The organism is Corynebacterium sputi DSM 45148 (genome assembly GCF_000427865.1).
GTDB lineage: Bacteria > Actinomycetota > Actinomycetes > Mycobacteriales > Mycobacteriaceae > Corynebacterium > Corynebacterium sputi.
Genome location: NZ_ATYV01000001.1, coordinates 113,209 through 169,432 on the forward strand (window position 1 = coordinate 113,209; position 56,224 = coordinate 169,432).

A 56,224-nucleotide genomic window follows, 5' to 3' on the forward strand; every position below is an offset into this window, starting at 1 on the left:
AGACCCGCTACGAGTGGACCCTGCTCAACTACGCAATCTGGGCCGCCGGTGCCACGGTGGTGCCGATCTACGGATCCTCCTCCTCCGACCAGATCCGCTGGATTGTCGAGAACTCGGGCGCCGTTTTCGCAATCACTGAGTCCAAGAATCACACCGAGCGCATGCGCCCGCTGATTCTCGACCAGCAGAGCGATGACGGGCACTCGGAGCTGCGTCGTGTGCTGGAGATCAACTCCTCCGCGGTCGACACCCTGAAGTACGAGGGACGCGATATCCCGCGTGATCAGGTCGAGGCCCGCATCTCCTTGACTCGTTCCAGCGACCTTGCATCGGTCATCTACACCTCGGGTACCACTGGCCGCCCCAAGGGCTGCATGCTGACCCACTCCAACTGGCTCTCTGAGGTCCGCAGCATCCTGGTCAACCCGATTGGCCAGATCGCGCAGAAGGACAACCGTCTTCTGACGTTCCTGCCGTTGGCTCACGTTCTGGCCTCTGCCGTGTCGTTGGCAGCTACCGTCTCCGGCGCTACCCAGTCCCACTGGGCAGACACCTCCACGGTGACTCTGGAGTTCCAGCGCTCGCAGCCGCACATGATCCTCGGCGTCCCGCGTGTGTTTGAGAAGGTCCGCGACTCGGCGTATAACACTGCTAAGGAAAAGGGGAAGGTTGGACTGACCATCTTCACCCGCGCAGAGGCTACCGCCATGGAGTACTCGAAGGCGCTCGACACTGACAAGGGTCCGTCGCCGCTGCTGAAGGCTCGTCGCAAGCTGTACGACCGTCTGCTGTTCTCGAAGATCCGTGCCGCCATGGGCGGAGACGTTTCGTACGTCATCTCCGGTGGCGCTGCCATGGACGCTGACCTTGGTCACTTCTTCCGCGGTCTCGGCGTGCCGGTGTACGAGGGCTACGGCCTGACCGAGTCCACCGCAGCAATCACGGTGAACAACCCGGATGCGCAGAAGATTGGAACCGTCGGAAAGCCGCTTGGTGGATGTGCATCTGCCGTGGCCGAGGACGGAGAAGTCCTCCTCAAGGGGCCGATGATCTTCAATGGCTACTGGAAGAACGAAGAAGCCACCGAGAAGACTTTCGTCGACGGATGGTTCCGTACCGGCGACCTCGGCTCGCTCGATGACGAGGGTTACCTCACCATCACCGGTCGCAAGAAGGACCTGCTGGTTACCGCCGGTGGTAAGAACGTCTCTCCGGGACCGATGGAAGATCGGATGCGTGCGCACCCGCTCATCTCCCAGGCTGTTGTCATCGGCGACGGCCAGCGGTTCATCTCCGTTCTAGTCACCCTCGACGAGGATGCACTGGGTCGCTGGAAGACCGAACACAGCCTGCCGGCCAACGCCACGATCTCCGAACTGGGCTCCAACGCGGTTCTTCGCGCGGAGATCCAGGACGCCGTGAACGCAGCCAACGAAATGGTGTCCCACACCGAGGCCATCAAGCGTTTCCACATCCTCCCGCGTGATCTCACCGAGGAGGGCGGCGAGCTGACCCCGACCATGAAGGTCAAGCGCAACGTGGTGCTCGAGCGCTACTCGCGCATCGTCGACGAGATCTACCACCGCTAAAAACCCCGCTTTACGACGCAAAAAACTGCCCGACCATTTCTGGTCGGGCAGTTGTTCGTTTTAGCCGGATGAACTGGGCGATACTGAGGCAATGGGTCGGCTAGTTTCGACGACCTGTTCTGCCTCTTCGATGTCTTCGCCGGTGGGGCCATCTTCGCGAAGTTCGACGTGCTTGGCGGAACGCTCCTTCGGCAAGATGAGGTTCAGGATCATCGACGCGAACATTGCGGGGACGATGCCTGAGGTGAGCAGCAGCGCGAGGTCCTGCGGCATCTGCTGGAACACCTCCGGCGGGCTCATGGAGAAGCCGATCCCGAGTCCGAGGGAGACCGCCAGGATCAGCATGTTGCGGCGGTTCATCTCCTCAGTCGAGAGGATGCGCAGGCCGGTCGCGGCCACCATGGAGAACATCACCAGGGTCGCACCGCCGAGCACTGCGTACGGGATCGTGTTGAACGCCGCGGCGAACTTGGGGATCAGGCCCGCGACGAGAAGCATGGCACCGGCAATACCGACGACGAATCGGCTCACGACACCGGTTAGGGCAACAATGCCGGTGTTCTGGCTGAACGTGGTGTTCGGCATGGCCGAGAACATGGCGCCGAGGCTGGTGCCCACACCGTCGGCGACGATTCCGCGGCTCAGTTCTTTCGGCGTCGGAGAGCGACCGAGGCCAGTGCGAGCGACGGCCGTCAGGTCGCCGATGGACTCCACAGAGCTAGCCAGGGCCAGGGCTACGATGACCAGGACAGCACCGGTGTAGAACTCCATTCCGAATGCCAGCGGCTGGGGGACCTGGAACCAGGCAGCCTCGCGGAGCGCGTCCAAGGTGACCATTCCGGAGACGGCAGCGACGATATAACCGACGATCAGACCGATCAGGACTGCAGCCACCGACACGAAGCCCTTGGCGAAAACGGTGCAGCCAACGATGACGGCCACAACCAAGGCGGCGATCGCGTAGTGGTGCAGGGAGCCGTAGTCACCGATAGCTTCAGCGGGCGCGCCACCGGCGGAGTAGCCAATAGCGGTCGGCATCAGGCTGACGCCAATGACCAGGATGATGATGCCGCAGACCAGCGGCGGGAACAGGGGAGCGATCCACCGGAGGGAGAAGCCGAAGAGCACCTGGAAAGCACCTGCGATGACCGCGCCTCCGAAGACAGCGGCAATGCCGAATTCCTGGGCGATCAGCAGCGCGACGGCCAGGAAGGCGAAACTGGTGCCCTGCATGACGGGGAGACGGGCTCCGATCGGCAGCGGACCAAGCCCGAAGGTCTGCATCATGGTTGTGACACCGGAGATGACCATTGCCAGCTGGACCATGAGAGTCACCTCGCCGGTGGCCATACCGATGGCGGTCGCGAGGATTAGAGGAGGCGCCGCGTTTCCGACGAACATCGCTAGCAAGTGCTGCAGTGCTAGGGGAATCGCCTTCTGCGGAGGCGGCATGTCATTGAGCCCGTACGCGGATGCCGCGGTTCCTTCCATTGCGGGCGCCGCTGGTTCGGAAGGTATCTCTTCACGATCTGTCGTGCTGGACACGGGAACTCCTCGGGTAGGGGAAGAAGTGCTTTCGTTTACGGTATGGAGCGGTTGTTAAGGGCTGTTTTCCTCGCCATTGCTCTGTGAAGACGTTTCGCGGAAACTTATTTCCCCTAGGTCACAACGTTTTTGACGGCGGCGCGTGTCATCCCAGTGAAAGTGCGGCGCAGGTCATAGGGTTAGGGGGAATCAGACGGCCCCTGGTGTGCGTTGACGAACATGTATACGACAGCGGTGAAGAAGTGGAGGATTGCGTGAAGCATTACGATGCACGGCTTCGTATGCGCGAAGCCACGCAGTCCATGTATGACATCGGTGATGAAGTCGCCGAGTACATAGAGAACCTCTCGCAGGCCATTGCTGATGTGGATGTCGAACTAGTCGATGAGTGTGTGCTGGAGCTGTCCGAAGTCGTTGATGAAGCAGTCGATGATGCGATTCCGCTGATCGGTGAGCTCGGGGGACTGCGGCAGGCCTTTATCTCTGGAATCCGTGGGGGACAGCTGTCTGCGCCTTTGAAGCGCGATGCTGTGCCGGAGCCGCCGCCGATCGACGTGGCGGCGTTGTCAGTTATTCCGGCGCCGCTGACCCATCCGACGGAGGTGCCCACCGTTGTGCAGGCGCTCATCGCCCGTTCAGATGCGGTGGCGGCAAATCTGGTGGCGCTGGCGGATTGGGTGTCGACGGAGAATATTCGGGGCGTTGAGGTGCTCGGCTCAGTGAAATTGCCGTCTTTGTATTCACGGGCCGGCCGACGGGCGATGGAGGCTGCAGCCGCGTGGCGGGTTACTGTGCCAGAGACCCATCCGGCGGTCGCTCGCGCCTTGCGGGGTAGGCGGCCACCGGAGTTTCTCGGCGAGCGCGCCCGCGTGAATGCGGTGGTGTCGCGAGTCGTCTCGACCCGCAGGGGGATCTGACAGGTGACCGACCAAGCAGCGCCATTCGGCGTCTATCTGCACGTGCCGTTTTGTGCGACACGCTGCGGATACTGCGACTTCAACACGTACACCGCAGGTGAGCTGGGATCCAGCGCCTCGACCGGTTCATACCTGGATGCCATTGTTCGCGAGTTGGAGATGGGCGCCGCGAAAATGCAGGCGGAAGGAACGCTCCGCCCTGCGGAGACGGTGTTCGTCGGCGGCGGCACCCCGTCTCTGCTCGGTGCAGAAGGACTCACGACGCTCCTCGACGGGGTCCGCAATTCATTCGGCCTGACCACTGACGCAGAAGTGACGACCGAGTCCAACCCTGAGTCCACCTCGCCGGAGTTTTTCGACGGGATCCGCGAGGCTGGCTTCAATCGGGTGAGCCTGGGCATGCAGTCAGTGGCACCGCATGTCTTGAAGACTCTGGATCGGACGCACACTCCGGGACGTCCAGTGGCCGCGGCGAAGGAAGCCACGGCTGCCGGCTTTGAGCACGTGAACCTGGACTTGATTTACGGCACCCCTGGTGAATCGATGGGCGATCTGGAGGATTCTCTGGAAGCGGTCCTGTCTGCCGGTGTTGACCATGTCTCGGCGTATTCACTCATCGTCGAGGACGGCACCGCAATGGCCCGCAAGGTCCGCCGCGGTGAACTTCCCATGCCTGATGACGATGACCTGGCTGACCGTTATGAACTCATCGACTCATTCCTGCGCAGCGATGGCATGGCCTGGTACGAGGTCTCCAACTGGTCCCGACCTGGCGGCGAGTGCCTGCACAACCTCATCTACTGGCGTGACGGTGACTGGTGGGGAGCTGGCCCAGGAGCGCACTCTCACCTAGCCGGGGAGCGCTTTTATAACGTTAAGCACCCAGCCCGATTCGCCGCCACGGTCTCCGCCGGTGACTTGCCCATTGCCGGTTCAGAGACCCTCGATGACACCGACCGGCACGTGGAGCGCATCATGCTGCGACTGCGGCTCGCCGAGGGTGTTCCGGTGGAGATGTTCACCGAAGAAGAGCTAAGTAAGGCACGTCGGCAGGAGCGGGTGGGGACTGTGACCGTCGGGAGGCGAGTTCGTCTTACCGATGCTGGACGCCTCCTGGCGGACGCCATCGTGCTGGATCTGCTCGGGTAAGGGCGTAGACTCGTTGCGGAAGTTGACGGGGAGGTCCGATGTCGGGAAGCACTGAACGCAGGAGACAGGAAGTACTCCGCGCGATCGTCGCTGACTATGTGGCGTCGCAGGAGCCGGTGGGGTCGAAGGCGCTGGTCGAGCGGCATACGCTCTGCGTGTCCAGCGCGACGATCCGCAATGACATGGCCGTGCTGGAGGCCGAGGGCTACATCACGCAGCAGCACGCCTCCTCTGGGCGGATTCCGACGGAGAAGGGTTATCGACAGTTCGTCGATACTCTCGACGACGTTAAGCCGCTTTCACGCGCTGAACGTCATGCGATCTTGTCGTTCCTTGAGGGCGGAGTTGATCTTGAGGATGTATTGCGGCGCTCGGTGCAGCTGCTCAGCCAGCTCACCCGCCAGGTTGCCGTGGTGCAGTTGCCAACGCTGGAGGTCTCCCGCGTTCGGCACCTGGAGGTCGTCAAGGTCGCCGATGCGCGCCTGCTGTTGGTGCTCATCACCGACACCGGTCGTGTGGAGCAGCGCGCCGTGGAGCTGAATGCGCCACTGTCTGAGGATGGGGCCCGGGAGGTGCGCGACCTGCTCGGTCGCGCCATGGTTGGCAAAACGCTTACCGACGCCTCCGTGGCCGTCTCTGACCTTGCCGCCAATGCTCCGGCCGAGGTCCGCACAGTGGTGATCCGGTGTGCCACAGTGCTCGTTGAGACACTCATCGAGCGCCCGAGTGACCGCCTGATACTTGCTGGCGCAGCCAACCTGACCCGCTCGCCGCTGGATTCACCAGACGGACTGCCGAAGGTGCTTGACGCACTGGAAGAACAGGTCGTGGTCATCAAGCTGCTGAGCGAAGCGCGAGACTTACATCGCATCAACGTTTCCATCGGTGCCGAAAACGAAGAGGAGAACCTTCGCAGCACGTCTGTGGTCTCCACTGGGTACGGCACCGCGAGCGCAATTTTCGGCGGCATGGGTGTGGTTGGTCCCACATATATGGACTACCAGGGAACAATGGCATCGGTCGCGGCCGTTGCACGGTATGTCGGTCGGGTACTCGGCGAAGGCTGAGCACCGGTAGGGTTAACCGGCGATCAATGAACGACTACAGAGGGAAGTAACTTACCTTGGCTCGTGATTACTACGGCATCCTCAGCGTTGAGCGGGACGCCTCAGACGCAGAGATCAAGAAGGCCTACCGGAAACTGGCGCTGAAGTTCCACCCGGACCGCAATCCGGATGACGAGACTGCCGCGGCAAGTTTCCGTGACGTCTCGGACGCCTACGAGGTCCTCTCTGATCCGGAGAAGCGACGCGTCGTCGACATGGGCGGCGACCCGCTGGATTCCAGCGCAGGCGGAATGGGCGGCGGCTTCGGCGGTGGATTCGGAGGCGGCTTCAGTGGAGGCGGCCTCGGCGACATCTTCGATGCTTTCTTCGGTGGCGGCGGTGGCGGACCCCGTCAGCGCCGTTCCCGTGTCCAGCCCGGCGCCGATGCGCTGCTGGCCATGGATCTGGACCTCGAAGAGTGCTTCACCGGTGTACGTAAGAGCGTCACTGTGGACACTGCAGTCCTCTGTGAAGAATGTGAGGGCACCGGCTCGGAGTCGAAGGCTACGCCGACGACCTGCCCGGATTGCCAAGGTGCAGGTGAGGTCCAGCAGGTCCAGCGTTCGCCGCTGGGCAACGTGCTGACTTCGCGCCCGTGTGGCCGGTGCCGCGGTACCGGTGAGCTCATCGAGGATCCGTGCCATAACTGTTCCGGTGACGGCCGAGTCCGTGCCCGCCGTGACCTGACGGTCAACCTTCCCGCCGGCATCGCCGAGGGGATGCGCGTGCGCATGGCTGGTCAGGGCGAGGTTGGACCCGGTGGCGGACCGGCTGGTGACCTTTACGTGGAGGTTCACACCAACCCGCACCCGGTGTTTACCCGTGATGGCGATGACCTCCATGTGGCGGTCAAGGTCCCCATGGTCGACGCGGCTTTGGGCACTTCGGTTGACCTGGAGAACCTGGTGGGGGAGACCCTCACCATCGAGGTGGAGCCGGGCACTCAGCCGGCGGACGAGATCCGACTGCAGGGCCGCGGCATGCCGCACCTGCGCGGTCAGCGCGATGGCGACATCATCGCCCATATCGAGGTCACCGTCCCGACCAAGCTCGACGGCAAGTCCCGTGATCTGCTGGAGGGGCTCCGCGAGCACCGCAGCGATAGTGCGCACATCGATGATGGGGAGAAGGTCGGCAGCGGACGCGGGTTCTTCTCGCGTTTCCGGGCTCACCGCTAATGGGTCTTCCTGTTTTTCTGGCTGATTTCGCCGGAGCGCTTCCGGCGCCCGGCGATTCGGTCGTGGTGGACGGCCCAGAGGGCCGCCATGCAGTCGCTTCCCGACGCACCCAACCCGGCGACACCGTCTACCTCACTGATGGAGAAGACCGCCGTGTTCTTGCGACTGTCTCTGCCGTCGAGGGGAAGTCCTCGTTGGTGGCGCAGGTGCGGTCGGCGGAGCTCGTCGAGAGGCCTTTTCCTCATGTGACTGTGGTTCAGGCGCTGCCGAAATCGGAGCGCTCTGAATTGGCAGTGGACCTGGCGGTTGAGGCCGGCGCAGATGCCATTGTGCCGTGGTCAGCCAGGAACTGTATCGCGAGGTGGACCGGACCGAAGGCTGGCAAAGGCCGCGAGAAGTGGGCTGCCACCTCCCGCGAGACAGCGAAGCAGGCCCGCCGCAGTTGGATTCCTCCGGTAGCGGAGCTGCACTCCACCTCTCAGGTCGCTGACCTCATTGCATCAGCAGATGGCGCCATGGTGCTCCATGAGGCAGCAACTGACTCCTTCGAGACGGTCCTGCGCGGATTCGGGGAGCCTAAGAACCTGATCTTCATCGTTGGCCCCGAAGGGGGAGTCTCCGATGAAGAGATTGAAATCTTCACCGCGGCAGGGGCCCGACCGGTCGTCCTAGGGCCGACGGTGTTGCGGACCTCGGCGGCAGCGGCCGTGGCGCTGGGCGCCCTGGGACCGTTGACCGGCCGATGGGCATAGAATGAATAGTCAAAGTATCCGATGTGAGGAAGAGGTCCACTCCGAGTGACCGATGAACAGACCCAGGCGGTCATCGAACTGGATCAGCAGGTCGTGCACACCGTGCTCGGCCCGGCCGATCGGAACCTGAGGCTGCTGGAGAACATGCTCACGGCTGACGTCCACGTCCGTGACTCCGTGGTCACCATCGAGGGCGCACCGGCGGATGTATCGACAGCAGTGTCTGCATTCCGTGAACTGGAGTCGATGGCCCAGCGTGGTCATGAACTCTCCCGGGAGTCCGTTGCCCGTGCCGTGCAGCTGATCGGCCGGGACGCGCCAGGATCGGTCGCGGACATCTTCGCCACGGACATCATCTCTCGTCGCGGTCGGGTCATCCGCCCAAAGACGGTGGGGCAGAAGCGGTACGTCGACGCAATTGACGACAACACCATCATCTTCGGCATCGGACCAGCCGGTACCGGCAAGACGTACCTGGCGATGGCCAAGGCAGTGCAGGCGCTGCAGAAGAAGGAGATCGAACGGATCATCCTTACCCGCCCTGCGGTGGAAGCCGGCGAAAACCTCGGTTTCCTGCCGGGCACTTTGCACGACAAGATCGACCCGTATCTCCGACCATTGCATGACGCGATGCGCGAGATGATGGACCCCGAAGTTATCCCGCAGCTCATGGAAGCCGGAGTCATTGAGGTGGCTCCGCTGGCCTACATGCGTGGACGGACCCTCAACAATGCGTTCATCCTCCTGGACGAGGCTCAGAACACCACCCCGGCGCAGATGAAGATGTTCCTGACGCGCCTGGGCTTCAACGCAAAGATGGTCATCACCGGCGACGATTCGCAGGTCGACCTTCCGCGTGGACAGAAGTCCGGCCTGGATCTGGTGCGTCGGATTTTGCCAGGTATTAGGGACATCGCGTTCCCGGAGTTGGGCGCTGCAGACGTGGTGCGCAATTCATTGGTCTCCCACATCGTGGAGGCATATGACCGGTGGGACGAGGATCAGGACCGAGAGAAGGGCAAGCGATGAGCATCGAGGTATTCAACGAGGCTGGCGTCGGGGTCAATGAAGAGTCGCTGGTCGATGTCGCCCGGTACGCACTCGGCCGCATGGACGTCCACCCGGCTGCGGAGTTGTCGATCCACCTGGTCGACGAGCCGACCATCGAGGACCTGCACGTGCGCTGGCTTGATCTTCCCGGCCCGACCGATGTGATGAGTTTCCCGATGGATGAGCTCACTCCAGGCTCGGGTCGCCCGGACGCCGCACCGCAGGGCCCGTCGGTCCTCGGTGACATTGTCCTGTGCCCCGACTTTGCTCGGGCTCAGGCGGTTCGTGCTGGCCATCCGCTGTCCCATGAGATGGTCTTGTTGACCGTCCATGGTGTGCTGCATCTGCTCGGTTACGACCACATCGAGCCGGCCGACGAACGCCGGATGTTCGCCCTCCAGAACGGCCTGTTGGCTGATTGGTACGACGACATCGATGAGCGTGGCGTCGACTTCCCGGATAAGCCCATCACTCCGGGTGCCTTCCCGACGGCGGCTGACCGCGAGAAGCTCGACGAACAGATGAAGGACGGCGACGCCCCGTGATCACCTCACTGGTGTGGTTGATCATCCTCGCCGTGTCACTGCTGCTCGGTGCGGCATTGGTGAACACGACGGAGACCTCTCTCGGCGCGCTCTCCCGAGCCCGTGTGCAGGAGATGGAACGCGAAGAGCAGGCCGGTGCGAGGCTGCTGCTTAAAATCTTCGACAACCGCGCCAGGTACATCAACTCGTTGATCTTGCTGCGCACGGTGATGGAGATTTCAGCGACCGTCACCGTGGTTGCGATTTTCACGCAGACCCTTGACACTGAGGGCGCTGCATTCGCTGCGACCATCATCTTGATGTCGCTGGTGTCCTATTTGGTGCTGGGTGTGTTCTCCCGGACTATCGGACGCCGTGATCCCTACAAGGTCGGCATTGCCACTGCCGGTGGGGTTGTCGCCGTGTCATTCCTGTTGCGTCCAGTGGAGAAACTCCTCATTGGACTCGGCAATCTGATCACCCCAGGCGGTGGTTACCGCGAGGGACCATTCTCCACTGAAGTGGAGCTCCGTGAACTTGTGGACATGGCGCAGGAGCGCGGCATCGTGCAGGCGGAGGAACAGCGGATGATCAAGTCCGTTATTGACCTTGCCTCCACCACGGCCCGTTCGGTGATGGTCCCGCGTCCGGACATCGTCTGGATTGAAGAAGACAAAACCATCGAACACGCCATCATCCTTTGTGAGCGCTCAGGGCACTCGCGTATCCCGGTGATCGGTGAAGACGCCGATGACGTGGTGGGCGTGGTCTATCTGAAGGACCTGGTCCCGCGCTCCCTGTCGGCGAACGCACCGCTGTCGAAGCACATGCGGACCCCGCTGTTCATCCCCGATTCCAAGCCGTTGGATGAGCTGCTGAACGAGATGCAGCGGACCCGCGTTCATATCGCGGTGCTTATCGACGAGTACGGCGGCGTCGCCGGACTGATCTCCATCGAGGACATTCTGGAAGAGATCGTCGGCGAAATCGCTGACGAATATGACCAGGACGAAATCTCCCCGGTAGAGGGGCTTGGAGAAGGTGTGTTCCGGGTCGTCGGGAAGCTCAGTCTTGACGACCTGATGCAGTTGTACGAGGAAGAGACCGGCGAGGAGCTGCGTTTCGACGATGACGTCCTCGAAGAGGTCGACACCGTCCGCGGACTGCTGGCATATGGACTTGGTCGGGTACCGTTGCCTGGTTCGGAGGTCGAGATCTCCGGCCTGACGTTCACGGCTGAAGGCGGCGAAGACCGCCGTGGCCGGGTACGGGTGGACACCGTCATCATCAGCCCCGGCGAACATGACGATTCGACGACAATTGACGATGACAGAGAGGAACGGCGATGACCGATCAGAACAAGGGCGATGGCCCGGAGATCTTCGAGATCCCCGGCAACGCCACCCCCACAAGCCAGTTTGACCACCTCCTGGCCGGGGCAGATGCCTTCGCCGCGCCAGAGGGACACCGGTCGGGATTCGTGTCCGTGGTCGGCAGACCCAACACGGGAAAGTCGACGCTGACCAACGCTCTGGTCGGCGAGAAGATCGCGATCACCGCTGATCAGCCCGAGACCACCCGCCACGTCGTCAACGGAGTGGTGCACCGCGAGGACGCTCAGGTGATCGTCGTGGACACCCCGGGTCTGCACAAGCCCCGCAAGCTCATCGGTGAGCGACTCAACGACATGGTGCAGGAGGCGTACACCGACGTCGACCTCATCGCCCTGGCGATTCCGGCCGACGAAAAGATCGGACCGGGCGATCGCTGGATCCTGGAGCAGGTACGTACTCAGGCACCGAAGACCCGCCTGATGGGCATCGTCACCAAGACGGACAAGGTCAGCCGTGACCAGGTCGCCGGACAGCTCATGGCGCTGCATGACCTTCTCGGACCCGAGGCTGAACTGGTGCCGGTCTCTGCGAAATCTGCGGAGAATATCGACACGCTGATCGACGTGATCGTCGGGCAGCTTCCGGAAGGCCCCAAGTACTACCCGGCCGGCCACATCACCGACGATGACCAGAACACCCGGATGGCCGAACTCATCCGTGAGGCCGCACTTGGTGGCCTTCGCGATGAGCTGCCGCACTCGGTGGCTGTACAGATCGACGAGGTGCTGCCGAACGAGGACCGGGACGATGTCCTGGATATCCACGCGGTCATCTACGTTGAGCGGCCGAGCCAGAAGACGATCCTGATGGGCCGCGACGGACGCCGGATGCGGACCACTGTTCAGAAGGCACGTAAGGAACTGATCGATCTGCTCGGGCAGAACGTCTACCTGGATCTTCGGATCAAGGTCCTCAAGGATTGGCAGTCTGACCCCAAGTCGCTCGGACGCCTCGGCTTCTAGTTAAGATCATCCTGAAAATTAGTGGGTTGACAAAAGGACGGTCATGACAGAGCAGCAGAACAACGACATCGGCCCAGAGAACTGGAACCAGCAGCAGTACGGCTACTACCAACAGCAGTCCTACCCGCAGCCGGGTTTCCAGCAGCAGGCACCTGCAAATGACGCTGGGTTCTTCTCTGCGCTGTTCGACTTTTCCTTCCGGAAGTACGCCACTCCTTCCATCGTCAAGATGGTGTACATCCTCGTCAGCGTTCTGCTGGGCCTGGGTGCGCTTGGCTGGATCCTGGTTCTCATCATGGGCATGGTCGACGCAATGCAGTGGGGCAGTGGCGGCGAAGCCGTTCTCTTCCTCCTCGGAATTCCCGTGGTCTTGCTCGTTGTGCTGCTGCAGCTGGCGCTTTTCCGCGTTCTGCTGGAGGCCGGCCTCGCGTTGGTTCGTGCTGCCCAGTCGCTGAAGGCGCTGGAGAACCGCTAGTAGATGGCCGAAAGCTGGCGGGACCGTGCCCTGGTCGTGCGCAGGCATGACCTGGGGGAGGCGGACAGGATAATCGTCCTGTTCACCAGGGAGCATGGTCTAGTCAGGGCTGTCGCTAAGGGGGTGCGACGGGCCAAGTCTCGGTTTGGCTCGCGTTTGAGCCCGTTCGTCGACGTCGACGTGCAGATACACCCGGGGCGTAACCTTCACGCCGTCACTGGAGCGGACACGATCCACACATGGGCTTCTGCGCTGGTCGGTGACTATTCCCGCTACACCTGCGCGTGCGGCATCCTCGAGACCGCCGAACGCTTGGCCGGTGAGGAACCGCAGCCAGAGCTGTGGGACCTGACCGTGGAATCACTTGGTCGGGTCAGCACTGAGGATCCAGAGTTGGCCCTGATCTCAATGATGCTGCGTGGGCTCGACCTTGCAGGATGGGCGCCGAGTCTTTTCGACTGCGCTCAGTGCGGCAAACCCGGCCCGCACCGTGCTTTCCATCCGGCCGCAGGTGGCGCCGTGTGCGTCGAATGTCGTCCGCCTGGTGCCGCAACGCCTCCAACGGAGGTTCTCCAACTGATGTGGTGGCTCCTGCATGGGAGGTGGGATTTGGTGGACAGGGGACGTCGGGAAGCAGATTTTGGTCCTCAACTTTCCCGAGCCCGCGCATTGACCACGGTGTATCTGCAGTGGCACATCGGCCGGAAGATCTCTGCTTTGGAGTATCTGGACCCGCGGTGGGGGCGGTCCGGCATGATGGGGGAGTGACTGACTCCATTTTCAATCCGTACGACCTCGACGCTCCGCTGAACCCCCCGGTTCCGGAGACATTCGTACCGGACCACGTTGCCCTCGTGATGGACGGCAATGGTCGCTGGGCCGAAGAACGCGGCATGAAGCGCACTGAAGGACACAAGCGCGGGGAAGCCGTGCTGATGGAATGTGTCGATGCCTGCCTGGAGATGGGCGTGGGGCACCTGTCGGCGTATGCCTTCTCGACGGAGAATTGGCGGCGCTCTACTGATGAAGTGCGATTCCTCATGGGATTCAACCGCGATGTTCTGCGTCGGCAGCGCGACGACCTGGACCGCAAGGGCGTTCGCGTTCGGTGGGCTGGACGGCGGCCGAGGTTGTGGCGTTCGGTGATCAGGGAACTGGAAACCGCGGAGCAGCAGACCGCGGACAACGACCGGATGACCTTGTACATGTGCGTCAATTACGGGGGCCGCGGTGAGATTGTCGATGCAGCGAAGAGGATCGCTGACTTGGCTGCGCGAGGGGAGCTGCGGCCGGAAGACGTGACAGAGAAGGTGCTGGCGCAAAACCTCGACGAGCCATCGATGCCGGATGTAGATCTGTTCCTGCGTCCCTCAGGGGAACAGCGGACCTCGAACTTCCTGCCGTGGCAGTCGGTGTACGCGGAGCTGGTGTTCCAGCACAAGCTGTTCCCGGACTTTGGCCGGGATGATCTGCGCGATGCGGTCGTCGAGTACGCCAAGCGGGACCGCAGGTTCGGCGGTAACCGCTAGGCTGCTCGGCAGTTTGCGCACGCCCCGAAGATCTCCGCGGTGTGGCCGGTCAGCGTGAAGCCGTGCTCGTCTGCCAGCTCACGGGCCCACTGCTCGACGGGCCCGCCGGTGATCTCCACGGTGTTGCCGCAGTCAGTGCACACCAAGTGGTGATGGTGGTGGTCGCTGCACAGACGGAACAGGGTTTCGCCTTCGTTGTGAAGGACATCAACGGCCTTAATCTCCACCAGTGCCTGCAACGTGCGGTACACGGTGGTGAGTCCGACGTTGGCCTCCCGGGCATCCAACTCCCGGTGAATGTCTTGCGCCGCCATGAAATTGCCGAGGTCATGCAGCACCTCAATGACGGCGGTGCGCTGCCTGGTGGTCCTCATGCCGATGTTGGGCGTACCCGTCACCTGATCCACATCCCTTCTTTTTTCCGATGTAAACAGCTTAGGGTGCCCTACGGTACGCCTCAATCATCGGTCGATGGGCTGAATGAAAGAACCACCGGCTAGAGTGAAGGCCGTATGCCTACCGCCGATCAAGGAGCATGTCCAAATGGCCAAGTCCGTCGTCGACTCCGTCGCGAACCTGTGCAAGCGCAGGGGTTTCGTCTACCCCTGCGGTGAGATTTACGGCGGTACTCGTTCCGCGTGGGATTACGGTCCGCTTGGCGTGGAGCTCAAGGAGAACATCAAGCGTTCGTGGTGGAAGACCTTCGTCACAGGACGCAAGGACATGGTCGGTCTCGATTCCTCCATTATTCTGCCGCGCCAGGTCTGGGAGGCCTCCGGCCACGTCGAAACCTTCTCCGACCCGCTCGTGGAGTCCCTGCACACCCACAAGCGTTACCGCGCGGACCACCTTGCGGAAGCCTTCGAGAAGAAGCACGGCCGCAAGCCGGAGAACATGAACGAGATCCCGGATCCGGACACCGGACAGCCGGGCAACTGGACCGAGCCGCGTAACTTCTCCGGTCTGCTGAAGACCTTCCTCGGTCCCGTGGACAATGAGCAGGGCCTGCACTACATGCGCCCGGAGACCGCCCAGGGCATCTTCGTGAACTTCAAGAACGTGATGCAGACCTCCCGCGTGAAGCCGCCGTTCGGCATCGGCCAGACCGGTAAGGCCTTCCGCAACGAGATCACCCCGGGTCAGTTCATCTTCCGTACCCGCGAGTTCGAGCAGATGGAGATCGAGTACTTCGTCCACCCGGAGGATGCTCCGGAGAAGTTCGACGACTGGGTTGAGGCCTGCTGGAACTGGTTCACCGACCTGGGTATCGATCCGGAGAACATCCGTAAGTTCGATGTTCCGGACGGCGAGCGCGCTCACTACTCCGCACGCACCATCGACGTGGAGTACCGCTTCCACTTCCAGGGCAATGAGTGGGGCGAGCTCATGGGTATCGCCAACCGCACCGACTATGACCTCGGCTGCCACATCAAGTCCTCCGGTGAGGACCTGCGCTACAACGACCAGGTCACCGGCGAGAAGTACATCCCGTACGTCATTGAGCCGTCCTTCGGTCTGACTCGCGCGATGATGGCATTCCTGTGCGACGCCTACCGCGAGGAAGAGGTGCCGAACGCCAAGGGTGGCACCGACACCCGCACCCTGCTGAAGCTCGACCCGCGTCTGGCCCCGATCAAGGTTGCTGTGCTGCCGCTGTCCAAGAAGGACACGCTCACCCCGACCGCCGAGGCCGTCGCCGACAAGCTGCGCCAGCACTGGAGCATCGATTACGACACCTCCGGAGCCATTGGCCGTCGCTACCGCCGCCAGGATGAGATCGGTACCCCGTTCTGCATCACCGTCGACTTCGATACTCTCGAAGACAACGCCGTGACCGTGCGTGAGCGCGACACCATGGAGCAGACTCGCGTGTCGATCGACGAGCTCGAAGGATACCTCGCGCAGCAGCTGATCGGCTGCTAGTCCCACCCGTTCCACCGAGCAGAGAGCGATAATCCGATGTCAGCACAGCCAGAAAAGCAGCAGAAGCCGAATAGCGTCACGATGCCGGACGGAACTGTGGTGACGTGGGAGAGCTGGAAGCTCGGTCCGGTGCGCAAAGACGGCAATAAGTCGAAGAACTCCATCCTTCGGGACGACACTGAAGTTGCCGAGTACGTTCAGGTTGGGCCGGAGGAAGCTATCGGCACCGCCAAGGGTGTGTGGGACCTCGATGTCCTCGAGAACGGTCGCTTGATGGCAACACTTCCGGACAACCGAGTCTTCACCGCTGCTGGTGTAGACCGTCCGAAGCTGGTCCGAGCCAAAAAGCTCGACGTCGAATTCGGCACCAGTGAAGAGGTTCTGCTGGAGGACGACACTCCCGGTGGCGTCCGAATCGTCTGCGAATCCTCGCAGAACTACGTGATCGAGGACATGGAAGGGCACAAGCTCGGACAGTTCTCAGGTGCGAAGCGGGGCGTAATCACCGCTGAAATCCAGTACGACACTAAGCGCGGCAAGGCCCTTCCGGAGGACCACAAGATCTTCCTTACGTGGGTCTCCCGCAGGGTCCTGGATGCTCGTCAGGTCGGTTCCACCTGGATCATGACTGTGATGTTGCTCCTGTTGATCGCTTACCTCGCCTATGTTTGGGTGGTGTAAGTAGTCTCGGTGTCATGGACACCTCGAATGACGCCTCCTCCGGCATCCGGGGGCAGGCGCCTTTTCCGTTGATTTGGACCGGCGGCACAGTCACGGATTCTTCAGGCGCGCCCGTTTCCGCTAATTGGGTTGTGCGCCAGCGGATCCGTTCCCTCGACGTGAGCTCTCCGGAAGGCCGCACGTGGCGCATCGCCCCGTTGGGGCTCACCACCAACCGCTTGCTTTGCGACGTTGATTCCGACCACCCACTCCACCTCATCCGCATGACCCGGGTGTTTGGTCCGACTGGGACCCGTCGTGAGATCCGGACTGATGACGGAGACCTTCTGGCAACCACTGAGTCCGTCAGGGCATCTCGGGGGAGGGGCCCTTCCCTAAAGATGGAGTTAGGTCAGGAAAGCCGGCAAGAAGTGGAGATTAATGCCACGAGGTTCGCCGATCTCACGGCAGTGCTGCTGGCGCTCGGGCGAATCGATGCGATGCCGCAGGTCCGCAAGTAGAAGCACCGGGTCAACAGCCTCAGCAGGGGACCCCTGAGGTCAAAGAGGGCAAACCATTGCCGCCGGAGGCTCTGGCGCGGAGTCTCATTACGGCTCTGGGATTCATTGAAATTAACCAGCAGAAACTGCTGGAGCAGCAGAGCGAGGACTGAGGGGCGGTGCTCGGCTGGGGCCGAGTACACCAGATCAGAAGGCGCCGGAGCTTCCGCTTCGGCCGCCGCCTCCTCCGCCGCTAAAGCCGCCTCCGCCGAATCCACCACCGAATCCGCCGCCGCGGCCGCCACCGCTGAGCATTGAGCCAATGACAGCACCGGCGACTACGTTGCCAGCTCGGGACTGGCTCTGACGACGGCGGTGGTCATTGATGTCGTTCTGGGCACGGCGCTCGGCGTCGCGGGCAGTCTTTGCTGCTAGGCGAGCCTCGTTGATCGCCTCGCGGGGCAGAAGCAATTCCTGGCCCTCGGGGATCTTGCGTGCGTCGATGATGTTGGCCTTGCTTACCGCTGAACGGAACAGCTCCTGAGCCTTGTGCAGCAGGCTGCGCGCAGATCCTCCGACGACGCGGCCACGAGTTGAAATCAGCGACTGCGCAGAACTGATCCGAGTCTCCGCCTCCTGCAACGCACTGCGCAGGCTGACGAGCATGTGCTCATGGGCATCCGTGGCAGAGCGTGCCGCAGCCAGCTGCTCGTCAAGGTCCGCGTCAGCCTCGGTGAGTTCGGTCCAGGTACTCAGGGGATCACGGGCACCGGCGTCCTTCGCGAACTGGACCGCTTTGCGGCCAGCTTCCATCGCGTTTTCCAGGGCTTGGACATCAAGGCCGATGGCCTGCTGCTTGATGAAGTCGCGGCCTTCGTTGATCTCGCCTTCGATCTCAGCGATCAATGCTTCCTTGCCACGGATGGCTTCCTGGATGCGGGCTTCGGCGTTGTCGATGGCGTCGAGAAGCACGTTTGTCTGGTTTAGCTGCATTTCCGCATCATGGATCCCGTCGATGACACCGACCTGCTGCCCAACTGGTTTGGCCAGTTCCTCACGAGCAGAGGTGACGGACTTGTCGGCTTCGGCCACAAACTCTTCTGCCAGCTCGATGTTGTCTTCGATGGACACAAGCATCTCGGCGGGGTGTTCTTCCTGCAGTTTCTTCAGCGTCGTCTGAACCTGCGGAATGCGTGTCTGGGCGCTGACGACCTCGCGTGTGAGACGCTCCAGTGCGGTATCCGCGTTCATGAGCTTCTCGCGCATTTCGCGGTACTCATCGGTCTTTTCATTGAGCTGTGCGTCAGCCTTGCCACAGGTGGAGATGATCTCCAGTAGCTGCGTGCGCTTGGAGGCCTCATTGGCATTGCGGTCTGCATCCAGGCGCTGGCGGAGCTGGAATGCGCGGTCCAGGGTGCGCTGAGCATTCTCGACAGCCTTGCGCAGCTCGGTGATGCGCTCGTCACCGAACTCCTGACGGGCGACATCAAGCTCGGCCTCGGCCGTCTTGATGGACTGGTCGACGGAGGCAAGTTCCTCGTGGGACAGAGTCTGGAGAATATGCACAGGCTGCCGATCAAGTGCATTGACATCTCCAGGAGCGACCTTGCGGGCCGACTCAAGCTGCTCCTCATTTCGCTTCTTGCTACGGCTGCGGGACCAGTACCAGACACCGCCACCGGCGGCTGCAGTACCGGCCAGGAGGCCACCGACGACGGCAGGGTTAGTGGGCTCTAGATCGTCATTAACGTAGTTGGCGGCTGCTTCGCCGGCACCTGCCCAGTCTGTGTCATCAGCCATCAGAGCGGATGTTGCTGCGTTCTGAAGACTCGCACTATCAATTCCTGTGTCGTCGGCAGTTACTGCACCGACAAGTCTGTCTCCGGTCGCGATAGCCACGATCGCGGAATTGTCCGCCCCGCCTTGTGCCACCCATGCTTGATCTGTCCATGCCTCTGCCTGCATGCCATCGAAACTTTCGACGTACACGACGAACAACCGCACGCCGTGGTCCTGCTGGACCTGCTGAAGCTGAGACTCCAAGCTCGAGAACTCTGAAGAGGAGAGCACTCCGGCATTGTCGGTGAGCACGGTCCCGTACATCTGCGGCTGCTCTGCGGAGGCGACGGGAGAGGCGGGCCCGAGGGTGGAGAACGCGGCAACCGGAAGTGCTACGAGGGCACCGGCGAAGGCGAGTCCGGCGATCCTGGCGACGAGCGGCGGAGACTGAGAATTCATGCCATCCAGGATACGTGTAGATCGCGATTGTTTTCGGGTGACAGGGCATGATGGATTCATGGTCAGTGAGTACGCGTATCAGGAGCGGGATATCGCCCGCCTGTGGCCGGAGCAGCCCAAAGGCTCGGTGCCGGCGCCAGCTGTTGGTGCGGCACAGCAACGCTCGGTATTTGAACGCGACCGCGCACGGGTGATGCATTCCGCGGCGCTGCGTCGATTGGCGGATAAAACTCAGGTTGTTGGGCCGGGGGAGGGGGATATTCCTCGGACTCGGCTGACCCACTCCCTGGAGGTCGCCCAGATCGCCCGCGGTATCGCCGGCGAACTCGGCGCGAACCCGGATCTGGTGGATCTGGCGGGACTGACCCACGACATCGGGCATCCGCCCTATGGACACAATGGTGAGCGGGCCTTGAACGAGATTGCGGCTGAATGCGGCGGTTTTGAGGGCAATGCCCAGACACTGCGAATCTTGGTGCGCTTGGAGCCGAAGGTGCTGGACGCGGTGGGCAATCCGCGAGGGCTGAATCTTACCCGCGCTTCATTGGATGCAGCCTGCAAATATCCGTGGACCGCGATCGACGAAAACGGGGTCAAGAAGCACAAGTACGGCGCTTACGACGACGATGCCGACACGCTCGCCTGGATTCGGGAAGACGCAGAGCCCGGCCGTCGGTGCCTGGAAGCGCAGATCATGGATTGGTCCGATGACGTCGCGTATTCAGTGCATGACGTGGAGGACGGGATCATCTCCGGCCGCATCGATCTTCGGGTGCTGTGGGACACCGTGGAGTTGGCGAACCTCGCTGAGAAGGGCGCCTTGGCCTTCGGCGGCGATCCGGTGGGACTGATCGAAGCGGCTGGCTCGTTGGCGAGCCTTCCAGTGGTGGCAGAAGCAGCGGACTATGACGGCAGCATTCGCGCGACCATCGCTTTGAAGCGTATGACCTCGGAGCTAGTTGGCAGGTTCTTGGCGTCCTCGGTGGCGGAAACTCGCCGGGTGGCCGGAACCGGTGAGCCGCTCGGAAGGTATGCCGCGGACGTCGTTGTGCCAGGGCAGATCGAAGCGGAAGTCATGATGCTGAAAACTCTCGCAGTGCTGTACGTGATGGATCAGCCAAAGCATCAGCGTCGCCAGGAAAGAGAACGGGATCGGCTGTTCCGTGTCGCCGACTACCTCCTGGAGGCAGGCACCCTCGACCCGGTGTTCTCATGGATGTACGAGCGGGCTGATGATGACGCTGCCCGGCTGCGGGCAGTGGTTGACCAGATCGCCTCAATGACTGAGTCGCGTGTGGAGAGGCTCGCCCACCGCATCAGCGGAGTCACCGCCGCCTGGGGTTAGAAGAACAGGAAGCGGAACTCGACGCAGATCAACAGGGCGATGAGCGCGACCCAAGCGATGAGAATCGGGAAGCGAAGCATGCTGACGACGCGGGTAATCGCGTTGTCGGGGGCGTCCGTCTCCAGATTGTTGACCGTGGTGAACCAGAACATCGTCACGGTCACGGCCCAGGTGATCATGCAGTACAGGCACAGCGCGCCAATGTTGTAGACGCTTTGATAGAAGAGCCACATGCAGAAAATGGTCGCTGCAGTAAAGCCCAACTGGGCGCAATATCGGAACCACATCGGCGGACGGAAACCAGCCAGCTGCATTACGCCGATGGCGAGCACCACGGAGAAACCGATAATGCCCCACAGCGGGTTCGGAACACCGAAAATCGCGGAAGCCTGGTCACTGGCCATGACGGAACTGCACGCGAACTCGGCGCTGAAACTACAGGTAGGGACGTAGGAAACGTTCTCCGCGAGGATGAACTTCTCCACCGTCAGGGTCATCGCGGCACCTAGGCCAATCAGGCCTGCGACGACATAGAGCCAGGACAAACCCTTAGGTGCCGTGGTGATGGTTCGATCTTGCATTAGTCCTCCGCGTCCGGAATTTCACAGAATGACTCGTAATGGTCGTCGGTGTAATACCAAACGTCCGGGTCACTCTCAGTGCCACCTCCGACAACGATACGCCTGGTACCGCGATGGTCCAGTCCCGGCGTATCCACGGTGTATTCGCGGTAGTAGCTACCGCGCTCCTGCGGCAGCACTCCTTCGTAGTTACCGAAATGCTTGCCATCGTGATCGGTGTAGATGTGGTCCTGGTTTGTCAGGATCCGATCGATCACGTCATCGGCTTCGCCAGGGAGGCTCGATACCGGGCAGCCGGTGGAGGTGTCGGTGGGTTGGGTGTGGACTGAGGCGTCGGGAAGCGAATCGTTTGTCGTTTCCGATCCCAGATCAAAGCCGAAGAAGGCGGCGGCGCCGGCGACGGCTACAGCGCCGACGGAGGCGACGATGGTTTTCAGACGTGTCGAATCCTGGTTGGACATGACGGTTAGAGTAATCTCTATGGCACAAGGACGTATTCCCGACAGCGATATCGCGGCTATCCGCGAACGCACCCCTATCGAGGAGATCGTCGCGGAATACGTCCAGCTTAAGCCCGGTGGCGCCGATTCGATGAAGGGGCTCAGCCCGTTTAAAGACGAGCGCACGCCCAGTTTTCACGTCCGCCCAAACCACGGGTATTTCCATTGCTTCTCGACGGGCAAAGGCGGCGATGTCTTCTCCTTCCTCATGGAAATGGAGCACCTGACCTTCCCTGAAGCGGTCGAGGCCTGCGCCGAGAAGATCGGCTATCGGATCAACTACGAGGGTGGCGGGACTGGGCGCCGTGAGGAGCCGGGGACTCGCAAGCGTCTTGTCGCAGCGAACCGGGAGGCGCAGAAGTTCTACGCCGAACAATTCGAGAAGCCGGACGCTGAGGTTGCTCGAAACTTCATCACCGAGCGGGGTTTCTCGCTTGATGATGCTCGTGAATTCGGTTGCGGTTACGCGCCGGCTGGCTGGGACACGCTGACGAAGTACCTCATGCGCCTGGGATTCGCGTTCGAGGATCTAGATAAGGCGGGCTTGTCGAAGATGGGCAAGCGCGGGCCGATCGACCGGTTCCACCGTCGGCTTTTGTGGCCGATCCGGAACATGAGCAATGACGTCATCGGATTCGGCGCGCGCAAGCTTTTCGACGATGACAATCTCGGCAAGTACATGAACACGCCCGAGACCCTCCTTTACAAAAAGTCGAAGGTGCTCTTTGGTCTGGATATGGCGAAGAAGAACATCGCCGAGCAGCACCGCGCTGTTGTGGTGGAGGGCTACACGGACGTGATGGCGATGCACGCGTCTGGTGTGACCACCGCCGTCGCCGCCTGTGGTACGGCGTTCGGCGAGGAGCATCTGCAGATGCTCCGTCGACTGATGCTTGACGACGGTTTCTTCAACGGCGAACTCATCTACACCTTCGACGGTGACGACGCTGGGCAGAAAGCCGCTATGCGGGCCTTCGAGGGGGAGCAGCAGTTCACCGGGCAGTCGTACGTGTCTGTCGCACCGCAAGGGCAGGACCCGCTGGATCTGCGCCTGGCCAAGGGCGATGCCGCGGTGCGGGACTTGGTCGCCTCACGCACTCCGATGGTGGAATTCGTGCTGCGCACAATCCTCGCTGACTTCGATATGAAATCCGCGCCGGGCCGGGTAGCGGCGCTGAAGCGCGTGGTACCGGTGCTCGCGACGATTCGCGACACGACTCTGCGCGATGAGTTCGCCCGAGAGGTCGCTGGCTGGATCGGCTGGAATGACGAGGCAGAACTGGTCCGCATGGTCCGCGACGAGTCGAAGAAGCCTCAAAAGGTCGACCCGGCTGAGCGGCGGCGTAAGGAACGGGAGGAGTCCGCATCGGCGAAGGAGAAGCCGCGGGGGCTGCCGGATCCGAAGGACCCGGTGCTGCACGTGCAGAGGGAGGCAGCCAAGCTCGCGGTCCAGGAGCCGGTGCTGACCGGTCCAGTGTTTGACGAACTGGCCCCGGAGATTTTCTCTCATCCGGCGTACCGGGCAGTGTTTGACGCTACTCAGCGAGCCGGCGGTGTCGGTCAGACCCACGGTGGGTCTCGGTGGTTGGCTGCCTTGATGGATACCACCGACAATCCAGCGATCCGGAGCCTCATCACCGAGCTCGGCGTGGAGCCGATCCCGGCGGAAGTGGAGTCGCTGAAGCTCTACTCCTCGTCGATCATCGCGCGCCTGCAGGAAGTGTGGATCGGCGAGCAGATCGCGCAGGTCAAGGCGACACTGTCGCGAATGCGTCCGAGCGACGACGAAAACGCCTACCGACAGATGTTCGCGGACTTGCTCAGCTTGGAGGAGTACCGCCGCGAACTGCTGTCAGAGGCGTTGCGAGGGCCGGTGGCCTAGCAGTCACCGGCGTCCGCGCTCGCGGTCGATGATGCGGGTGAGGTCGGCGTCGGAAAGCCCTAGCTCGTAGGCCTCCTGAAGCAACGGCGCGATGAAATCCTCCGCAAACGACTCCCTGCGATCGGAGAGAATCCGATCGCGCGCACCTTCTGCGACGAACATCCCCAACCCGCGGCGCTTTTGAAGCACGCCCAAAGCCTGCAGCGAGGACAGTGCCTTTCCTGAGGTCGTAGGGTTGACCGAGTGCTGGTCTGCGAGTTCGTTTGTCGATGGAACGCGGGTGCCTTCTGACAGAGAACCGTCGGCGATGCGGCCACGGATCTCGTCGGCGATCTGAACGTAGATGGGTCGGGTGTCCTGCATGGTGATCGCCTCCCGGATCGGTTAACCACGTGTGTGATTAACGCTAGGTGCGTGGCCCTAGTGCTGCAAGCGTCGGGTTGGCTCTGCGAAGAACTCCAGTTCGTGCCAGGAGGAGTTGTAGAAGGCCGTGCGCATCTTCTCTCGCTCCTCTGCAGTGGCATGGTTAGCCGCGTAGTCACTGACCAGGGCGATGGCCCGATCTGTGGCCTCGTCGAATGCCGCGTCGGAGTACGTATCCAGCCACGCCCGGTAGGGGTGGTCTCCTTCGACATCATGGAAGCGCGTCCCGATATCCCGATACAGCCAGTAACACGGCAGGATCGCTGCGATGATCTCGCCATAGGAGCCGACCGCAGCCGTTGCAGTGAGATGGTCCACGTAAGCCCGCGTGACTGCGGAGGGAACGACATCTGTCCGGCCGACGTCCTCTCCGGCGAAAGACCGATGCAGTTCTAACTCTTCCGCCAGAGCTCCGTGAGCTGCCTCAGCCCAGAACATCTGCTCCTCCTGGGTCGGAGCCTTCGTCGACGCTGCCGCGAGAGTGCGCGAATACCCGTTGAGGTAAATCGCATCCTGGTCGACGTACCAGGTGAATGTGTCCGGATCGAGGGATCCATCAGCCAACCCCAGCACGAACGGCAAGCGGTCGACGTCCTCACGGATTTCAGCAATGTCCTGCCACCACTGTGTGGCGATGTCCTCGGGCAGGGGAGTAAGCCCCCGATCCCACACTCCGGCGAAGTGGTGCACCGGACCGTGTCCACGTCCGACGTTTAGGTCATCGGCGTGGCGCAATGCCTCAGTTAGCCATGTCTTTGACTGTCGAACGGCGGTCTCGAGGTCTCCGGTCACCGCCCATCGCGTCGCGACTGCAGAAGACAAGGAACAACCGGTGCCGTGGGTGTTCTTCGTGTCTACGCGCGGAGCGGAGATCGTCGACACGGTGCCGTCAGGAAGCACCAGCGCGTCATATGCGGTGTCGCCGGAGAGGTGGCCGCCCTTGGCAAGAACCGCAACATCGAAGCGCTTTGCGACATCCACCGCCTGCCCTACCGTCTCATCCCACACCGTTGCCGGTTCAGCCCCCGCAATGACAGCCAGTTCAGGCACGTTAGGAGTGATGACGTCTACCTGCGAGATGAGCTCAAGGACTGCTGCCTCTGCATCCTGGTCCAACAGTCGGTCACCGCTGGTTGCCACCATCACCGGGTCGAGCACTACCTTGGCCGGCTTGATATCCCGCAGCCATGTCGCGACGGTTCCGGTGATCTCCGAAGTGCCCAGCATGCCGATCTTCACTACATCGATCTGCACATCATCAGACACTGCGTCGAGCTGTTCGCGGAGAAACGAAACCGGTGGGATGTTGATGGAACGGACGCCTTCGGTGTTCTGCGCGATCAGAGCCGTGACGGCGCACATGCCGAAGCCCCCGTTAGCCGAGATCGACTTCAGGTCCGCTTGGATGCCCGCGCCGCCGGTGGGGTCGGTGCCTGCGATGCTCAAGACGTTCGGGGGAGTGGTGGGCGTGGCTGCATTGAGCGCAGAGCTCATGGAACATCCTTTCGCCGGTACTAACCGGATCAAGTTCAACGGGTGTCATCTCAGCCCGCGTCTTATCGCAGGCACCCCGTGTCACGACCCAAGGTACCGGTACCCACAGTTGATTCCCGTCACCGGCTCGACATTTTCCTGTCACCCGTACGCTTCCCGCCTTCGGTCAACCATGTGTAAAAACATGTCCTGGCCTGCCGATTTGTCAGAAATCTAAAAAGCTCTGTAGTGTACATACACGTTGCCGCAGAGAGCGGGCAGCAGTTCTTCCTCCATAGCTCAACGGCAGAGCATTCGACTGTTAATCGAAGGGTTGTAGGTTCGAATCCTACTGGAGGAGCAAAAGATACAGGTCAGGGCCTTTTGGTCCTGGCCTGTTTTGCATATCGCGAGGTCTCGCTTGGGGGCAAGAGAGGGTTAAGAGATAAAGCGCGGTGGGTGCAGTGCCCAGTGAGCGTGCGCCGAACATCCTGTTTCCGTTGCATATCCGAGTTCGCGGTACGACATCAACAGGGTGTTCGAGCTACGTGGAAAGGTGTCTGCCCTGCGGGCGCAGGCGGCTGTGCTGTGCGTCGGTAAATGTGTGCACCGATGGGCATCACTCTTTCCCCAAGGCATGATCTATCCACAACTCGCGTTACCTCCTTGGTTCTTCACTTCGGGCGCTGGGGCTAGATGTCTAGTCTCGGCCTAGGGCAACTATGAGGGGGATCATGGAAAGCACCATGCCAGTGTGGGGAGCTGTTGCTTTGGCGGTGTCGATTGCACTGATCGCTCAACTTGGAGCATTGCTGGTCCAGATTCGGCAGCAACAGCATGGCCGGGCACAGAAGCGGGCCGAAGAGTGGCATAGGAATCTCAGGTGGTCGGTGGAGAAGATCACTGGCCGAAGTGAAGATTCTCTGACAATTGGCATCTACGTACTCGACTCCTTGGATGACGTCGAAGACTCGTCGAAAGAGGACAAACAATTGATTCAGGGTGTCTTGATGGCTGTGCTTGAGAGATTCGGGGACATCAAGGGCGACAACAGATCACTTGCGGAATACGATGAGCAGGATAAACGCGGTGAAGGAGACCCAGCATGAACGATCAACAGCGGGAGCGACGTAAGCCGAGCCGTGGCGAGATTGCTGCAGCACGTCTTCTCGTCAAGCGTGAGCGTGAAGGTAAAGCCACCCGTGTGGTTCCCAAGTGGGTTCACGAAATCGCCGCACTGGGTCGGTCTTCGGATTACAGAGATCTCTACTGACATCGAGTGGAGCCGTCCTCGCCCTAACCGCCTGGTTACCGGGAAAAAGCTTGCAGTTGTAGGGTGGATGGGTCTGGGTTTGTCCCAGTGTTCACCCTGTCTTCCTATGAGGAGTTCACGAGCATGCGGCGGCGCGATTTTCTGAAGTTGGCGGCACTTGGGGCCGGGGCGGTGGGAGTTACCTCGGTGGCGGGCTGCAGCATTTTCGCGCCTCGCCAGGCGATGAACACGTTCGGTCAGGTCACCTTCGATACTCCGCTGCCGGTGCCGCCGATCCTGGAGGCGAATAACGTCGGAGGTCGGCAGGTCTTCGACATGACGATCCAGGAGGGAATCTCCCAGATCGTCCCGCAGGGCGGCACGACCACTTGGGGGTTGAACGGTCCGATGCTCGGGCCGACGATTCGGGCAAACCGTGGTGACGATGTACGGATCAATGTCACCAATGACATGCCGCAGATGACCTCCATGCACTGGCATGGAATGAGGCTTCCATCTGCGGCGGACGGCGGCCCGCATTCGCCGATCGAGAACGGTGACACCTGGTCACCGGAATGGACGATCGATCAGCCGGGAGCGACCCTGTGGTACCACCCGCACCCGCATGGGGAAACGGAAATCCACGTTTACATGGGCCTCGGTGGGTTCTTCATCGTCGACGATGGGGAAGAACCGGATGAGATTCCCCATGACTACGGGGTCGACGATTTCCCCGTAATCATTCAGGACAAGACTTTCGATGAGAATGGTGAGTTGGAGGTAACTGAGCGATTTGGCGTCGGGATGCTTGGTGAGACGATCCTCGCCAATGGCGCTGCAGGTGCTGAATTACAGGTCACAGCCGAAAAGACACGGCTTCGACTGCTGAACGGGTCGACTGCTCGTACCTACAACTTTGGTCTGTCGGACGACTCGACGTTCCAGATGATCGCCAGCGACGGTGGCCTGCTGCCGGAGCCGATCGATCTCAATCGCATCATGCTCAGCCCAGGTGAGCGGGCAGAGATTGTTGTTGAGATGGTGCCGGATGAAACCGTCGTGTTGCGCTCGTTTACCCAGGACCTGGGGATCAACTCCGGACGAACGACCGACTCCGGCGGAAACGACGAACTCGACATTATGCAGTTGCGCAGCGCACCAGAGTTGTCGCCGTCGCCCGTACTGCCTGCAGCGCTTGCTGCTGCACCGGCCCTTCAGGAGACCCAGTCGAGCCAGACTCGTCAGTTCAGTCTGGGCAACAACGTCATCAACAACCGTCCGATGGACATGGACCGCATCGACTTCGAGGTGCCCGGCGATGCGACGGAAATCTGGGAAATTCAGAACACCGACTCACAACCGCACAACTTCCACATCCACGATGTGCAGTTCCAGATTCTCGATATCGATGGGCAGGAGCCGCCAGCAGAGCTGGCTGGGTGGAAGGACACCATCTACACCCCGCCAGGAGCCAGGTTCCGGCTGCTCATGGAGTTTCATGACAACCCGACCCCGGAGATCCCGTACATGTACCACTGTCATCTGCTCTGGCACGAGGATGAGGGAATGATGGGACAGTTCGTCGTTGGTGACCTCGACGGTGCGGAGCCGGTCACTCACGATCACTGATTGAAAAGGTCCTCCAAGAACGGGGTTGAGTCCGGCACCGATTCCATGACGGTGTCGCTGTGGTCGGTGGGGTACCAGTGCACTTCAACGCTGGAATTGCCGCCGCCATTATCCGCGAGGAACTGTCGGGCCCAGATCTCAGAGTTCAAGGCGACTCCGATGGGGGAGGGAACATCTTGGTCGAGCAGACCGTGTCCGAGGAAGACCGGCTTGTCGTAGCCGCCGGTCGGAGTTGCCATGTACCCGCCGAGAGCTTCGGGAAGGCCAACGACGGACATCAGTGGAGCAGAGAACATCCGCGAGATGTTCGTTCCATCGAGGGATTCTGCGACCTCGGTGAGGCAAGAGGTCTCCGACAATTCGATCATTCGGCGGCCTTCGTCGGTGAGTACTGAATCGATGTCCAAGTCAGGCCTGGCCTCTTGCACACCAGCGACGATGTAAACGAGGTACGCGTTCAAGTACGGAGTCAGTGGCATTGGCGGAAACGACGGTCCGGAGACATTAACTATTTCCTCGATGTACGCCGGGGTACCGGTGGCGACTGCGCCAAGGTAGTCCAAGCCTGCCTCCTGGCTCAGTGCGCTGGCTTCGTGAGCAACGTGGAGTGCGGTGCCGCCACCTTGGGACTGGCCGATGACGGCCCAGCTGGGGCTGAGGGCGTCGTTAAGCAAAGAGTGAGATGCGACTACTGAATCCACCACGTTCTCTGCGGCGACGCTGCCGTTGAGATAGCTGTGGGTCCCCGGGGCTCCCATGCCGGCGTAGTCAGCGGCGACGATGGCGTATCCCTCGTCCAACCAGTGGTTTAGGTACTCAGTGTCCCGGGCCCCGCGCGGATTGGCGGATGGGGTGCAGGCGTCATTGGTGCCGACAGTTCCGTGGGCCCAGGCCAGTACCGGATATCCGCCCTCGGGCATCTCGCCGGAGGGAAGAAATACTGCGGAGGTGGCAACCACTGACTCGCCGTGCTGGTTTGTAGTCGAGTACGCGTATCGGTACTGGCGGTCAGCGGAGTCGAGACTGACTGAGCTGTCGAGGGTGGTGAAGGAGAGGAGCTCGCCTGATTCGTCGGTTGCGTTCAACGAGTATGCGTCAAGGCCAGACCAGATGGGCTGTGCAGGAGCCTCGGGCTCACGCATCGTGACGCCGGAATCGACGAGCAGGTCCGTGACCGGGTTGGCGGTTGCGGCCGGAGCGGTCACGAGGAGCGCCCCGGCAAGGACCGCCGCAGTGCTCGCGGAGAAGGCTGAGGTGAGGCGGCGATGCATGATTCTCCCATGACGAGGCAATGCTGTTGTTGGTGAAGATGTTACAAGAGTGAACTTTTGGGGTCGAGGGGAATGTCAGTGATGGGGGTGCAGGTCAGGGGAAAATGAGAGAGTCAGAGATCCTCACGACGGCCTCAGCGACCTGGAAGCCGAACATGATCGGAGAATTGTGGTCGGCATCGTCGATAATCAGTTCTTCGAACAGGTTTGGGGATGCCGCGGCGACCTCCGCGCTGAGTTCGGACGGAACCACTGAATCCTCGCGTGCTCGAATGACGGTGACTGGGACCTCGGATGCGCTCACATATGCGGCGACGGGGAACTGGTCCTGAAGGAAAGTACGAACCGGAAGCCAGGGATAGTGGTGGCTGCCGACATCGGCCAGAGAGGTGAACGGGGAGCGGAAGACCACTGCAGCCGGCGGCCGCTGTTTCATGAGGTCCGCGACAACTCCACCGCCGAGAGATTCACCGAGGTAGATGGTGCGTTCGGGCGGAAAGCCCTGCTCTTTAAGTGCATCAGAGGCGGCCAAACCGTCCTGCACAAGGCCCTCTTCGTCAGGCCGACCTGGATTGCCGCCGTAGCCGCGATAGTCCAGCACTAGCACCGAAAATCCTCGATCCTGCAAAGCACGGGCCAGCCCGGCGCGACCCTCCCGGTTCCCACCATTGCCCGGCGCCATCAGCACCGCCATGTTCCGATCCGCTGCCTCCGCCGAGGGCGGTGCGAACCAAGCTGCCAGGTCGAGGCCGTCGTTGGTGGTGAGGGTGAGGTCCTGGCCGTCGGGAAGCATCTGAGAGGCGGAGGGAACCTCCGACCGATCCGGGAAATAGATCAGCGAACGCTGCAGGGCCCACACCAGGGTCAGTACCAGCAGCGGCACCGCAAGGAGAAATCCAGCAATGAGGGCACGGCGCCGGGTCACCACGACAGTTCGCGGCGTGGGCGGACTCGGATTTCGGTGAGTTGGGTGTCGTCGGTTGCGGTGATGGCCTCGAGGACAGCGTGGGCGACTGTTTCTGGCTGGATGAGTTCGGTGCGGTCGACGTCGCCGGTGAACATCGGGGTATCCACAGGGCCGGGGAAGATCGAGGTCACACGCACGAAATCCTTCTCGACTTGGGTGCGCAGTGTGTTCGCAAGGGCTCGCAGTGCGTGCTTGGTCGCACCGTAGATGGCGTTGCGAGGCGCTTCGACGAATCCAGCGCCGGAGTTAAGAAAAACGATGGTTCCACGGGTCTGTCGGAGCGCTGGGAGCGACAACCGGGCCAGTTCCGCACCGGCGGTGACGTTGAGGGCGAAGGCGTAACTCCAGTCCTCGGCGGTGGCCTCTTCCAAGGAAACATCAGGGCTCATGCCGGCGGCGTGAACGAGGGCGTCGACACGATCGGGGATGAGGCCCCCGTAAGTGAACTCCGTGAGGTCAGCCGGGCGCGGCTCGATCGACGGATATTGCTCTGCCAGTTCAGTAAGGGTGTCGGCACTGCGGGCGATAGCGATTACACGCCAGCCGCGCTGGGCGAGCTGGATAGCGACCTGCCGGCCAATCCCGCTGCCTGCTCCGGTGACTACTGCGGTTGTGGTGTCCTGAACTGACATGTCGTGAATCTCCTGCCGCTAGCGGTATTCGATCTTGATCTCACTAAAAAGGTTGAAGCCTTCGACGATCACCGTCAACCCCTCTCCGGATCGGGACACCTCGCTGTTGCCCGGGGCGTAAGGGTTATCTTCCGAGAAGAACTTGCGCTTCTTCTTGCCTGATCCGGTGCGGTTTTTCTCTGTGAAATCCGAAGCGACATTCGTGCCCGAATCGAGTACGCGGGTTCCCGGCGGCACGATGATCTTGTACTCGCTGAAGAATCCCTGCAGATTGAGGGTGATGGTCTGATCCGGCCACTGTGCTTCGCGCAGGTCGAGGACGGTCTCGCCCATCACTGCCCACCAGGTAGTGATGTGCTTTGGGGCCCACGAGCCGGTCCGTTTCACCGTGGACATGATCGAGGCCTTTCCGTCCTGCGTGGGAAGCGCGACTTGATCCTGACGGGGCACCAGGGGAGCTTGTCGCTTCGCCGGAACCTGCAGTCGGTCGACTCGGCCGGCGACGCGGTCGATATTGCCGTGGGTCTCCTCCTCTGAATCTGTCTCTGACCAGAGCAGCTTCATCAGGCGCTCGTACTCGGACATCGACAGCTCTCCGGCGCCCACGGCCTTTTCGAGCTGGGGCTGAAGTCGTTCGCGGCGGGCATCGGGGTTTTCCATGGCTTCATCGTAACGAGGTCACCCGAACTACACCCGTGATTCCTGTTCACCTGGCATTCACGTTCAACCAATCTGGAATCAAACTAGCGCTTCTACCGTGGCATCAACTCAACCAAGAGGAGCCGCAACAATGCCGTACACCGATACTGCCGGTCAGCTAGATACCGAAGGAGGTGCGGCCGTCGCGATCCGCACCTACGTGCTCGATACCTCGGTCCTACTGTCCGATCCCTATGCGCTGCGGAAATTCGCCGAACACAACATCGTCTTGCCGTTGACGGTGATCAGGGAACTGGAGGCCAAGCGGCACCATCCTGAACTGGGCTGGTTTGCCCGGACAGCACTGCGTGAGCTCGAAGACCTGCGTCGGATCCACGGCCGGTTGGATTTGCCGATCCCGGCCAATGAGTCAGGTGGGCTGCTCCACATCGAACTCAACCACTCTGACCCGTCGATCCTGCCGGCTGGATTCCGAGTGGAAGCGAACGATCACCGGATTCTTGTGTGTGCACTGAACTTGCAAGCTGAAGGACACGACACCGTCCTTGTCACGAAGGACATTCCGCTGCGTGTCACCGCAGGTGCGGTGGGCCTTCCCGCGGACGAGTACCGGGCGCAAGATGTGGTGCTCACTGGGTACAGCGGGATGGAGCAGTTGAGGGTGCCGTCGGGAAGCATCGATGCGTTGTACGAGACGGGGTCCATCCCGTTGCCGGACGATGTCGAGTCTCTGCCGGTCAACTGCGGTCTGCAGTTGACCTCCGATGACGGCAGCGGCCAGAGCGCACTTGGCCGCGTGGTTCCCGGACGAGAGATCGAACTGATTCGCCAGGACATGGAGGCATTCGGCCTTCGAGGCCGCTCGGCAGAGCAACGGGTTGCTCTGGATCTGCTTCTCGACGACTCCGTAGGCATCGTTTCCCTCGGCGGCCGCGCCGGAACCGGTAAGTCTGCTCTGGCGCTGTGCGCCGGACTAGAAGCTGTCATGGAGAGGCAGCAGTTCCGCCGCATCGTCGTGTTCCGGCCTCTGTACGCCGTTGGTGGGCAGAACCTCGGTTACCTCCCCGGCAGCGAGGACGAAAAGATGAACCCGTGGTCGCAGGCGGTGTTCGACACGTTGGAAGGCCTAGTCAGCGACGTGGTGATGGACGAGGTTTCCTCCCGCGGGATGCTCGAGGTCCTGCCGCTGACTCACATCCGTGGTCGCTCGCTGCATGACACCTTTGTCATCGTCGACGAAGCGCAGTCCTTGGAGCGCAACGTCTTGCTGACGGTACTTTCCCGACTTGGCACCAACTCCCGGGTGATCCTCACCCACGACGTGGCACAGCGCGACAACCTACGTGTCGGCCGCCATGACGGTGTCGCCGCGGTGATCGAGAAGCTCAAGGGCAATTCGCTTTTCGGGCACGTGACGTTGCGGCGCTCGGAGCGCTCCCGCATCGCGGAGCTGGTGACGGACCTGCTGGAAAATGGGTAGTTAGCGCAAGCAGTTTAAAGCGGCATCGGCGATCATCCGGGATAAAGGCTCGGCATCGTCGGGGCCACTTCTGCGTGTCGGCTGTTCGGCGCGGGAGTGCACTACCGTTTCCACGACACTGAAGGGCAACCGCTTGCGCCAGTGACGGACAGCGTCTGGCTGACCGTCGGTGGAGTCGGTGAGCACGGCGTCGGCGAGGGCGTCGTAGTGCTCGATCAAGTCGCTGCGTAGTTCTCTGAAAGGTGCGAAAAACTCGCCCTGAATCTCAGGGATGCCATAGAGAGAGGCGATGTTCCATGGGGCAGTGAGCAGCAACAGCGCGTCTGCCTGGGCAAGGGAGTGCAAAGTGGCAGCGGGATCCGACCGCCATGAATCATCCTCGGTGAGCCTCCGGGCCAGCGCGACCGACGGTTCGACCGTGTCGATGAGCAGCCGCAGGAGGATCGCCTTCTTATTGGGGAAGTGGTGGTACATCGTCGCCTGTCGTACTCCGGCGGCTTCGGTGAGGTTGCGGGTTGTGGTGGCAGAAAAGCCTGTCGACGTAAACAATTCCGCCGCAGCATCGAGAAGATCCGCTTCGGTACTGCCACCAGGAATGCGGGATTTGGTTGCCCGGGGTCGGCCGGGCTGGCGGGTCGTCACGGAATACTCTCCTGTCGCTGAAGCTGGATCAAGGTCTCCACGATAGGTACCCACGGTTCGGGATCAGGTTCCGAACGGGCAGCCAGCGACGCCGCGGAAGCATCAAACCACTGGTCAGCGGTGATTGTCTGGATGGGCAGTGGCCCAGTTAAGGACATCAGGATGGTGGTGGCTGTCCTGCCGTTGCCGTCGCGGAATGGGTGGGCCCAAAGGTATTCAGCCAGGAATGCGGCGAGGTGCTCAGGAGAGGACCCGAAGCGATGCTCCGCGAGAGCTGCAGCGGCCCGGTCCAGATGGCGTGATATTCGATCGGGATTTGCGAACTCAACGCCTCCCTTGGAGATCCCAACGGTCCGCTTCATCCCGGCCCATCCGTAGACGTCTCCAAATAGGTAACGGTGCAGGATGAGTAACTGCTCCGGTCGGGTGATGCGTCCTAGCCTGGACATCGTCCCCTGTGAGTGGCGGAGATTTCCAAGGAATGCAAGCATGCGGATCGAGCTTGCCTGCGCCTCGAAGTCGCGCAGCGGCCCGTCAGCAGTGATGCCAGGTAGGTTGCGAAGCACCGGAAACTTCGGGTGTTCGTACGGCACCGATTGCATGCGTCGAAGGAAGCGTTTTGGCCGCGGTTGCAACAGTGCCGCCGCCTGCAAAGACTCATCACGGGAACGGGAAATTAGGCTCTCGGGGGCCGCGGACCCGTTCGCAACCTGTTCTAAGTGAGCCCGGAACCCAACAGGTGCGCTCCATCCCTCGATGGACTGGGCGTGGCATATCGCGGGAATCCACGAGTGGAGTGATGCGGTCATAGGTTTGGCTCTCTGATGTTTCCCGGTGCATAGCTGGATGTCGTCAGACGGTAGCCCGCCGCGTTCTGAATTCCCCTCACCGTGGCTGCGGAGGCGATAACTGATTTAGCGCGATCGCGGGAAAGCGCTGGGAGGATTAGTCGGCCCCGGTGATCCACACACTCTCTGTCGATGAGGCCTAAATCGAGATCCATTTTGACTGCGAAGATGATCGAGAACGACTCGGCGAGATCTCCGGACTCGTCCGCGCTGATGGTGAATGGCGCAGCGGAGGCTAACCGAGCAGGTGTGCTTAGCGCATCGCTGCCAGAACTAAGTGCAGCCCAGCGAGCGAGTTTCACTATGGGGGTTAGGAGCTGGTCTTTTACTGCGACCGACGTGTGTGACCACCGGTGCAGTCCTATTTTCGGGGTTTTGGTAGCGAGGCTGTCCCGGAGCATTTCGGCGATCATCCGAGAGCCTGGAACTACGTCTGCGGCAGCGCTACGGACATTATCTGCAGCATCAGCCAATAGACCGATCTTCACCACCGCTAGATCTAGCTCTGGGTGGTCTGCCCACCGAGGAGCCGCCACTCGCCACGCGGTGGCGTCCTCTGGGAGGGCCCAGGAGTTTCCCGCCACGCCGTTGGAGTCGACCTTGCCCAACTCTGACAGGCGCTGCAGTTTTGGTGTCGCTCCTGCGGAGATTCGGATGACATCGACGTCAGACAGTGGGGTCGCCTCTCCACGGCCGACGGAGCCGGTGGCGGCAAGGGAGACGTCGAGAAGCGCCCTGATCTTTTCCGACCAGTGAGCCGCGACGTCCTCTGCGGTGTCACCTTCGGCACGCCGACGAAGGGCGCGTCTGCCGAGATCGGTCAATGTTGACTGCATATCAGTGATCCAAACACCACAGGGTCTAGAGGGCAAGAGTTATTTGTGCTGTTCAGAGAGGTCTAACACGACTCCAACATTTCTGTCATCTGACAGAAATGTTCCGCAGGCTGAATAGGTGAGGTCACCGAAAGACGACCGACACTCCCGTGAAGGGGAAACAGCATGAAGTCGCTAACGCCAACAGCGCGATCACTGAAAGCCAGCAACGACTCCAACGAACTCGGAGAGTTCGGATACGAACAGCAGCTCCACCGGAACTTGGGTCGATTTGCGTCCTTCGCTGCCGGATTCAGCTTTGTCTCGATCCTTACGACGATCTTCCAGCTCTTTGGCTTGGGCTTCGGCTTCGGCGGCCCGGCATTCTTCTGGACTTGGATCGTCGTTTTCCTGGGGCAGTACTTAGTCGCGCTGTGTTTCGCAGAATTGGCCGCCCGGTACCCACTTTCCGGAGCGATCTATCAGTGGTCCCGGAGAATGGGAGGGGAGGTGCTCGGCTGGTTCGGCGGCTGGTTCATGATCTTGGCCCAGACCGTCACCGCTGCTGCTGCAGCCATCGCCATGCAGGTCGTCCTGCCGAATATCTGGACCGGATTTCAGATCATCGGTGAGGATCCGACTCTTACCTCCCCGTCTGGCGCCGCCAACGCGGTGCTGCTTGGCTCGATCCTGCTGGTCATCACCACCACTATCAACTGCCTTGGCGTGAAGTGGATGAGCTGGGTGACCACCACTGGTGTGGTTTGCGAGATCATCGGTGTCATCGCCGTTATCGGTGTCCTATTTGCCCATGCACAGCGAGGACCGCAGGTCGTCTTCGATACCGGACTGCCTGGTGAACAGCCCGGCTACGTGTGGGCGTGGATCGCCTCTGGCCTGATGGCCGCGTACGTGATGGTCGGTTTCGGCAGCGCCGGCGAACTGTCCGAAGAAACTCGCAACCCCCGTCGCGTTGCGCCGAAGACGATTCGGATGGCTCTGACCGTGTCCGCCCTCGGTGGCGGGCTTATGATCATCGGCGCTTTGATGGCAGCTCCGTCACTAACTGACGGACGCCTCGCCACTGAAGGCTTGCCGTACGTGTTGGACACGGTACTAAATTCCCCGTGGGGAACGATCTTGCTCGTCGACGTCGCCATCGCGGTGCTTATCTGCACTCTGGCGATTCAGACCGCAGCGTCCCGGTTGATGTTCTCGATGGCTCGCGATGGGCGACTGCCGATGTCCAAGCAGTTGGCACATGTCAACCGCCGAACTGGAACCCCGATCCTGCCGTCGATTCTCATCGGATTGGCCTGTGTGGTCGTCTTGCTGGTCAACGTGGGCAACGATGCGATTTTCGCAACTCTCACCAGTGTCTGCATCATCTTGATCTACCTTGCGTACCTGCTTGTCACCGGCCCGTTGCTGTACCGCCGGATCAAGGGTTGGAACACCCGAGATGGCGCCACCGATGCCGAAGGCTACCCGCTGTTCTCCCTTGGCCGTTTTGGGTTCGCGGTGAACCTGGCTGCGGTCATCTACGGATCGGTAATGGTCGTCAACCTCGCCTGGCCTCGAGTAGAGGTTTACAACCCCTCCGGCGACATGCCGCTGATGCAGTGGGCCGGCCCGCTGTCGGTCGCGATCGTTGTCGGTGCAGGTTTACTCGCCTTCCCCTGGGGGCGTGTCCACCCAAACCCGGTGACCGTTCCACGAACTGTGCCAATACCTGCTGACTTCACCAAATCCTCCGCTTCTGCTTCCTGAAAGGTCTCCCGATGAGTACTGCAACCACCACCGACGCCCGTACTAACGCCCGCTCGCGAGGCCGCGAACTAGTTGATGCAATGCGCTTCTTGCCGCCGACCCTCGACCCGCGGCTTCCGACGGACCTCGAGCCGGACTCGGTCACGTGGGCAGAAAACGTCCCCGCTGGTGGCTACACCACCGCAGTGGTGAACCGAGGAACCAGGGTTCGTCTGAACAACCGGGACGGTTCCGGATGCGCCAACCTCATGCTCTGGCGCGCTGACGCCCCGCACGAGCGTCTCAGCGTCGCCGATACGATGAAAATCCCGTGGCAGGCGTATCTGGGGGAGGGACACCCGCTCCTGTCAGACCAAGGGCGGCTGCTGGCGACCATCGTCGCCGACACCACCGGTGGAAAAGCTGACGCGATCTGCGGAACGACGACTGCGGCAGTCAACAGCGAACGCTATGGCGGCAGCGATCCGATCGTCGGGCAAGCCCAGTCGGAGGCCCCTGCCGGCCGTGAACTGCTGATTCTCGCTGCAGCTAAGAACGGCCTAGCCCCTCGCGACGTTCCTCCCTCAGTGAGTTTCTTTCACGGTGCCCGCGTCACCAATACCGGGGAACTGGTTTCAACCGGCGACGCCGACGCAGGAACAGTCGTGGAGTTTGTCGCACACGCCCCGCTGATCATCGCCGTGGCCAATACCGCACACCCCCTCGACAGCCGTATCCCCATGCCCACCACCACGATCAGTGTCCACGCCTGGGACGAACCGGAAGCCCTCGACATCATCGCCGACGACTTGTCAGACCGTGACCCCGAATACACCCGGGCCTGGCAAAACACCGAAGCCGACATCCGCGCCCGCTACGGCCGCAACGTATAGGAGACGACCGATGAGCAACCTCACAATCACTGAAGTACACACTGGTGTGGCAACTGCCGCCCCCGAGGACCTCTCCTGCGTCGCAGGCACCGTCGCCTCCGACGAGATAGTCGCAGCCAATGCACCGTGGTCGAAAGTCATCAAGGCCGGTCAGGTCCTAACGATCGTGGATCTGGATGGAAACCAGGCCGTCGACACGCTCTTTTATGCCGCTGATGACCACGATGCTCGATACAGTTTGCAGACAACCGTCGCCGCCCAGAAAAGCATCTTTCTGACGACCGGGTCAGTTCTGCGCGATCAGGAGTCGCGGCCGCTAATGACCATCGTCGCCGATGAAGTCGGAAATCACGACACCATTGGCGGTGCCTGCTCCCAGGAATCCAATACGCTTCGCTACGGCCACCACACAGTTCACCAGCATGCGTGCGTGGAGAACTTCCTGCAGGAGGGAGCGAAGCACGGCCTCGGCAAGCACGAGCTGGTCGGAAACATCAATTTCTTCATGAACGTCCCCGTCAACGACGACGGCACCATGGGGATCGTTGATGGACTCTCCGCTCCGGGCAAACGGTTGGCCATTCGCGCTGAACGCGATGTGCTGGCGCTGGTGTCCAACTGCCCCCAGATCAACAACCCGTGCAACGGATTTAACCCGACCCCGGTGCGCATGATCATTACGGAGCCGACCGCATGAGCCTCACGATCACCGCACCTGGCCTTTTCACGACCGTTCAGGATTGGCCCGGCCGAATCGGGCACTGGGAGGTCGGAGTACCGCCCTCAGGTCCCATGGATGACCTGTCCTTCCGCCTCGCCAATACCGCAGTTGGCAATCCGGAGGGTGCCGCTGGGCTCGAGGCCACTGTTTCCGGCCCCGTCCTAATAGCTAACTCCAATGTCACCGTCTGTGTCGGTGGTGCTCCCACGCGAGTGCTTCTCGACGGTAACCCCGCCCCACAGTGGACCCCACTGGACCTGGCACCTGGTCAAGTACTTGATATTTCTGAACCGGTCACCACCGGCATGCGTGTATATGTCGCGGTCAGAGGAGGCATCGATGTGCCCGATTATCTTGACTCCGCTGCCACATTCACCCTCGGCAAGTTTGGCGGTCATGAAGGTCGGATTCTTGCAGTAGGAGACTCCCTCGCAGTGGGTGCCACCGAACCTATTGCCGAACCTCGCCGGATCCTCACGTCCGAAGTTCCATACATCGGTCACGCCTGGGAACTCGCCGTTGCCGAAGGCCCGCACTCGGCAGGGGAATTCTTCACCGCCGGTGACATCGAGACTCTCTATACCTTCAATTACCGCGTCTCCGCCAACTCAGACCGCACCGGTGTACGCCTTGAAGGTCCCAAACCCGAATGGGCCCGCCCGGACGGCGGCGAAGCTGGGCTGCACCCCTCCAACATCCACGACAATGCCTACTCTCCGGGAACCCTCGACTTCACCGGAGATACCCCGATTCTCCTTGGCCCGGACGGGCCCAGCCTCGGCGGTTTCACCTGTCCCGTCACCGTTGTCACCGCTGAGCGGTGGAAACTCGGCCAGCTCGCGCCGGGCGACACTGTCAGTTTCGTGCCGGTGAAGGTGTCCACTGCGGCATCGAGGAAGTTGCTCGGTAGCGGTCGCCGGGCGTCGTTTCCTTCCGCATCGCGCACTGGAGGCGACAATGACCGGGGCATACTCGGTCGCGGTGCCACGGCAGACGGCCAGACGGAGGTGACGTGGAGACGCTCCGGTGATGACAACATCCTCATCGAGTACGGCCGGCCCGTCATCGACCTGGAATACCGGGCCCGGGCCCACGCACTTCAGCATTCAATCAGGGACAACGCTGATTCTGTGCCAGGAATTGTTGACCTCACTCCTGGAATCAGGTCCCTGATGGTGCACTTCGACCCGGATCAGATTGGTCAGGACTCGATGTTCGGAGCGCTGAAACAGCTCGAGGCTGTGCAGCCGCCTGCCGAATCGCTCTCAGTGCCGTCCCGCACTGTGCATTTGCCGCTGAGCTGGGACGACCCGTCGACACGGCTCGCGATCGAGCGCTACATGAACGGCGTGCGCAACGACGCGCCGTGGTGCCCCTGGAATATCGAGTTCATCCGTCGCATGAATGGTCTGGATTCGGTCGAGGACGTGCAGAAGATCCTCTTCGACGCCGAATACCTAGTGATGGGCCTCGGTGACGTCTACCTCGGCGCCCCGGTAGCCCTCCCACTGGATCCGCGGCATCGCCTGGTGACCACCAAATACAACCCGGCGCGCACCTGGACCCCGGAGAACGCAGTCGGCGTTGGTGGTTCCTACTTGTGCGTGTACGGAATGGAAGGGCCCGGTGGTTATCAGTTTGTCGGCCGGACAACGCAGGTGTGGAATCACCGCCACCCGGCACCGGCCCCGGGTTTTGACGCCGACCATCCGTGGCTCCTGCGCTTCTTCGACAAAATCAGCTGGTACCCGGTCAGCGCCGATGAACTAATGGACATGCGCGCCGACATGGCCGCAGGACGCGGGCAGATGCATATCGAGGACGGCACATTTTCCCTCGCTGACCATCAGGCATTCCTCGACGACAACGTTTCTGACATCACCGCCACGCGACGTCGAATGGAGGCCGCCAGAGCCGAGGAACGCGCCCGGTGGGTCGCCTCCGGTGAGGTTGCTGCAGTGTCAGCTATCGACAGCATTCGGAGTGTGAACGCATGACTTACCGCACCTATGAGGAGGCGATTGACACGCTGGAGACCATGTACAGGATCATCGCTGACGCAGGCCGGGACGAGGTTTTCATCTCCCTGCTCTCCGAGCAGGTCGCTCGAGCAGAGATGGAAAAGATCTACGAGCTGCTTCCCGACGCCCCCCTCTCCGGCCTCATCCTTGCAGTCAAAGACAACATCGATGTTGAGGGTTTTGTAACGACCGCCGCATGCCCTGGCTTCCTGTACGAGGCGGAAGTTGATGCGGGGGCCGTCGGGAAGCTCAAAGAGGCCGGGGCCCTCGTCATCGGCAAGACGAATCTGGACCAGTTCGCCACCGGACTAGTGGGCACGCGATCGCCATACGGTGCAGTGAGGGACGCGCGACGACCGGAGTTTATCTCCGGTGGGTCATCGTCGGGATCTGCCTCTGCGGTCGCACTGGGATTCGTCGATGCCGCCCTCGGCACCGATACAGCCGGCTCAGGGCGTATTCCTGCTGCTCTGCAGGGCATCGTCGGGATCAAGGCAACTCTAGGCGTCGTGTCGACTGACGGCGCCGTGCCTGCATCCGAGAGCTATGACTGCGTCACTGTCTTTGCCTCTGACCTAGATCTCGCCGAGACGGTGATGGGGTGCATGAGCACCTCAGGCGAGCGGACTTGGCCAGCCGATACCCGGATGACTGCACCGCTGACTCCTGCGCTTGGCATCCCGTCGGATCTTCCGGAATTGTCGGGGGAGTGGCGACGCGCATTCGACCGGGCTGTTCGGGAGTTCGGTGATCTGGGTTGTGAGATCAAGACCATCGATCTCGGCCCGAGCATCGATGCCGCGAAGATGCTCTACGAATCCGCACTTGTCGCGGAGCGTTATGAGGCGGTGGGCGAGTACATTGCCCCAGCAAGCTCAGACGCCGGCCTTGATCCGACAGTCGAGGGAATCGTCACCGCGGCCGGTCGCTGGACCGGTACGGAGGTTTTGGCAGCTCAGCGTGAACTGGCACGTCGACGGACAGCAGCCATGGCGGAATGGGAGTGTGTCGACGCGGTCCTCGTTCCCACTGCCCCGTTCCATCCGACAATCGAAGAAGTCCAGGCAGATCCCGTCGGAGTCAACGCCCGAATGGGCACCTACACCAATTTCTGCAACCTTTTTGATCTCTGCGGAGTCGCTGTCCCCGCTGGTGAAGTCACCGATGCCACAGGTACGGCGCAATTCGGAGTCACGGTGTTGGCTCGGCCGTTTGACGATGGAGTCGCAGCAGACATCGCGGGGCGATTGCTGCGGCGAGAGATTTCAGATGCCGACGGCGGTTGGGTCGCAAAACGCCAGGGAGCGCATAGCCACACCATCACTGTGTTCGGCGCTCACCTGCGCGGGCAGCCGTTGAACCATCAGCTTCGCGATTGTGGAGCCGCCTTTATCGGCGACGTCACCACCGCCAACCACCGCCTTTATGCACTGGATACCGCTCCGCCGAAGCCAGGCCTGGTCCCTGCTGATGATGGCTCTCAGATTGCAGGAGAGGAGTGGCTCATCTCCTCGGCAGGTCTCGGGTCATTTCTCGCGGGGTTGCCCCAGCCCATGACGATGGGTGAAGTGGTCCTTTCGGATGGTCGACACGTTCTCGGATTTTCCTGCCATCCGTCCGCAATTGACGGAGCCCGCGACATCACTGAGTTCGGCGGTTGGCGGGCCTTCCTGCAGTCCGAAAGCTAAGTGGACTATTTCCAGCGGTGCACGTCGTTGGAGGGTTCATACATACAGACCATTTGATTGCCGCCGCTGGTGTAGCCGACTTGGCCTACCTCAGCGGCACCACACCACGCTCCAGCCGTGACGATTCGTCCACTCGGGATCGGCTCTGGTTCATACTCAGGTTGAACTGGGGCGACGGTGTTCGCAGGAGGCGGACCATCCCAGAAGGTAGCGCTGCACTGTTCGGTCCATCCTGAGGTTCCATCAGTGAACCACGTGGTGCCTTGTTCGTAGAGCCCTTCAGAACTGCGAGCGCACCTCGAGATCGTGCTGTTAATCGGGGTGGGTTCGCCTCTCTGACGGTCGGTTAGACCACGAGGGCGAGTGTCGGCGGCAGTAGTAATCATTGATTGGTCAGAAACGGGATCAGAACCCGTTTCAGGAGTTTCACGCCCTAGGGTAGGGTTCGGGCCTTTAGCGGGCGAGGAAACAGTTGCTTTCTGAACAGCGGTGCGAGTTTCTTCAGCGGGTTCGGCTGAACATCCGGTCAAGAGAAGAAGCGCCGCGACTGATACGGTCGCAATCTTTTTTATCATGAAAAGAGTATCTACTACAGGATCAGAACTTAAGGAAGTTGAAGGAACCCCTGCGTAGAAATCTTCGTTCCACCAGATGTCTGATCAGCGCCAATATCGTTGATTTCGCGACTAAGCCTCAAGGCTGCACCGAGTCTTTTGCTTTGTGCGACAGAGGGAATTTCATTGGGAATGTAAATGCAGTTCCGCGCAAACCTTCCGTTCTGGGCTTTTGACTTCCCAGAGAGCTACGCCAAAAACGTAGACGCAGGTCTGGAATCTTAGATCTCTGAGTAGTCGACACACGGGAACTTTCTGAACCACAACTACGAACGGGTATTCCGAAAGAGTCACCACAAAATCCGCTTCACGACGGGCACCCACGGACCCGGATCCGGCTTCCCGACGTTACCCAAGGAATTTGTGGTTGCCGCGAACCACTCATCGGGAGACACCCGCATCAGAGACGTCGGCCCAGTCAGTGCGAGCAAGACTGTCATCGCAGTGCGGCCGTTGCCGTCACGGAAAGGATGGGCCCAGTGATACCGGGCGAGGAAATCCGCGAGCGGCTCCGGGTCGGTGCCAGTTATTGGGTCGACCTCCGCAGAGTAGTGGCGGACCAACGACACCGTGGCCTTCTGTAGCTCCCCCTCGATGTCCTCTGGCTTCGCGAATTCGAATCCACCACGGGACATCCGGACGGTTCGTAAGTCGCCGGCCCAGTCGTAAACGTCGCCGAAGAGGTACCGGTGCACCACGTCGATCTGGTCGGGGCTGGTGATTTTCCCGAGTCGGCTGATCGTCCCCTGCGGATGGTGCAGGTTACCGAGGAACGCCAGCATCCGGGTAGCGCTGGCCTGCCCTTCAAAATCACGGAGAGGACCAGCAGCGTGGATGTCCGGGTGATTGCGCAGAACCGGATATCTCGGGTCTTCGTAGGCAGATGGGGTACTACGAAGTCTGGCCAGGAGCCGCTTCGGCCGTGGTCGAAGACGTTCGGAGGCTTGTCCGCATTCGTCCGCCGAGCGGTAAATCAATCGCTCGGGCGTCATCATTCCGTTGGCGACCCTTGTGAGGTGCGCTCGAAATCCGACCGGAGCATCCCAACCCTGAAGAGATTGTGCATGGAGGACGGCGGGGATCCAGTCGACAGTCTTAGTCAGCGCCGACGTCATTTCCCCGTCACCCCTAGCCCCTCCATTGGACGAACTGTTCGACATGTGTGGCTGGGCGCCAACTCCCTCAGTTGTGACTGCATACAGTGATATTTACACCGTTAGCGCCGCTAATCAAGGTTCGTTTGGCCTGTTCAGAAGGTATTACGCCGCCCGAACAAAACGGACACGTGGTCTTAATAAACCGTGGAGTTTCGGGGGTGAAAGAAAATTCCGGAAAAGTGACTATTCGCAGGCGATTCCGTCGCCGTCGCCGTCTAGATGGCTGCCGTATCCGGCCTGTCCCGCGTATAGGGGAGCGGCTCCAGCTGCCCGGGCTGCCGAGCAGTTCGCGTAGTAGGTGCTCTGAGGCACGGGTTGGGTGGTCTGAACCGGAGTGGCCGGGATTGTTGGGGCTGTATTGGTCGGTGCTCCATTCCAGAACCGCTCGCTGCAATGTGCAGTCCATCCGGAGGTTCCGTCCGTGAACCAGGTGGTTCCTTGCTCGTAGAGCCCCTCCGAGCTAGCCGCGCATCGGGAGATTGTGCTGTTGATGGGAGTCGGGATGCCGCTCTGGCGATCGGTTAGGCCAACCGGACGGGTGTCCTCTGCCTCTGTTGACCGTGCCGAGACTTTTGACGTTGAAGTCCGTGACGTTGTGGAGCGATCGGTAGAGGTGCTCGATGAGCCCAGGGTTGGATTCGGTCCGGTAACTGTGACAGTGGCCGTTTCGGTAGCCGCAGGTTCGGGGGCTTCCGTCGAACATGCGTCAAGAAGGAGAGCCGCAGTCAAAGCGGCCGAAACTGAAAGGGTTCTGAGCATGAGGAAGATCATTATTCACCGAACCGATTCATATTTCATTGGGTCATGAATTATTCGTCGGCACCAGCGTCAGGGCGTGCAGCGCGGTTGCCCCGGTTGAAGAAATTGAAGGTGAACAGGCGCTGGTTCGGATCTCGTTCGATCTCGCGTTCCTGGTAGTCGAAGACTGGAAGGCTCCAGCCACGCCAGATCGCAAGGAGTCGGGTGATGAATGTGACGAGCACGGCGACGATGATGGTCACCGGCTCCGGCGCTCCGAGCCAATCGACGACGAAGTAGGTCGCGGTTCCCAGTAGTGCGATGGAGGCGTAGAGCTCCTTCTGGAAAACCAGCGGGACTCGATCGCACATCAAGTCTCGGAGAACACCGCCGAAAACACCGGTCAGAACAGCTGCGACCACGGCGATGATGAAGCCGTGGCCCATTTCGATGGCAACTCGGGTGCCGATGATCGCGAATGCAGATAGTCCGACTGCGTCTAGGACTAGGAAAAGAATCCTGAAGTGTGCCATCAGGTAGGAGATCGACACGGTGAGAATCGCGGCGCCGATGATCACCAGGAGATATTGGGGGTCCTTAACCCACGCCAGGGGGTAGTGGCCGAGGACGAGGTCTCGAATCGTTCCTCCACCGATGGCTGTGACGCAGGCGATGGTGGAGACTCCGAAGAGGTCCATCTTCTGACGGCCGGCCGCGAGGGCGCCTGACATTCCCTCGGCGGTGATTCCGATCACCCATAGGACATGGAGCAGCATGGGGGTGATGGTAGCGCACGGAGGCAGCTGAATTTCCTATTGTGCAGGTCAGTGGAGAAGAAGGCTAGGTCCCATATGTGGTCGCCCGAAAAGTTCTTTTGGAGGGAAACGCTTATTCTGGTTTGCAAACGAGGAGGGGGAGACCATGTCTGTACTTATTCCCGCCGATACCGACCGGGCGACGTTGAAAAAGAAATGGCCATTAGTCTTCGGTGCGCTGCTTTTCGTTGGTCTCACAGGCACGCAATGCGCAACAGATGACAATGCCAGCGGCAATGTGACTTCTGAAACCGCGGTTGAAGAAGTCGTCGAGACCTCCGCGGCGAAAACGCCGTCCGCAGAGACGGACTCAAGCGCGACGGCTGGAGCCGCAGCGTGGGCCGAGAGGGAGCAAGATGAATCCTGCGGTCCGGAAGGGACGATAGAGGGTGATGACAATCCCTTCTGTGAAGACGCGAATTTCGGCATTTCCGAGGATGGGAGCACGCTTGAGATCGCCTATGTGGATTCGCCACGCGCCAGCGAAGCCTTTGGCAGTGATGAATTGACTCCGGGGTCCACGATGCTTGGATGGGAGACTAGGGCCTCGTTGTCCAAGTGGATGGGCAACGAGGCACTGCAAGAGATTACGAAGCTTCGTGTGTCGGGCCCGGGCGGCTCTGCGGGGACCTGGGATGAAACCTTAGAGGTCGAATAAGTGCTGCGTGCTCGGACTGGGATGAACCCATGGCCGCCATTTTCTGCGGGGTTGTTACACCTGCGTGTACAAAGGGTGTTGTTACTGCAGTCGAACGAAAGGCATGAACATGGGTCTGGATGACAAGATTGGAAACTCCGCCGAGAACCTCGGCGGCAAGGCTAAGGAAGCCGCTGGAGATGTCACGGGCAATGAGCAGCTGGAGGCTGAGGGCAAGGGCGATCAGGCCAAGTCCAAGGTGAAGGATGCTGTTGAGGACGTCAAGGACAAGGCCTCTGAGGCCGTGAACAAGCTCAAGGGCGACTAGTCGTCTGACTTCTTCGTTGTTCTAGGGCCCCGGGTTTTCTCGGGGCCCTTCTTCGATGTCATTAAGTGATCTTCCTGGCAATTCGCGAGTAAAAGACTGGCTCTTCGGCGGCAATGTGGCCAGAAATGACAACAATCCCTGACCTGCAAAGCTGCAGATCAGGGATTGAAGTATGTGCCCCCACTGGGGCTCGAACCCAGGACCAACGAATTATGAGTTCGGTGCTCTAACCGACTGAGCTATAGGGACCCTGAGAGGATATCAGCCGTCTCAGCGGGGGAAAGTTAATGGGGTGGGCAGTGTGCTGGGCTACTCCAGGTCGTCTAGTAATGCATTCATCTCGGCGATCTCGGATGCCTGGGCGGAGATGACGTCCTCCGCGATCTGGCGGGACTGCTCGTCGATACCGTTGTCGAGCTCATCCTGGGCCATATCAATCGCGCCTTCGTGGTGTTCGATCATGCCCTCGAGGAAGAGGCGGTCGAAGTCGGTGCCGGAGGCGTCGGAAAGCGCGGTCATTTGCTCGTCATCCAACATTCCGTCCATGTCCTCGTGGCCGCCGTGGGCGTAGTCATCACTGACGCCCCATTCATCCAGGCGCGCCTGCATCGCGTCCATTTCCGGCGCCTGAGTTTCTTCGATGGTGGCGCCCAACTGGAGGATGTCCGGGTTGTCAGTACGGCCATCGATGAGCGCTGCCATGTCCAAAGCCTGCTGGTGGTGCGCGATCATCATCTGATTGAACTCGACGTCAGTGTCGTTAAATTCAGCATCGGCGTCGGACTCAGAGTCATTGTGGTCGTCATGGGCCGAGGTCTCGGTTGTGGTTGTCTCGGTCGTCGCGTTTGCATTGGTGTTGTCGTCAGTGGAGCAGGCCACTGCTGCGACCGACAGTGAAGCGACAGAGAAGGCGGCCAAGGTGCGGGTGAGGGTTTTTGAAGCCATGGCTCCGTTCTACCAGCAATTTTCGTATTGCCTAGGAACGTACTGTGTCCTATCTGACATTCGTTGACAGACAGGCCTGTCTAGTTCTAACTTGGGGGACATGTCCATGACGCTCACATCCCGCAGGTGGCTCGACCAGGGTCATACCTCGAGTGACGCCTGTCCGGAATATGCCGCGGCCGAGTAGCCGCCACCACACTCACTTACTTTTTCGCCCCGCGTGCACCTGACCGTCATTAGAACGCGCAGTTGACCCTGTCCTGCGCACAGTCCGGAACACCTCGGCAACACCCCTCGCCGAAAGGAATGCCGTGGCAAGCACTTCCGCTGCTAACCCAGCGTCACCCGCCTCCCCGGATACTCACAATCGCAAGAAGCTCCCGTCCTGGCTCACCAACTTCGGTGCCCAGGTTGTTTATGGCCTGATTATCGGCCTCATCCTCGGATTTATCGCTCGAGGCACTGCGGAAGGCTCCGGCCTCCGTGAATTCCTCGGCTTCACCGGCTCCACCTACGTCGGTTTGCTTCGCCTGATGGTGCCGCCGCTCGTTGTCGCCGCCGTCATCGTGTCTGTGGCGAACCTGCGCAAAGTTGCCAACGCCGCTCGTCTGGCCGTATCCACTCTGGTGTGGTTCGCGATTACCGCGTTTATTTCGGTGCTCGTCGGCATTGGCGTCGGTCTGCTGATCAACCCCGGCGCTAACTCCAGCGTGGACGCAGACACCGCTGCAGAGCCCACTAACGTCGGTAGCTGGACAGCGTTCTTCGAAGGCATCGTCCCGAACAACATCTTCGGCCTCGGCGTCAATGTCAGCGATACCGGCGCAACTCCGACCTTTAACATCCTGCAGTTGCTGGTTATCTCTATCGTTCTCGGCATCGCAGCGGTCAAGGTCGGCCGCAAGGCTGAGCCGTTCATCGGATTCATGGAGTCCCTGCTCGCAGTCATCCAGAAGGTCCTGTGGTGGATCATTCGCCTGGCGCCGATCGGCACAGCTGCCTTGGTCGGTAATGCCATCGCCGATTACGGGTGGGAAGCCCTGGGCAACCTCGGCCAGTTTGTTATCGCGATCTACGTCGGCCTCGTCATCGTGATCGCCGTGGTCTACCCGCTGGTGCTCAAGTTCGCCGGCATCGACATCATGGACTTCTTCCGCCGCGTCTGGCCGGTGACCTCCCTGGGCTTCATCACTCGTTCTTCGATGGGCGTCATGCCCATCACCCAGCGTGTTACCGAGCGTCGTATGGGCGTCCCGACGGAGTATGCCTCCTTTGCAGTCCCACTCGGCGCCACCACCAAGATGGACGGTTGCGCCGCGGTTTACCCGGCCATCGCAGCAATCTTCGTCGCCGGGTTCTATGACATCCCGCTGGATCTGACTGACTACCTCCTCATCGCGATAGTCTCCGTCATCGGTTCGGCGGCTACCGCCGGAACCACTGGTGCGACCGTCATGCTGACTCTGACCTTGTCCACCCTGGGTCTGCCGCTCGCCGGCGTCGGCCTGCTGCTGGCCGTTGAGCCGATTATCGACATGGGCCGCACTGCGGTGAATGTCACCGGTCAGGCACTGGTCACTGCGGTTGTCGCGAAGCGCGCTGGAATCCTCGACCAGGACAAGTGGGACAACAGTGCCAACGCTGACCTCGACGCCGATGAGGTGGAGGAAGAGGCTGAGACCCCTGAGATCGTTCAGGAGATCGAGGGCGAGGATTTCATGGATCGCCCGCGCGAGAGCGTGACCTCTCGTCAGCAGGAGAAATAGAACGTAGTTAGCCTGTAAGACATGACGACACAGGAATCTCGGATCAACGAACTGCTCACCGCCACCGACGAATGGCCGGTAGATAACGCAGTAGCGGCGGTCCGGGATTCTTCTGGTTCCTGGACCGTTCATGGTGACACCGACAAGGTGTATGCCCTCGCCAGCGTCACGAAGCTGATGTCCGCGCACGCGGCCCTGCTGGCTATTGAGGAGGGGGTGTTCGAAGGCGGTCTCGACGAGCCGCTGGGCCCTCCCGGTGCGACCGTGCGGCACCTGCTCTCGCATGCCTCTGGTGTCGGGTTCGCCGACCGCACCCCAGAGAAGGAACCGGGTGAGCGGCGCATCTACTCCTCAGCGGGGTTCGACATCATTGCCGATGCCATCCGAGACGAAACTGGGATGCAGTTCTCTGAGTACCTCAGCGAGGCGACGTTCGCGCCGTTGGGGATGGACTCCTCACGTTTGGTCGGCTCGGCCGGGCATGCCGTGGAATCATCCGCCGAAGATGTCATGCGCTTTCTCGATGAAATCCTCGAGCCCACACTTTTGCACCCCGATACCGTCGACGAGGCGCTGACGGTGCAGTTCCCGGGCCTCGATGGTGTCGTCCCAGGCTACGGAATGCAGAAGCCGGCGGACTGGGGCCTAGGGTTCCAGATCTACAGCAATGCGCAGAGTCGTCAAGGGTTGTGGTTTGGAGAAGCGATGCCTAACGACGTCTCCGGCCACTTCGGCCAGTCTGGCACCTTCGCGTGGATTCACCGTCCCTCGGGCCGGGCCGGAGTGGTCCTCACGGACCAGCCGTTCGGAGGCTGGGCGAAGCCATTGTGGGCGGACTGGAACGACGAAATGTGGAAGGTCCTCGCGGACTAGCTCTCCGTTTGAGTCAGTTCCTTAACGAGGATTCTGACCCGATCATTGATGTCGTCTCTGATCAGCCGCATTCGGTCCATTCCTTCAATGCCGCGTGAGGATGGCTCGTCGGTGATCCAGCGCTCGGTCGTCACCGGGGCGTGATCGAGCTGCGCGTCAGGGCCGAGAATGATGACTCGTTCCGCAGAATTGAGTAAGTCAGCGTCGATGCTCTTTGGCACGCCCTGGGACATATCGGCGCCGAGTTCAGCTACGGCGACAACTGACTCTTGGTTGAGTGAGGCTCCTGGTCGCGTGCCGGCAGAGTGGATCCGCAGGCGATCGCCTGCATGCAGTTCTGCAAGAGCAGCGGCCATCTGGGATTTACCGCCATTGCCGACGCAGACGAATAGGACTATCGGTGTGGCACTCATACCTTGGCCTTGTCTTGTGGGTTGGGGGAGGGAAGCGTCGGGTCGCCAGGGAACATCTTCGGTCCGATCCGCATCATCACGTACACGAGGCCGACGAGCACAGGTACCTCGATCAACGGGCCGATAGTTCCAGCGAGAGCCTGGCCGGACATTGCACCGAAGGTGCCGATCGATACTGCGATGGCGAGCTCGAAGTTGTTTCCTGCTGCGGTGAAAGCGACCGATGCGGACTGCGCGTATCCCATACCGGCGGCTTTTGAGGCGACCAACGCAATTGCGAACATGCCCACGAAGTAGATGAAGAGTGGAACAGCCAGGCGGGCCACTGCCCAGGGGTTCGAGGTGATCTGCCCTCCCTGCAGTGCGAAGAGCAGCACGATTGTGTAGAGCAATCCGATCAGAGCCAGCGGGGAGATGGCAGGCAGATACGTGTTCTCGTACCAACTGCGACCGCGGGTCTTCTCTCCGACGATTCGGGAGATAACCCCGGCTGCCAGTGGAATACCCAGGAATACCAACACCGAGGTGACGATCGACCAGAAAGAGAATCCGGCAGAGGTTGTCGACAGTCCTAGCCACGTTGGCAGGACCTGGAGGTAGAACCACCCGAGTGCACCGAACATGATCACCTGGAACACCGAGTTGATCGCAACCAAAACGGCTGTGGCTTCACGGTCGGCGCAGGCAAGGTCGGACCAGACCAGCACCATCGCGATACACCGGGCCAGGCCGACGATGATCAGGCCAGTGCGCAGCTCCGGCTGATCCGGCAGGAAGATCCAGGCGAGAGCAAACATCAGCGCTGGGCCCACGATCCAATTCAGCGCGATCGAGGTTGCCATCAGTCGTTTATCACTGGCGATTTGTCCGGCCTTGTCATAACGGACTTTGGCCAAGGGTGGGTACATCATCACCAATAGGCCAAGCGAGATGGGAATGGAGATGCCCCCGATCTCCATCGAGCCGAGGAAGCTTCCGATGCCAGGCGCGGCGAAACTGATCAGGAGACCTGTTGCCATCGCCGCGATGATCCAGACTGGGAGATAACGGTCGAGGAAAGACATACGCGCTGAGGATTTAATATCGATAGACATCGATATGAAGCCTAAGCTTGAAATTGACGAGTGTCAATATAGCGTGGGGTGATGGACATCCTCCCGCTCGCCGATCAGTCAACCTGCTGTTCCCTAGGGTCGGGCCCACTCACCGATGATGAGGCTTCGCGATACGCAGGATTGTTCAAGGTGCTCGCGGATCCCGCACGGCTGTCTCTGCTCTCCCGATTAGCGGTTGAGGGGTGTGGTCCGGTCAGCGTCACTGAACTGACTCGCATGTCGGGGCTGAGCCAGTCGACGGTTTCGCACCATTTGAAGAAACTGACGGATGCAGGACTGCTGGAGAAAGTTCGAAAAGGAAGGAACATCACTCACCAGGTTCGACCCGAACTCTTCACTGAACTGCGGAGAGTCCTCCAGATGAATTAACTTTGCCTTATGAATGAAAGAGTAAAGAGTTTCCTCAGGGACCCGCTTCTGTGGCTGACGCTCATCGTCGCCTTCGGCGCGGTGATCCTGGCCAGTGGCGAAGGCGCCAATGGAAGGGCATGGACCGGCCTGGCGGTGGGAGTCGGCTGGACGCTGGCGATCTCGCTGCTGGCTCGTCAGACTCCGCCGGATACCGTTCGTCGGTTCCCGTTGCCGGCACTTGCTGCGGTGCTTGCTTTACCGGTGGTCATTTGGTCGATCGTGGATCTGACCAGTGACGCGATTATCCCCACTGCGATCGTGATGGTGACTAATCTGGCGATGATCGTCATCTTCGTCTTCCAGTGCATCCGCTTCGCGATGGGCCGCAGCGAGGTCGAAATGTAGCGAAAGCTACTCAGGACTCTCTGCGGGCGGAGATGTAGTCCACGACGTCGCCGAGGGTTGTAAATCCAGTAATCTCGTCGTCCTCGATGCGCACGCCAGTTGCCTCTTCGCAGCGGACGGCGAACTCGATGACAGATAACTTGTCCAGACCGAGATCCGCCCGTAGGTCTGACTCGAGCGAGATGGGGGAGGGCTCCTCCTCATCAGCGGAATCCTCGGATGCGGATGTACCGATGACCTTCCGAAGGATCGGGGTAACCTCCGCGCGGACCCCGGTGAGCCCCTCATCGGCAGAAGCGGAATCGTCCGTGGAGGTGTTCATCATGGCGGCGAGTGCGTCGCCCAGGCTGCTGGTCATGGACCCAGGCTACTAGGAAGGCCTCACCAGATCCGGGTGCCGGGCACCTTGAGGTTCGTGGTGGCCCACGCTTGAGCAGCCGGCACCTGCACCAGCGTCTGCTCTGGATAGCGCAGAGCGGTCAGTGAACCACCGAAGACGCAAGCAGTGTCGATGCACATCGTGTTGTTGATCCACACCGCCTCGCTGACGGGAGTGTGCCCGTAGATGATCATCGCTTCGCCGGTGTACTCCAGCTCCCAGGAGCGCCGTACTGGGTAGCCTTCTGCGGTCCTGGCTCCGGTGGTGTCCCCGTAGAGGGCCATTGCCCGCACTCGTCCGTCTGTGCGGCCCACGTGGTGCTCTTTTAGCCCGGCGTGGACAACGATCAGGCGGCCGCCGTCCATCAGTAGATAGAACGGCAAGGATTCGAGGAATTGCCGTGCCTCTTCGACGAAACCAGGATCGTTCAGAGCAGCCAGTTCTTCCATCGTCTCGCTGAGTCCGTGAGAGAAGCTCACGTCATTTCCGGCGAGGGCTCGGGCGAGTTTGTCATCGTGATTGCCGCGGACGACCAACGCGTCGCCGGCGGTAACCATTCCCATCACCAGCCTCAGTACCGCCGCAGATTCGGGACCGCGGTCGGTGAGGTCACCCACGAAAACCGCGGTGCGTCCGGATGGTGGTGGGCGGATGTGGGAAAGGGGGGCGTCGTCAAGCGAGTAACCGAGTTGTGTGAGCAACTCGATGAGCTCAGCGAAACACCCGTGCACGTCCCCAATGATGTCGTAGGGGGCGGGCACGGGTGAGTCGACGAACATGTGGCTATTCAGCCACCGGGGAGTGCTCGATCGGCGCAACCGCTACAGCGCGCGGATCACTGATCTCAAAACGCTTCGCAGCGTCCGCAGCCAGTGATTTATCGATCTTGCCCTCGCGGGCCAGGCCTGCCAGCGCTGCGACAACTACCGACTCGGCATCGGTGTTGAAGTAACGACGGGCAGCCTCGCGGGTGTCGGAGAAACCGAAACCATCGCAACCGAGCGTGGTGTAGTCGCCCGGGACCCACTGACGGATCTGCTCCGGCAGCGCCTTCATGTAGTCCGTGACGGCGATGAACGGGCCGTCTGCGTCCTCCAGGACACGCTGCACGTACGGGCGTTCAATGAACTCACCCGGATTGCGCAGTGCCTCAGTTTCGCGGGACAGGCCGTCACGGGCCAGTTCGTTCCACGAGGTGACGGAGTAGATCGACGACGGGATCTTGTAGTCCTCGGCGAGGATGTCGCGGGCCTTGAGCGCAGCCTGCATTCCGATGCCCGAGGCGAGCAGGTTCACGTGGTTCTCGCCCTCGGTGACCTCGAACGGGTAGATGCCCTTATGCAGACCCTCGATGTCGAGGTTCTCCGGCTGTGCCGGCTGCGGGGTCGGCTCGTTGTAGACGGTGAGGTAGTAGATGACGTTCTCACCACGGCCCTCGCCGTACATGCGGTCGATGCCTTCACGGACCAGGTGCGCAACCTCGTAACCGAACGCCGGGTCGTAGGACACGACCGACGGGTTGGTAGCAGCCAGGACCGGGGAGTGGCCGTCCATGTGCTGCAGGCCCTCACCGGTCAGGGTGGTGCGGCCGGCAGTGGCGCCAACGAGGAAGCCACGAGTTAGCTGATCTGCTGCAGCCCACATGGAGTCGCCGGTGCGCTGGAAACCGAACATCGAGTAGAAGATGTAGACCGGAATCATGACCTCGCCGTGGGTGGCGTAGGACGAACCGACAGCCGCGAACGAACCCATCGAGCCAGCCTCGGAGATGCCCTCATGGAGGATCTGGCCTTCGGTCGACTCGCGGTAGGACAGCATCAGGTCAGCGTCGACCGGAGTGTAGTTCTGGCCCAGCGGGTTGTAGATCTTCAGCGTGGAGAACCACGAGTCCAGGCCGAAGGTACGTGCCTCGTCCGGGATAATCGGGACGATACGGTCGCCGATGCCGTCGACCTTGAGCATCTCGCGGAGGGCTCGGACCAAGGCCATCGTGGTAGCTACACCCTGCTTGCCGGCGCCCTTGAGCAGCGACTTCATGACGTCCTCGGTAGCCGGGACGGTCAGCGGCGAGTACTCAACACGGCGCGCCGGAAGCGCACCACCGAGCTCCTTGCGGCGCTCCTTGAGGTAGCGAATCTCTTCGGCGTCTTCACCGGGGTTGTAGTACGGCGGCAGGTAGGGATCCTTGTCGAGCTCCTCATCGGTGATCGGGATGTCCTGCTTGTCGCGGAACTGCTTGAGGTCGTCCAGGGTCAGCTTCTTCATCTGGTGGGTCGCGTTGCGGCCCTCGAAGTTGTGGCCCAGGCCGTAGCCCTTGACGGTGTGCGCCAGGATGACGGTGGGCTGCCCCTTAGTCTCCAGAGCGGCCTTGTAGGCGGCGTAAATCTTGCGGTAGTCGTGGCCGCCGCGGCGCAGCTCCCACAGCTCCTCGTCAGACCAGTTCTCGATCAGCTTCGCAACGCGCGGGTCGCGGTTGAAGAAGTGCTCACGGACGAAGGCACCGTCGTTTGCCTTGAAGGTCTGGTAGTCACCATCTGAGGTGCGGTTCATCAGATCGACGAGTGCACCTTCCTTGTCGGCTTCGATGAGCTTGTCCCATTCGCGGCCCCACACGACCTTGATGACGTTCCAGCCTGCGCCGCGGAAGAAGCTCTCGAGCTCCTGGATGATCTGGCCGTTGCCTCGCACCGGGCCGTCCAGACGCTGCAGGTTGCAGTTGACGACG

General features: G+C 61.0%; 56 protein-coding genes, 2 tRNA genes and 1 riboswitch (2 of these 59 running past the window's edge). Of the genes, 34 read left to right on the forward strand and 24 right to left on the reverse strand.

The annotated features are described in order from the left end of the window. Window positions 1–1,589 carry the 3' portion of an AMP-dependent synthetase/ligase gene (locus YWU_RS0100575; protein WP_027018944.1) on the forward strand. The gene continues 232 nt to the left of window position 1, outside the view, so the window shows 1,589 of its 1,821 coding nt (coding positions 233–1,821); its start codon lies off the left edge, out of view; it ends in the stop codon at window positions 1,587–1,589. 60 nt (window positions 1,590–1,649) lie between these two features. Here the strand turns inward: YWU_RS0100575 and YWU_RS14290 are convergent, their stop codons facing one another. Then, entirely contained in the window at window positions 1,650–3,134 is a 1,485-nt protein-coding gene (locus YWU_RS14290) for a uracil-xanthine permease family protein (RefSeq protein WP_084141443.1), read from the reverse strand. A gap of 254 nt (window positions 3,135–3,388) precedes the next feature. Between YWU_RS14290 and YWU_RS0100585 the strand changes: the two genes are divergently transcribed. From YWU_RS0100585 to YWU_RS0100640, 12 genes are read left to right on the forward strand one after another with little or no spacing between them, the layout of a single operon-like run. Then, window positions 3,389–4,051 carry a hypothetical protein gene (locus tag YWU_RS0100585; protein ID WP_027018945.1) on the forward strand — a complete coding sequence of 221 codons (663 nt, stop codon included), beginning with the start codon at window positions 3,389–3,391 and terminating at the stop codon, window positions 4,049–4,051. 3 nt (window positions 4,052–4,054) lie between these two features. Continuing rightward, complete coding sequence (gene hemW / locus YWU_RS0100590) at window positions 4,055–5,200, forward strand: radical SAM family heme chaperone HemW (RefSeq protein ID WP_027018946.1); 1,146 nt, start codon at window positions 4,055–4,057, stop codon at window positions 5,198–5,200. A gap of 38 nt (window positions 5,201–5,238) precedes the next feature. Further along, window positions 5,239–6,267, forward strand: a complete 1,029-nt coding sequence (gene hrcA / locus YWU_RS0100595) for a heat-inducible transcriptional repressor HrcA (RefSeq protein ID WP_027018947.1) — start codon at window positions 5,239–5,241, stop codon at window positions 6,265–6,267. Window positions 6,268–6,323: 56 nt separating this feature from the next. Further along, window positions 6,324–7,484, forward strand: coding sequence for a molecular chaperone DnaJ (gene dnaJ, locus YWU_RS0100600; protein WP_027018948.1), 1,161 nt, complete (start codon window positions 6,324–6,326; stop codon window positions 7,482–7,484). Further along, complete coding sequence (locus YWU_RS0100605) at window positions 7,484–8,236, forward strand: 16S rRNA (uracil(1498)-N(3))-methyltransferase (protein WP_027018949.1); 753 nt, start codon at window positions 7,484–7,486, stop codon at window positions 8,234–8,236. The genes dnaJ and YWU_RS0100605 overlap by 1 nt, the downstream gene beginning before the upstream one ends. Window positions 8,237–8,281: 45 nt before the next feature. Continuing rightward, the gene (locus YWU_RS0100610) at window positions 8,282–9,265 is read left to right on the forward strand and encodes a PhoH family protein (RefSeq protein WP_027018950.1); all 984 of its coding nucleotides are present in this window, start codon (window positions 8,282–8,284) and stop codon (window positions 9,263–9,265) included. After that, window positions 9,262–9,831, forward strand: coding sequence for an rRNA maturation RNase YbeY (gene ybeY / locus YWU_RS0100615; RefSeq protein WP_027018951.1), 570 nt, complete (start codon window positions 9,262–9,264; stop codon window positions 9,829–9,831). The genes YWU_RS0100610 and ybeY overlap by 4 nt, the downstream gene beginning before the upstream one ends. Then, window positions 9,828–11,159 carry a hemolysin family protein gene (locus tag YWU_RS0100620; protein WP_027018952.1) on the forward strand — a complete coding sequence of 444 codons (1,332 nt, stop codon included), beginning with the start codon at window positions 9,828–9,830 and terminating at the stop codon, window positions 11,157–11,159. Before ybeY ends, YWU_RS0100620 begins: the two co-directional genes overlap by 4 nt. Further along, complete coding sequence (gene era, locus YWU_RS0100625; RefSeq protein WP_084141446.1) at window positions 11,156–12,166, forward strand: GTPase Era; 1,011 nt, start codon at window positions 11,156–11,158, stop codon at window positions 12,164–12,166. The genes YWU_RS0100620 and era overlap by 4 nt, the downstream gene beginning before the upstream one ends. A 43-nt stretch (window positions 12,167–12,209) precedes the next feature. Beyond that, window positions 12,210–12,641 carry a DUF4282 domain-containing protein gene (locus YWU_RS14295; RefSeq protein WP_051259841.1) on the forward strand — a complete coding sequence of 144 codons (432 nt, stop codon included), beginning with the start codon at window positions 12,210–12,212 and terminating at the stop codon, window positions 12,639–12,641. Window positions 12,642–12,644: 3 nt separating this feature from the next. Beyond that, window positions 12,645–13,409, forward strand: a complete 765-nt coding sequence (gene recO, locus YWU_RS14300) for a DNA repair protein RecO (protein ID WP_034646522.1) — start codon at window positions 12,645–12,647, stop codon at window positions 13,407–13,409. Between the two features lie 38 nt (window positions 13,410–13,447). After that, on the forward strand, window positions 13,448–14,170 hold the full coding sequence (locus YWU_RS0100640; protein WP_027018954.1) for an isoprenyl transferase: 723 nt from the start codon (window positions 13,448–13,450) through the stop codon (window positions 14,168–14,170). Here YWU_RS0100640 and YWU_RS0100645 read toward each other — a convergent pair. Then, on the reverse strand, window positions 14,167–14,544 hold the full coding sequence (locus YWU_RS0100645) for a Fur family transcriptional regulator (RefSeq protein WP_051259857.1): 378 nt from the start codon (window positions 14,542–14,544) through the stop codon (window positions 14,167–14,169). The two genes, YWU_RS0100640 and YWU_RS0100645, sit on opposite strands and share 4 nt — an antisense overlap. Before the next feature lie 169 nt (window positions 14,545–14,713). Here YWU_RS0100645 and YWU_RS0100650 point away from each other — a divergent pair, with 169 nt between their 5' ends. Genes YWU_RS0100650 through YWU_RS0100660 form a run of 3 tightly spaced genes read left to right on the forward strand, consistent with a single transcriptional unit; the run spans window position 14,714 to window position 17,274 of the window. Continuing rightward, on the forward strand, window positions 14,714–16,093 hold the full coding sequence (locus YWU_RS0100650) for a glycine--tRNA ligase (protein WP_027018956.1): 1,380 nt from the start codon (window positions 14,714–14,716) through the stop codon (window positions 16,091–16,093). A gap of 36 nt (window positions 16,094–16,129) precedes the next feature. Further along, the gene (locus YWU_RS0100655; protein WP_051259843.1) at window positions 16,130–16,774 is read left to right on the forward strand and encodes a hypothetical protein; all 645 of its coding nucleotides are present in this window, start codon (window positions 16,130–16,132) and stop codon (window positions 16,772–16,774) included. A gap of 14 nt (window positions 16,775–16,788) precedes the next feature. Next, window positions 16,789–17,274 carry a hypothetical protein gene (locus YWU_RS0100660; RefSeq protein ID WP_027018958.1) on the forward strand — a complete coding sequence of 162 codons (486 nt, stop codon included), beginning with the start codon at window positions 16,789–16,791 and terminating at the stop codon, window positions 17,272–17,274. A 186-nt stretch (window positions 17,275–17,460) separates the two neighbouring features. On the opposite strand, the gene YWU_RS14305 is transcribed toward YWU_RS0100660, so the two are convergent. Continuing rightward, window positions 17,461–19,491, reverse strand: a complete 2,031-nt coding sequence (locus tag YWU_RS14305; RefSeq protein ID WP_051259844.1) for a TPM domain-containing protein — start codon at window positions 19,489–19,491, stop codon at window positions 17,461–17,463. A gap of 58 nt (window positions 19,492–19,549) precedes the next feature. On the opposite strand from YWU_RS14305, the gene YWU_RS0100670 reads away from it, so the two are divergent. Further along, window positions 19,550–20,836 carry a deoxyguanosinetriphosphate triphosphohydrolase gene (locus YWU_RS0100670; RefSeq protein ID WP_027018959.1) on the forward strand — a complete coding sequence of 429 codons (1,287 nt, stop codon included), beginning with the start codon at window positions 19,550–19,552 and terminating at the stop codon, window positions 20,834–20,836. Here YWU_RS0100670 and YWU_RS0100675 read toward each other — a convergent pair. Both YWU_RS0100675 and YWU_RS0100680 read right to left on the reverse strand, forming a co-directional pair. Beyond that, window positions 20,833–21,417 (reverse strand): vitamin K epoxide reductase family protein, encoded by a 585-nt coding sequence (locus tag YWU_RS0100675; protein ID WP_027018960.1) that lies wholly within the window; start codon window positions 21,415–21,417, stop codon window positions 20,833–20,835. The two genes, YWU_RS0100670 and YWU_RS0100675, sit on opposite strands and share 4 nt — an antisense overlap. Then, window positions 21,417–21,878: a guanyl-specific ribonuclease gene (locus YWU_RS0100680; protein WP_027018961.1), complete on the reverse strand. Its 462-nt coding sequence runs from the start codon at window positions 21,876–21,878 to the stop codon at window positions 21,417–21,419. The genes YWU_RS0100675 and YWU_RS0100680 overlap by 1 nt, the downstream gene beginning before the upstream one ends. Window positions 21,879–21,891: 13 nt before the next feature. Here YWU_RS0100680 and dnaG point away from each other — a divergent pair, with 13 nt between their 5' ends. Further along, window positions 21,892–23,799 (forward strand): DNA primase, encoded by a 1,908-nt coding sequence (gene dnaG / locus YWU_RS0100685; RefSeq protein ID WP_027018962.1) that lies wholly within the window; start codon window positions 21,892–21,894, stop codon window positions 23,797–23,799. 3 nt (window positions 23,800–23,802) lie between these two features. Here the strand turns inward: dnaG and YWU_RS0100690 are convergent, their stop codons facing one another. Both YWU_RS0100690 and thiD read right to left on the reverse strand, forming a co-directional pair. Then, window positions 23,803–24,162 carry a GntR family transcriptional regulator gene (locus YWU_RS0100690; RefSeq protein ID WP_027018963.1) on the reverse strand — a complete coding sequence of 120 codons (360 nt, stop codon included), beginning with the start codon at window positions 24,160–24,162 and terminating at the stop codon, window positions 23,803–23,805. A 57-nt stretch (window positions 24,163–24,219) separates the two neighbouring features. After that, a complete protein-coding gene (gene thiD / locus YWU_RS14310; protein ID WP_034646524.1) occupies window positions 24,220–25,716 on the reverse strand; it encodes a bifunctional hydroxymethylpyrimidine kinase/phosphomethylpyrimidine kinase in 1,497 nt (498 codons plus the stop codon). Beyond that, window positions 25,706–25,805: riboswitch (TPP riboswitch) on the reverse strand. Its footprint overlaps the gene before it by 11 nt. Before the next feature lie 179 nt (window positions 25,806–25,984). Between thiD and YWU_RS0100700 the strand changes: the two genes are divergently transcribed. The 4 genes from YWU_RS0100700 (at window position 25,985) to YWU_RS14315 (ending at window position 28,576) form a co-directional block, all read left to right on the forward strand. Beyond that, window positions 25,985–26,056: transfer RNA gene (locus YWU_RS0100700), tRNA-Asn, on the forward strand. 373 nt (window positions 26,057–26,429) lie between these two features. Beyond that, on the forward strand, window positions 26,430–26,804 hold the full coding sequence (locus YWU_RS0100705) for a hypothetical protein (RefSeq protein ID WP_027018964.1): 375 nt from the start codon (window positions 26,430–26,432) through the stop codon (window positions 26,802–26,804). Then, entirely contained in the window at window positions 26,801–26,968 is a 168-nt protein-coding gene (locus tag YWU_RS18030; RefSeq protein WP_156892645.1) for a hypothetical protein, read from the forward strand. Before YWU_RS0100705 ends, YWU_RS18030 begins: the two co-directional genes overlap by 4 nt. A gap of 123 nt (window positions 26,969–27,091) precedes the next feature. After that, window positions 27,092–28,576 (forward strand): multicopper oxidase domain-containing protein, encoded by a 1,485-nt coding sequence (locus tag YWU_RS14315; protein WP_034646527.1) that lies wholly within the window; start codon window positions 27,092–27,094, stop codon window positions 28,574–28,576. Here YWU_RS14315 and YWU_RS0100720 read toward each other — a convergent pair. The 4 genes from YWU_RS0100720 to YWU_RS0100735 all read right to left on the reverse strand — a co-directional run bounded on the left by YWU_RS0100720 (window position 28,570) and on the right by YWU_RS0100735 (window position 32,106). Then, window positions 28,570–29,847: a lipase family protein gene (locus YWU_RS0100720; protein ID WP_034646529.1), complete on the reverse strand. Its 1,278-nt coding sequence runs from the start codon at window positions 29,845–29,847 to the stop codon at window positions 28,570–28,572. The two genes, YWU_RS14315 and YWU_RS0100720, sit on opposite strands and share 7 nt — an antisense overlap. Window positions 29,848–29,941: 94 nt before the next feature. Beyond that, window positions 29,942–30,772, reverse strand: a complete 831-nt coding sequence (locus YWU_RS0100725; protein ID WP_034646609.1) for an alpha/beta hydrolase — start codon at window positions 30,770–30,772, stop codon at window positions 29,942–29,944. Next, window positions 30,769–31,446, reverse strand: a complete 678-nt coding sequence (locus YWU_RS0100730; RefSeq protein WP_027018967.1) for an SDR family NAD(P)-dependent oxidoreductase — start codon at window positions 31,444–31,446, stop codon at window positions 30,769–30,771. Before YWU_RS0100730 ends, YWU_RS0100725 begins: the two co-directional genes overlap by 4 nt. An 18-nt stretch (window positions 31,447–31,464) precedes the next feature. Then, window positions 31,465–32,106, reverse strand: a complete 642-nt coding sequence (locus YWU_RS0100735) for a LiaF domain-containing protein (RefSeq protein ID WP_027018968.1) — start codon at window positions 32,104–32,106, stop codon at window positions 31,465–31,467. A gap of 130 nt (window positions 32,107–32,236) precedes the next feature. On the opposite strand from YWU_RS0100735, the gene YWU_RS0100740 reads away from it, so the two are divergent. After that, a complete protein-coding gene (locus YWU_RS0100740; protein WP_051259845.1) occupies window positions 32,237–33,586 on the forward strand; it encodes a PhoH family protein in 1,350 nt (449 codons plus the stop codon). Here YWU_RS0100740 and YWU_RS14320 read toward each other — a convergent pair whose 3' ends face one another. The 3 genes from YWU_RS14320 to YWU_RS0100755 all read right to left on the reverse strand — a co-directional run bounded on the left by YWU_RS14320 (window position 33,587) and on the right by YWU_RS0100755 (window position 35,912). Beyond that, a complete protein-coding gene (locus YWU_RS14320; RefSeq protein ID WP_051259846.1) occupies window positions 33,587–34,228 on the reverse strand; it encodes a TetR/AcrR family transcriptional regulator in 642 nt (213 codons plus the stop codon). It lies immediately after the preceding gene. Next, the gene (locus YWU_RS17265) at window positions 34,225–34,830 is read right to left on the reverse strand and encodes a Fic/DOC family protein (RefSeq protein ID WP_051259847.1); all 606 of its coding nucleotides are present in this window, start codon (window positions 34,828–34,830) and stop codon (window positions 34,225–34,227) included. The genes YWU_RS14320 and YWU_RS17265 overlap by 4 nt, the downstream gene beginning before the upstream one ends. Before the next feature lie 203 nt (window positions 34,831–35,033). After that, a complete protein-coding gene (locus YWU_RS0100755; RefSeq protein ID WP_051259848.1) occupies window positions 35,034–35,912 on the reverse strand; it encodes a putative nucleotidyltransferase substrate binding domain-containing protein in 879 nt (292 codons plus the stop codon). Between the two features lie 165 nt (window positions 35,913–36,077). Here YWU_RS0100755 and YWU_RS14330 point away from each other — a divergent pair, with 165 nt between their 5' ends. Genes YWU_RS14330 through atzF form a run of 5 tightly spaced genes read left to right on the forward strand, consistent with a single transcriptional unit; the run spans window position 36,078 to window position 42,963 of the window. Continuing rightward, window positions 36,078–37,661 (forward strand): amino acid permease, encoded by a 1,584-nt coding sequence (locus YWU_RS14330; RefSeq protein ID WP_051259849.1) that lies wholly within the window; start codon window positions 36,078–36,080, stop codon window positions 37,659–37,661. 11 nt (window positions 37,662–37,672) lie between these two features. Beyond that, complete coding sequence (locus tag YWU_RS14335; RefSeq protein WP_034646532.1) at window positions 37,673–38,533, forward strand: urea amidolyase associated protein UAAP1; 861 nt, start codon at window positions 37,673–37,675, stop codon at window positions 38,531–38,533. A 10-nt stretch (window positions 38,534–38,543) separates the two neighbouring features. After that, window positions 38,544–39,230, forward strand: a complete 687-nt coding sequence (locus YWU_RS0100770) for an urea amidolyase associated protein UAAP2 (RefSeq protein ID WP_156892646.1) — start codon at window positions 38,544–38,546, stop codon at window positions 39,228–39,230. Continuing rightward, a complete protein-coding gene (locus tag YWU_RS0100775; protein WP_027018972.1) occupies window positions 39,227–41,251 on the forward strand; it encodes a 5-oxoprolinase/urea amidolyase family protein in 2,025 nt (674 codons plus the stop codon). The genes YWU_RS0100770 and YWU_RS0100775 overlap by 4 nt, the downstream gene beginning before the upstream one ends. After that, window positions 41,248–42,963: an allophanate hydrolase gene (gene atzF / locus YWU_RS0100780; RefSeq protein ID WP_034646533.1), complete on the forward strand. Its 1,716-nt coding sequence runs from the start codon at window positions 41,248–41,250 to the stop codon at window positions 42,961–42,963. The genes YWU_RS0100775 and atzF overlap by 4 nt, the downstream gene beginning before the upstream one ends. A gap of 904 nt (window positions 42,964–43,867) precedes the next feature. Here atzF and YWU_RS17760 read toward each other — a convergent pair. From YWU_RS17760 to YWU_RS14345, 3 genes are all read right to left on the reverse strand, one after another. After that, complete coding sequence (locus tag YWU_RS17760) at window positions 43,868–44,737, reverse strand: Fic/DOC family protein (protein ID WP_084141460.1); 870 nt, start codon at window positions 44,735–44,737, stop codon at window positions 43,868–43,870. Window positions 44,738–44,917: 180 nt separating this feature from the next. Next, entirely contained in the window at window positions 44,918–45,046 is a 129-nt protein-coding gene (locus YWU_RS18035; protein ID WP_420805279.1) for an excalibur calcium-binding domain-containing protein, read from the reverse strand. A 497-nt stretch (window positions 45,047–45,543) separates the two neighbouring features. Then, complete coding sequence (locus tag YWU_RS14345; RefSeq protein WP_051259851.1) at window positions 45,544–46,248, reverse strand: trimeric intracellular cation channel family protein; 705 nt, start codon at window positions 46,246–46,248, stop codon at window positions 45,544–45,546. Between the two features lie 145 nt (window positions 46,249–46,393). On the opposite strand from YWU_RS14345, the gene YWU_RS0100795 reads away from it, so the two are divergent. Then, window positions 46,394–46,945, forward strand: coding sequence for a hypothetical protein (locus YWU_RS0100795; RefSeq protein ID WP_027018974.1), 552 nt, complete (start codon window positions 46,394–46,396; stop codon window positions 46,943–46,945). 109 nt (window positions 46,946–47,054) lie between these two features. Further along, entirely contained in the window at window positions 47,055–47,252 is a 198-nt protein-coding gene (locus YWU_RS0100800) for a CsbD family protein (RefSeq protein ID WP_027018975.1), read from the forward strand. Between the two features lie 175 nt (window positions 47,253–47,427). Here YWU_RS0100800 and YWU_RS0100805 read toward each other — a convergent pair. Both YWU_RS0100805 and YWU_RS0100810 read right to left on the reverse strand, forming a co-directional pair. Then, window positions 47,428–47,501 (reverse strand) — tRNA-Ile (locus tag YWU_RS0100805). 60 nt (window positions 47,502–47,561) lie between these two features. Continuing rightward, window positions 47,562–48,197 carry a DUF305 domain-containing protein gene (locus YWU_RS0100810; RefSeq protein WP_027018976.1) on the reverse strand — a complete coding sequence of 212 codons (636 nt, stop codon included), beginning with the start codon at window positions 48,195–48,197 and terminating at the stop codon, window positions 47,562–47,564. 311 nt (window positions 48,198–48,508) lie between these two features. Between YWU_RS0100810 and YWU_RS14350 the strand changes: the two genes are divergently transcribed. Beyond that, a complete protein-coding gene (locus YWU_RS14350) occupies window positions 48,509–49,963 on the forward strand; it encodes a dicarboxylate/amino acid:cation symporter (protein WP_084141463.1) in 1,455 nt (484 codons plus the stop codon). Window positions 49,964–49,984: 21 nt separating this feature from the next. Then, entirely contained in the window at window positions 49,985–50,836 is an 852-nt protein-coding gene (locus tag YWU_RS0100820) for a serine hydrolase domain-containing protein (RefSeq protein ID WP_051259852.1), read from the forward strand. Here the strand turns inward: YWU_RS0100820 and YWU_RS0100825 are convergent. Together YWU_RS0100825 and arsB are read right to left on the reverse strand one after the other, a co-directional pair. Continuing rightward, entirely contained in the window at window positions 50,833–51,249 is a 417-nt protein-coding gene (locus YWU_RS0100825; RefSeq protein WP_027018978.1) for an arsenate-mycothiol transferase ArsC, read from the reverse strand. The genes YWU_RS0100820 and YWU_RS0100825 overlap by 4 nt on opposite strands. Continuing rightward, a complete protein-coding gene (arsB, locus tag YWU_RS0100830; protein ID WP_027018979.1) occupies window positions 51,246–52,343 on the reverse strand; it encodes an ACR3 family arsenite efflux transporter in 1,098 nt (365 codons plus the stop codon). The genes YWU_RS0100825 and arsB overlap by 4 nt, the downstream gene beginning before the upstream one ends. A gap of 51 nt (window positions 52,344–52,394) precedes the next feature. Between arsB and YWU_RS0100835 the strand changes: the two genes are divergently transcribed. Both YWU_RS0100835 and YWU_RS0100840 read left to right on the forward strand, forming a co-directional pair. Further along, window positions 52,395–52,733 (forward strand): ArsR/SmtB family transcription factor, encoded by a 339-nt coding sequence (locus YWU_RS0100835; RefSeq protein WP_027018980.1) that lies wholly within the window; start codon window positions 52,395–52,397, stop codon window positions 52,731–52,733. Between the two features lie 9 nt (window positions 52,734–52,742). After that, complete coding sequence (locus YWU_RS0100840; protein WP_027018981.1) at window positions 52,743–53,120, forward strand: hypothetical protein; 378 nt, start codon at window positions 52,743–52,745, stop codon at window positions 53,118–53,120. Between the two features lie 10 nt (window positions 53,121–53,130). Here YWU_RS0100840 and YWU_RS0100845 read toward each other — a convergent pair whose 3' ends face one another. The 3 genes in view from YWU_RS0100845 to aceE are tightly spaced (at most 23 nt apart) and all read right to left on the reverse strand, a layout consistent with a single transcriptional unit that may run on beyond the window. After that, window positions 53,131–53,478, reverse strand: a complete 348-nt coding sequence (locus YWU_RS0100845; protein ID WP_027018982.1) for an acyl carrier protein — start codon at window positions 53,476–53,478, stop codon at window positions 53,131–53,133. Between the two features lie 23 nt (window positions 53,479–53,501). Beyond that, window positions 53,502–54,278, reverse strand: a complete 777-nt coding sequence (gene prpE, locus YWU_RS14355) for a bis(5'-nucleosyl)-tetraphosphatase PrpE (RefSeq protein ID WP_051259853.1) — start codon at window positions 54,276–54,278, stop codon at window positions 53,502–53,504. Window positions 54,279–54,282: 4 nt separating this feature from the next. Further along, window positions 54,283–56,224: the 3' portion of a pyruvate dehydrogenase (acetyl-transferring), homodimeric type gene (gene aceE, locus YWU_RS0100855; RefSeq protein ID WP_027018983.1), read on the reverse strand. 824 nt of this gene lie beyond the right edge of the window; the window shows 1,942 of its 2,766 coding nt (coding positions 825–2,766); its start codon lies beyond the right edge, outside the window — the gene reads right to left on this strand; the stop codon is at window positions 54,283–54,285.

Coding starts and splice junctions, on each gene's coding strand:
- hrcA (WP_027018947.1), top strand. CDS start 5,239: ATGTCGGGAAGCACTGAACGCAGGAGACAGGAAGTACTCCGCGCGATC.
- YWU_RS0100605 (WP_027018949.1), top strand. CDS start 7,484: ATGGGTCTTCCTGTTTTTCTGGCTGATTTCGCCGGAGCGCTTCCGGCG.
- ybeY (WP_027018951.1), top strand. CDS start 9,262: ATGAGCATCGAGGTATTCAACGAGGCTGGCGTCGGGGTCAATGAAGAG.
- era (WP_084141446.1), top strand. CDS start 11,156: ATGACCGATCAGAACAAGGGCGATGGCCCGGAGATCTTCGAGATCCCC.
- YWU_RS14295 (WP_051259841.1), top strand. CDS start 12,210: ATGACAGAGCAGCAGAACAACGACATCGGCCCAGAGAACTGGAACCAG.
- recO (WP_034646522.1), top strand. CDS start 12,645: ATGGCCGAAAGCTGGCGGGACCGTGCCCTGGTCGTGCGCAGGCATGAC.
- YWU_RS0100645 (WP_051259857.1), bottom strand. CDS start 14,544: ATGAGGACCACCAGGCAGCGCACCGCCGTCATTGAGGTGCTGCATGAC.
- YWU_RS0100650 (WP_027018956.1), top strand. CDS start 14,714: ATGGCCAAGTCCGTCGTCGACTCCGTCGCGAACCTGTGCAAGCGCAGG.
- YWU_RS0100655 (WP_051259843.1), top strand. CDS start 16,130: ATGTCAGCACAGCCAGAAAAGCAGCAGAAGCCGAATAGCGTCACGATG.
- YWU_RS0100660 (WP_027018958.1), top strand. CDS start 16,789: ATGGACACCTCGAATGACGCCTCCTCCGGCATCCGGGGGCAGGCGCCT.
- YWU_RS14305 (WP_051259844.1), bottom strand. CDS start 19,491: ATGAATTCTCAGTCTCCGCCGCTCGTCGCCAGGATCGCCGGACTCGCC.
- YWU_RS0100670 (WP_027018959.1), top strand. CDS start 19,550: ATGGTCAGTGAGTACGCGTATCAGGAGCGGGATATCGCCCGCCTGTGG.
- YWU_RS0100675 (WP_027018960.1), bottom strand. CDS start 21,417: ATGCAAGATCGAACCATCACCACGGCACCTAAGGGTTTGTCCTGGCTC.
- YWU_RS0100680 (WP_027018961.1), bottom strand. CDS start 21,878: ATGTCCAACCAGGATTCGACACGTCTGAAAACCATCGTCGCCTCCGTC.
- YWU_RS0100690 (WP_027018963.1), bottom strand. CDS start 24,162: ATGCAGGACACCCGACCCATCTACGTTCAGATCGCCGACGAGATCCGT.
- thiD (WP_034646524.1), bottom strand. CDS start 25,716: ATGAGCTCTGCGCTCAATGCAGCCACGCCCACCACTCCCCCGAACGTC.
- YWU_RS0100705 (WP_027018964.1), top strand. CDS start 26,430: ATGGAAAGCACCATGCCAGTGTGGGGAGCTGTTGCTTTGGCGGTGTCG.
- YWU_RS18030 (WP_156892645.1), top strand. CDS start 26,801: ATGAACGATCAACAGCGGGAGCGACGTAAGCCGAGCCGTGGCGAGATT.
- YWU_RS14315 (WP_034646527.1), top strand. CDS start 27,092: ATGCGGCGGCGCGATTTTCTGAAGTTGGCGGCACTTGGGGCCGGGGCG.
- YWU_RS0100720 (WP_034646529.1), bottom strand. CDS start 29,847: ATGCATCGCCGCCTCACCTCAGCCTTCTCCGCGAGCACTGCGGCGGTC.
- YWU_RS0100730 (WP_027018967.1), bottom strand. CDS start 31,446: ATGTCAGTTCAGGACACCACAACCGCAGTAGTCACCGGAGCAGGCAGC.
- YWU_RS0100735 (WP_027018968.1), bottom strand. CDS start 32,106: ATGGAAAACCCCGATGCCCGCCGCGAACGACTTCAGCCCCAGCTCGAA.
- YWU_RS0100740 (WP_051259845.1), top strand. CDS start 32,237: ATGCCGTACACCGATACTGCCGGTCAGCTAGATACCGAAGGAGGTGCG.
- YWU_RS17265 (WP_051259847.1), bottom strand. CDS start 34,830: ATGCAATCGGTGCCGTACGAACACCCGAAGTTTCCGGTGCTTCGCAAC.
- YWU_RS0100755 (WP_051259848.1), bottom strand. CDS start 35,912: ATGCAGTCAACATTGACCGATCTCGGCAGACGCGCCCTTCGTCGGCGT.
- YWU_RS14330 (WP_051259849.1), top strand. CDS start 36,078: ATGAAGTCGCTAACGCCAACAGCGCGATCACTGAAAGCCAGCAACGAC.
- YWU_RS14335 (WP_034646532.1), top strand. CDS start 37,673: ATGAGTACTGCAACCACCACCGACGCCCGTACTAACGCCCGCTCGCGA.
- YWU_RS0100770 (WP_156892646.1), top strand. CDS start 38,544: ATGAGCAACCTCACAATCACTGAAGTACACACTGGTGTGGCAACTGCC.
- YWU_RS0100775 (WP_027018972.1), top strand. CDS start 39,227: ATGAGCCTCACGATCACCGCACCTGGCCTTTTCACGACCGTTCAGGAT.
- atzF (WP_034646533.1), top strand. CDS start 41,248: ATGACTTACCGCACCTATGAGGAGGCGATTGACACGCTGGAGACCATG.
- YWU_RS17760 (WP_084141460.1), bottom strand. CDS start 44,737: ATGTCGAACAGTTCGTCCAATGGAGGGGCTAGGGGTGACGGGGAAATG.
- YWU_RS14345 (WP_051259851.1), bottom strand. CDS start 46,248: ATGCTGCTCCATGTCCTATGGGTGATCGGAATCACCGCCGAGGGAATG.
- YWU_RS0100795 (WP_027018974.1), top strand. CDS start 46,394: ATGTCTGTACTTATTCCCGCCGATACCGACCGGGCGACGTTGAAAAAG.
- YWU_RS0100800 (WP_027018975.1), top strand. CDS start 47,055: ATGGGTCTGGATGACAAGATTGGAAACTCCGCCGAGAACCTCGGCGGC.
- YWU_RS0100810 (WP_027018976.1), bottom strand. CDS start 48,197: ATGGCTTCAAAAACCCTCACCCGCACCTTGGCCGCCTTCTCTGTCGCT.
- YWU_RS0100820 (WP_051259852.1), top strand. CDS start 49,985: ATGACGACACAGGAATCTCGGATCAACGAACTGCTCACCGCCACCGAC.
- YWU_RS0100825 (WP_027018978.1), bottom strand. CDS start 51,249: ATGAGTGCCACACCGATAGTCCTATTCGTCTGCGTCGGCAATGGCGGT.
- arsB (WP_027018979.1), bottom strand. CDS start 52,343: ATGTCTATCGATATTAAATCCTCAGCGCGTATGTCTTTCCTCGACCGT.
- YWU_RS0100835 (WP_027018980.1), top strand. CDS start 52,395: ATGGACATCCTCCCGCTCGCCGATCAGTCAACCTGCTGTTCCCTAGGG.
- YWU_RS0100840 (WP_027018981.1), top strand. CDS start 52,743: ATGAATGAAAGAGTAAAGAGTTTCCTCAGGGACCCGCTTCTGTGGCTG.
- YWU_RS0100845 (WP_027018982.1), bottom strand. CDS start 53,478: ATGACCAGCAGCCTGGGCGACGCACTCGCCGCCATGATGAACACCTCC.
- prpE (WP_051259853.1), bottom strand. CDS start 54,278: ATGTTCGTCGACTCACCCGTGCCCGCCCCCTACGACATCATTGGGGAC.